The sequence below is a fragment of the Methylosinus sp. DMC45 genome, assembly GCF_056313885.1.
Genome location: NZ_JBQUZK010000005.1, coordinates 1 through 53,641 on the forward strand (window position 1 = coordinate 1; position 53,641 = coordinate 53,641).

The 53,641-nt window shown below is 60.5% G+C and carries 50 protein-coding genes and 9 pseudogenes; 32 read left to right on the plus strand and 27 right to left on the minus strand.

Annotated features, from left to right (window positions below; all coding sequences use genetic code 11):
• Both ACT53T_RS02245 and ACT53T_RS02250 read right to left on the minus strand, forming a co-directional pair.
• The coding region (locus ACT53T_RS02245; RefSeq protein WP_476159807.1) for a YciE/YciF ferroxidase family protein at positions 1-345 on the minus strand (345 nt) is incomplete at its 3' end.
• 180 nt (positions 346-525) lie between these two features.
• Positions 526-915: a PRC-barrel domain-containing protein gene (locus ACT53T_RS02250; RefSeq protein ID WP_476159809.1), complete on the minus strand. Its 390-nt coding sequence runs from the start codon at positions 913-915 to the stop codon at positions 526-528.
• A gap of 310 nt (positions 916-1,225) precedes the next feature.
• Here ACT53T_RS02250 and ACT53T_RS02255 point away from each other — a divergent pair, with 310 nt between their 5' ends.
• Positions 1,226-1,660, plus strand: a complete 435-nt coding sequence (locus ACT53T_RS02255) for a DUF1003 domain-containing protein (RefSeq protein WP_476159811.1) — start codon at positions 1,226-1,228, stop codon at positions 1,658-1,660.
• Positions 1,650-2,237, plus strand: coding sequence for a diguanylate cyclase (locus ACT53T_RS02260; RefSeq protein WP_476159812.1), 588 nt, complete (start codon positions 1,650-1,652; stop codon positions 2,235-2,237). The genes ACT53T_RS02255 and ACT53T_RS02260 overlap by 11 nt, the downstream gene beginning before the upstream one ends.
• A 5-nt stretch (positions 2,238-2,242) precedes the next feature.
• On the opposite strand, the gene ACT53T_RS02265 is transcribed toward ACT53T_RS02260, so the two are convergent.
• The 6 genes and pseudogenes from ACT53T_RS02265 to ACT53T_RS02290 form a co-directional block, all read right to left on the minus strand.
• Complete coding sequence (locus tag ACT53T_RS02265) at positions 2,243-2,632, minus strand: hypothetical protein (RefSeq protein ID WP_476159813.1); 390 nt, start codon at positions 2,630-2,632, stop codon at positions 2,243-2,245.
• 70 nt (positions 2,633-2,702) lie between these two features.
• Positions 2,703-3,026, minus strand: coding sequence for an ElaB/YgaM/YqjD family protein (locus ACT53T_RS02270; protein WP_476159815.1), 324 nt, complete (start codon positions 3,024-3,026; stop codon positions 2,703-2,705).
• A 548-nt stretch (positions 3,027-3,574) separates the two neighbouring features.
• Positions 3,575-3,994, minus strand: a complete 420-nt coding sequence (locus ACT53T_RS02275; protein WP_476159816.1) for a c-type cytochrome — start codon at positions 3,992-3,994, stop codon at positions 3,575-3,577.
• Positions 3,995-4,057: 63 nt separating this feature from the next.
• Positions 4,058-4,420: a c-type cytochrome gene (locus ACT53T_RS02280; RefSeq protein ID WP_476159817.1), complete on the minus strand. Its 363-nt coding sequence runs from the start codon at positions 4,418-4,420 to the stop codon at positions 4,058-4,060.
• Between the two features lie 344 nt (positions 4,421-4,764).
• Entirely contained in the window at positions 4,765-5,610 is an 846-nt protein-coding gene (locus ACT53T_RS02285) for a substrate-binding domain-containing protein (protein ID WP_476159819.1), read from the minus strand.
• Between the two features lie 10 nt (positions 5,611-5,620).
• Positions 5,621-7,476: pseudogene (locus tag ACT53T_RS02290) on the minus strand (PQQ-dependent dehydrogenase, methanol/ethanol family).
• A 191-nt stretch (positions 7,477-7,667) separates the two neighbouring features.
• Between ACT53T_RS02290 and ACT53T_RS02295 the strand changes: the two are divergent.
• Positions 7,668-8,525, plus strand: a complete 858-nt coding sequence (locus ACT53T_RS02295) for an SDR family oxidoreductase (protein ID WP_476159820.1) — start codon at positions 7,668-7,670, stop codon at positions 8,523-8,525.
• A 53-nt stretch (positions 8,526-8,578) separates the two neighbouring features.
• Here the strand turns inward: ACT53T_RS02295 and ACT53T_RS02300 are convergent, their stop codons facing one another.
• Complete coding sequence (locus ACT53T_RS02300) at positions 8,579-9,298, minus strand: DUF421 domain-containing protein (RefSeq protein ID WP_476159822.1); 720 nt, start codon at positions 9,296-9,298, stop codon at positions 8,579-8,581.
• Positions 9,299-10,438: 1,140 nt separating this feature from the next.
• On the minus strand, positions 10,439-11,146 hold the full coding sequence (locus tag ACT53T_RS02305) for a hypothetical protein (protein WP_476159823.1): 708 nt from the start codon (positions 11,144-11,146) through the stop codon (positions 10,439-10,441).
• A 527-nt stretch (positions 11,147-11,673) separates the two neighbouring features.
• On the opposite strand from ACT53T_RS02305, the pseudogene ACT53T_RS02310 reads away from it, so the two are divergent.
• From ACT53T_RS02310 to ACT53T_RS02320, 3 pseudogenes are all read left to right on the plus strand, one after another.
• Positions 11,674-11,855 (plus strand): annotated as a pseudogene (locus tag ACT53T_RS02310) (ATP-binding protein); the annotation flags it as partial.
• 343 nt (positions 11,856-12,198) lie between these two features.
• Positions 12,199-12,444: pseudogene (locus tag ACT53T_RS02315) on the plus strand (con-10 family general stress protein); the annotation flags it as partial.
• A gap of 120 nt (positions 12,445-12,564) precedes the next feature.
• A pseudogene (locus ACT53T_RS02320) lies at positions 12,565-12,621 on the plus strand (hypothetical protein); the annotation flags it as partial.
• A 159-nt stretch (positions 12,622-12,780) separates the two neighbouring features.
• Here ACT53T_RS02320 and ACT53T_RS02325 read toward each other — a convergent pair.
• The 3 genes and pseudogenes from ACT53T_RS02325 to ACT53T_RS02335 form a co-directional block, all read right to left on the minus strand.
• Positions 12,781-13,271, minus strand: a pseudogene (locus ACT53T_RS02325) (IS3 family transposase); the annotation flags it as partial.
• Positions 13,272-13,561: 290 nt separating this feature from the next.
• On the minus strand, positions 13,562-13,888 hold the full coding sequence (locus ACT53T_RS02330; protein ID WP_476159824.1) for a hypothetical protein: 327 nt from the start codon (positions 13,886-13,888) through the stop codon (positions 13,562-13,564).
• Positions 13,889-14,182: 294 nt separating this feature from the next.
• Positions 14,183-15,061, minus strand: coding sequence for a LysR family transcriptional regulator (locus ACT53T_RS02335; protein WP_476159826.1), 879 nt, complete (start codon positions 15,059-15,061; stop codon positions 14,183-14,185).
• 101 nt (positions 15,062-15,162) lie between these two features.
• On the opposite strand from ACT53T_RS02335, the gene gstA reads away from it, so the two are divergent.
• The 3 genes from gstA (at position 15,163) to ACT53T_RS02350 (ending at position 18,260) form a co-directional block, all read left to right on the plus strand.
• Complete coding sequence (gene gstA / locus ACT53T_RS02340) at positions 15,163-15,780, plus strand: glutathione transferase GstA (protein WP_476159827.1); 618 nt, start codon at positions 15,163-15,165, stop codon at positions 15,778-15,780.
• Between the two features lie 458 nt (positions 15,781-16,238).
• Entirely contained in the window at positions 16,239-16,853 is a 615-nt protein-coding gene (locus tag ACT53T_RS02345; protein ID WP_476159829.1) for a type IV toxin-antitoxin system AbiEi family antitoxin domain-containing protein, read from the plus strand.
• Between the two features lie 492 nt (positions 16,854-17,345).
• Positions 17,346-18,260: a recombinase family protein gene (locus ACT53T_RS02350; RefSeq protein ID WP_476159830.1), complete on the plus strand. Its 915-nt coding sequence runs from the start codon at positions 17,346-17,348 to the stop codon at positions 18,258-18,260.
• A gap of 42 nt (positions 18,261-18,302) precedes the next feature.
• Here ACT53T_RS02350 and repC read toward each other — a convergent pair whose 3' ends face one another.
• The 3 genes from repC to repA all read right to left on the minus strand — a co-directional run bounded on the left by repC (position 18,303) and on the right by repA (position 22,105).
• Positions 18,303-19,637, minus strand: a complete 1,335-nt coding sequence (gene repC / locus ACT53T_RS02355; RefSeq protein ID WP_476159832.1) for a plasmid replication protein RepC — start codon at positions 19,635-19,637, stop codon at positions 18,303-18,305.
• Positions 19,638-19,868: 231 nt separating this feature from the next.
• Positions 19,869-20,891 (minus strand): plasmid partitioning protein RepB, encoded by a 1,023-nt coding sequence (repB, locus tag ACT53T_RS02360; protein WP_476159833.1) that lies wholly within the window; start codon positions 20,889-20,891, stop codon positions 19,869-19,871.
• Positions 20,888-22,105, minus strand: a complete 1,218-nt coding sequence (gene repA / locus ACT53T_RS02365) for a plasmid partitioning protein RepA (RefSeq protein ID WP_476159834.1) — start codon at positions 22,103-22,105, stop codon at positions 20,888-20,890. The genes repB and repA overlap by 4 nt, the downstream gene beginning before the upstream one ends.
• A 621-nt stretch (positions 22,106-22,726) precedes the next feature.
• On the opposite strand from repA, the gene ACT53T_RS02370 reads away from it, so the two are divergent.
• The gene (locus tag ACT53T_RS02370) at positions 22,727-23,209 is read left to right on the plus strand and encodes a hypothetical protein (protein ID WP_476159835.1); all 483 of its coding nucleotides are present in this window, start codon (positions 22,727-22,729) and stop codon (positions 23,207-23,209) included.
• Between the two features lie 3 nt (positions 23,210-23,212).
• The gene (locus tag ACT53T_RS02375; protein ID WP_476159837.1) at positions 23,213-23,494 is read left to right on the plus strand and encodes a type II toxin-antitoxin system RelE/ParE family toxin; all 282 of its coding nucleotides are present in this window, start codon (positions 23,213-23,215) and stop codon (positions 23,492-23,494) included.
• Positions 23,495-23,723: 229 nt separating this feature from the next.
• Here ACT53T_RS02375 and ACT53T_RS02380 read toward each other — a convergent pair whose 3' ends face one another.
• On the minus strand, positions 23,724-24,371 hold the full coding sequence (locus ACT53T_RS02380) for a hypothetical protein (protein WP_476159838.1): 648 nt from the start codon (positions 24,369-24,371) through the stop codon (positions 23,724-23,726).
• Positions 24,372-25,405: 1,034 nt separating this feature from the next.
• Between ACT53T_RS02380 and ACT53T_RS02385 the strand changes: the two genes are divergently transcribed.
• The 8 genes and pseudogenes from ACT53T_RS02385 to ACT53T_RS02420 all read left to right on the plus strand — a co-directional run.
• Positions 25,406-26,509, plus strand: coding sequence for a DNA methyltransferase (locus ACT53T_RS02385; protein ID WP_476159839.1), 1,104 nt, complete (start codon positions 25,406-25,408; stop codon positions 26,507-26,509).
• Positions 26,506-27,816, plus strand: coding sequence for a GmrSD restriction endonuclease domain-containing protein (locus ACT53T_RS02390; RefSeq protein ID WP_476159841.1), 1,311 nt, complete (start codon positions 26,506-26,508; stop codon positions 27,814-27,816). The genes ACT53T_RS02385 and ACT53T_RS02390 overlap by 4 nt, the downstream gene beginning before the upstream one ends.
• A gap of 18 nt (positions 27,817-27,834) precedes the next feature.
• Positions 27,835-28,911, plus strand: coding sequence for an MAE_28990/MAE_18760 family HEPN-like nuclease (locus tag ACT53T_RS02395; protein ID WP_476159842.1), 1,077 nt, complete (start codon positions 27,835-27,837; stop codon positions 28,909-28,911).
• A 271-nt stretch (positions 28,912-29,182) separates the two neighbouring features.
• The gene (locus ACT53T_RS02400; RefSeq protein WP_476159873.1) at positions 29,183-29,635 is read left to right on the plus strand and encodes a hypothetical protein; all 453 of its coding nucleotides are present in this window, start codon (positions 29,183-29,185) and stop codon (positions 29,633-29,635) included.
• The gene (locus ACT53T_RS02405) at positions 29,551-29,889 is read left to right on the plus strand and encodes a DUF1403 family protein (protein WP_476159867.1); all 339 of its coding nucleotides are present in this window, start codon (positions 29,551-29,553) and stop codon (positions 29,887-29,889) included. The genes ACT53T_RS02400 and ACT53T_RS02405 overlap by 85 nt, the downstream gene beginning before the upstream one ends.
• A gap of 111 nt (positions 29,890-30,000) precedes the next feature.
• Positions 30,001-30,843 (plus strand): hypothetical protein, encoded by an 843-nt coding sequence (locus ACT53T_RS02410; RefSeq protein WP_476159843.1) that lies wholly within the window; start codon positions 30,001-30,003, stop codon positions 30,841-30,843.
• Positions 30,844-31,007: 164 nt separating this feature from the next.
• Positions 31,008-31,373, plus strand: a complete 366-nt coding sequence (locus ACT53T_RS02415; RefSeq protein WP_476159874.1) for a hypothetical protein — start codon at positions 31,008-31,010, stop codon at positions 31,371-31,373.
• Positions 31,286-31,626 (plus strand): annotated as a pseudogene (locus tag ACT53T_RS02420) (IS110-like element ISMno25 family transposase); the annotation flags it as partial. The gene ACT53T_RS02415 and the pseudogene ACT53T_RS02420, both read left to right, overlap by 88 nt.
• A 966-nt stretch (positions 31,627-32,592) precedes the next feature.
• On the opposite strand, the gene ACT53T_RS02425 reads toward ACT53T_RS02420, so the two are convergent.
• Together ACT53T_RS02425 and scpB are read right to left on the minus strand one after the other, a co-directional pair.
• Positions 32,593-33,018, minus strand: coding sequence for a VOC family protein (locus ACT53T_RS02425; protein ID WP_476159844.1), 426 nt, complete (start codon positions 33,016-33,018; stop codon positions 32,593-32,595).
• A 107-nt stretch (positions 33,019-33,125) separates the two neighbouring features.
• A complete protein-coding gene (gene scpB, locus ACT53T_RS02430; protein WP_476159845.1) occupies positions 33,126-33,830 on the minus strand; it encodes an SMC-Scp complex subunit ScpB in 705 nt (234 codons plus the stop codon).
• Positions 33,831-34,157: 327 nt separating this feature from the next.
• On the opposite strand from scpB, the gene ACT53T_RS02435 reads away from it, so the two are divergent.
• The 7 genes from ACT53T_RS02435 (at position 34,158) to ACT53T_RS02465 (ending at position 39,392) form a co-directional block, all read left to right on the plus strand.
• Positions 34,158-34,580: a universal stress protein gene (locus ACT53T_RS02435; RefSeq protein ID WP_476159846.1), complete on the plus strand. Its 423-nt coding sequence runs from the start codon at positions 34,158-34,160 to the stop codon at positions 34,578-34,580.
• A 139-nt stretch (positions 34,581-34,719) separates the two neighbouring features.
• A complete protein-coding gene (locus ACT53T_RS02440; protein WP_476159847.1) occupies positions 34,720-35,547 on the plus strand; it encodes a cytochrome c oxidase subunit II in 828 nt (275 codons plus the stop codon).
• A gap of 46 nt (positions 35,548-35,593) precedes the next feature.
• Positions 35,594-37,360, plus strand: coding sequence for a cytochrome c oxidase subunit I (locus ACT53T_RS02445; RefSeq protein ID WP_476159849.1), 1,767 nt, complete (start codon positions 35,594-35,596; stop codon positions 37,358-37,360).
• A complete protein-coding gene (locus tag ACT53T_RS02450) occupies positions 37,357-38,061 on the plus strand; it encodes a cytochrome c oxidase subunit 3 (RefSeq protein ID WP_476159851.1) in 705 nt (234 codons plus the stop codon). Before ACT53T_RS02445 ends, ACT53T_RS02450 begins: the two co-directional genes overlap by 4 nt.
• A gap of 20 nt (positions 38,062-38,081) precedes the next feature.
• Positions 38,082-38,804, plus strand: coding sequence for a heme-copper oxidase subunit III family protein (locus ACT53T_RS02455; protein ID WP_476159852.1), 723 nt, complete (start codon positions 38,082-38,084; stop codon positions 38,802-38,804).
• 33 nt (positions 38,805-38,837) lie between these two features.
• Positions 38,838-39,254: a cytochrome C oxidase subunit IV family protein gene (locus ACT53T_RS02460; RefSeq protein ID WP_476159853.1), complete on the plus strand. Its 417-nt coding sequence runs from the start codon at positions 38,838-38,840 to the stop codon at positions 39,252-39,254.
• A gap of 15 nt (positions 39,255-39,269) precedes the next feature.
• Complete coding sequence (locus tag ACT53T_RS02465; RefSeq protein ID WP_476159855.1) at positions 39,270-39,392, plus strand: hypothetical protein; 123 nt, start codon at positions 39,270-39,272, stop codon at positions 39,390-39,392.
• Positions 39,393-39,448: 56 nt separating this feature from the next.
• On the opposite strand, the gene ACT53T_RS02470 is transcribed toward ACT53T_RS02465, so the two are convergent.
• From ACT53T_RS02470 to ACT53T_RS02480, 3 genes and pseudogenes are all read right to left on the minus strand, one after another.
• On the minus strand, positions 39,449-39,952 hold the full coding sequence (locus ACT53T_RS02470) for a CBS domain-containing protein (RefSeq protein ID WP_476159856.1): 504 nt from the start codon (positions 39,950-39,952) through the stop codon (positions 39,449-39,451).
• Between the two features lie 533 nt (positions 39,953-40,485).
• A complete protein-coding gene (locus ACT53T_RS02475) occupies positions 40,486-40,959 on the minus strand; it encodes a PRC-barrel domain-containing protein (RefSeq protein WP_476159868.1) in 474 nt (157 codons plus the stop codon).
• Positions 40,923-41,081 (minus strand): annotated as a pseudogene (locus tag ACT53T_RS02480) (aminotransferase class V-fold PLP-dependent enzyme); the annotation flags it as partial. The gene ACT53T_RS02475 and the pseudogene ACT53T_RS02480, both read right to left, overlap by 37 nt.
• Before the next feature lie 427 nt (positions 41,082-41,508).
• Between ACT53T_RS02480 and smbP the strand changes: the two are divergent.
• Positions 41,509-41,823, plus strand: coding sequence for a small metal-binding protein SmbP (smbP, locus tag ACT53T_RS02485; RefSeq protein WP_476159870.1), 315 nt, complete (start codon positions 41,509-41,511; stop codon positions 41,821-41,823).
• Between the two features lie 382 nt (positions 41,824-42,205).
• Here the strand turns inward: smbP and istB are convergent, their stop codons facing one another.
• The 3 genes from istB to ACT53T_RS02500 form a co-directional block, all read right to left on the minus strand.
• Positions 42,206-42,988, minus strand: coding sequence for an IS21-like element helper ATPase IstB (gene istB / locus ACT53T_RS02490; RefSeq protein ID WP_216281917.1), 783 nt, complete (start codon positions 42,986-42,988; stop codon positions 42,206-42,208).
• Entirely contained in the window at positions 42,978-44,507 is a 1,530-nt protein-coding gene (gene istA / locus ACT53T_RS02495; RefSeq protein WP_476159871.1) for an IS21 family transposase, read from the minus strand. Before istA ends, istB begins: the two co-directional genes overlap by 11 nt.
• Positions 44,508-44,656: 149 nt before the next feature.
• Complete coding sequence (locus ACT53T_RS02500; RefSeq protein WP_476159858.1) at positions 44,657-45,247, minus strand: class I SAM-dependent methyltransferase; 591 nt, start codon at positions 45,245-45,247, stop codon at positions 44,657-44,659.
• 400 nt (positions 45,248-45,647) lie between these two features.
• Between ACT53T_RS02500 and ACT53T_RS02505 the strand changes: the two genes are divergently transcribed.
• The 3 genes from ACT53T_RS02505 (at position 45,648) to ACT53T_RS02515 (ending at position 50,870) form a co-directional block, all read left to right on the plus strand.
• Positions 45,648-48,968: a glycosyltransferase family 4 protein gene (locus ACT53T_RS02505; protein ID WP_476159859.1), complete on the plus strand. Its 3,321-nt coding sequence runs from the start codon at positions 45,648-45,650 to the stop codon at positions 48,966-48,968.
• Between the two features lie 64 nt (positions 48,969-49,032).
• On the plus strand, positions 49,033-49,776 hold the full coding sequence (locus ACT53T_RS02510; protein WP_476159860.1) for a class I SAM-dependent methyltransferase: 744 nt from the start codon (positions 49,033-49,035) through the stop codon (positions 49,774-49,776).
• A gap of 164 nt (positions 49,777-49,940) precedes the next feature.
• On the plus strand, positions 49,941-50,870 hold the full coding sequence (locus tag ACT53T_RS02515; RefSeq protein WP_476159862.1) for a class I SAM-dependent methyltransferase: 930 nt from the start codon (positions 49,941-49,943) through the stop codon (positions 50,868-50,870).
• 125 nt (positions 50,871-50,995) lie between these two features.
• Here ACT53T_RS02515 and ACT53T_RS02520 read toward each other — a convergent pair whose 3' ends face one another.
• Both ACT53T_RS02520 and ACT53T_RS02525 read right to left on the minus strand, forming a co-directional pair.
• Entirely contained in the window at positions 50,996-51,277 is a 282-nt protein-coding gene (locus ACT53T_RS02520; protein ID WP_476159864.1) for a hypothetical protein, read from the minus strand.
• A gap of 38 nt (positions 51,278-51,315) precedes the next feature.
• A pseudogene (locus ACT53T_RS02525) lies at positions 51,316-51,438 on the minus strand (IS5/IS1182 family transposase); the annotation flags it as partial.
• Positions 51,439-51,444: 6 nt separating this feature from the next.
• Here ACT53T_RS02525 and tnpC point away from each other — a divergent pair.
• Positions 51,445-52,635: pseudogene (gene tnpC, locus ACT53T_RS02530) on the plus strand (IS66 family transposase); the annotation flags it as partial.
• 481 nt (positions 52,636-53,116) lie between these two features.
• Positions 53,117-53,353, plus strand: coding sequence for a hypothetical protein (locus ACT53T_RS02535; protein WP_476159865.1), 237 nt, complete (start codon positions 53,117-53,119; stop codon positions 53,351-53,353).
• Positions 53,354-53,641 lie beyond the last annotated feature (288 nt).

A 53,641-nucleotide genomic window follows, 5' to 3' on the forward strand; every position in this document is an offset into this window, starting at 1 on the left:
ATGCTCGACCGACTGCGCCGAAGCGATCAGCGCCGAATCCAGCACCGATTTGTCGGCAATATCGGAATTCACCTCCTGCGCTTCGTCGATGATCCCATCGATGGCGGGACAATCCACCCCTTGCGCCTCGCTTCCTTGCAGCTTGAATATCTCCTCGAGCCTCCGTACCTGCTGTTGCGTCTCGCCGAAATGCGTCTGCAGCGCATTCTTCAGCGCCGCCGACGATGCATTGTCGATCATATTCGGAAGAGCCTTGAGAATCTGATTTTCGGCGTAATACATGTCCTTCAGCTGATGCAGAAAAAGATCGTCCAGGTTCTCGATGTCTCGGCTGAACAGTCCCATGTTGTCCTCCCGGTTCGGCTCTGTTTTTCTCGTCGCTGAGTAGTCCGGATTAACCAGCGATTTCGGGGCAGGTTCCGGGGCCGCGGAAAAAATGCCCTTGACGAAATCGAAGTCTAGCGCGGGCCTTGGCGAGACGCGACATAGCCCGCCAAGGACCCTAACGCGCCTCGCCTGCAACGCTCAGCCTTTCCACTTCGAATGATATTTGAACTCGGGCGCCGCTTTGAGCTGATCCTTGGTCGCATTGGCAGTCGCGCGCCACTTCTTCCCGGAATCGTCGTATTTAATCGAGATGGACGAGGGCTGCACCGCGACGTAGCGTTCTCCCACTCCGAGGAAGCCGCCGACGGATAAAACATAGCCTTCGAGCGCGCCATGCTCGAGCACCACGTCCGCTATATCGCCGATCTTTTCGTTTTTCAGATTGTAGACGTCCAGTCCAACCACATTGGAGCTGAAGACCGCGTCCGGTTGCACGGAGAGATATTGAACCGGCGCGGTCGCCTGGCTCCAGGCGGCTGTCGTCAGCAAGGTCGCCGCCACCACGGCGGCATAACGATAGGATGTCATCGCTTTCTCCTCCTGGACTCGATCGCAGGGAAACGACATCCGCCGCGAAATTGTTCCCCCTCGCCGACAAAATCCGCAAAAAGCGGCCGCGAGGCCTATATCCGCACTTCGAGGGCCGTCACGATCAGAGCGAAAGGCAGAACATGACCGTTCATTCTGAATCGAAGGATAAGCGAGTGGCCGATAATTCGACTCTCGGCTCGGTAATCGATCGAAATATCGTGTCTTTGACCGAGCGACGTCGCCGCGACCGCGCCGCCGCCGGTTTCAGGCGACAGCGGCCGACCTAATCACCCGCTTCACCGGCAGCATGTCCTTCGTCGACATCCATGTCATCATTCTCATCCTCTGGATTGCGATCAACCTCGAGGCTCTGCCGTTCATCCGCCCCTTCGACCCGAATTTCATTTTGCTCGCGACGACGACATCGGTCGAAGCCATATTCCTCTCGACCTTCATTATGATCAGTGAGAGTCGCATGACGGAGAATGATCGCGATCGCGCCGACCTCGACCTTCAGATCAGCCTGCTCTCCGAGCATGAGGTGACGCGGTTGGTTTCATTGGTGTCGGCGATCGCCGATCACCTCGGTCTCGAACATGACATCGATCGCGGTGAGCTGCAGGAGTTCAAACGCGACGTCGCGCCCGAAGCCGTGCTCGAGAAAATTGAGGAGGTGAAGCGCGAGAACAATTCCTTGTTATCTCCTGATTGCTGTGACGGAGGGCCTCGCCATGCACATTGACCCGACGCTACTCATTTTGATGTATTTCGTCATGCCAATCTGGCTCGCCGCGGGGTTTGGCGATTGGCTCTGCCACAGGGCCACATTTATCGAGAGAACACCCGGAGCGAAGGAATCCGCCATCCATCTCCTCATGTTCGCGGAGATCGGCCTTCCACTGCTGGCGGCTCTGTTCCTCGAGATCGACTCGCTGGTGATCGCGTTCATGATGATCGCTTTCATATCGCATGAGGCCACCGCCTTCTGGGACGTCGCCTATGCGTCATCAAAGCGCCTGGTCACGCCGATGGAACAGCATGTCCACAGCTTTCTGGAGATGATTCCGTTGATGGCGCTGCTCTTGATCGCGGCGCGCCACTGGGAGCAGGCGACGGCGCTGGTCGGCATGGGCGATGCGCCGGCGCGCTTCGAATTGGCTTGGAAAAGAGAGCCGTTGCCGACCGCCTATATCGCCACCCTTCTCGTCGCGGCGCTCGTCTTCGATCTCCTGCCCTACGTCGAAGGGCTCATTCGCGGCCTCGTCACGAATAATTGGCGCATCACGCCCGAAGCCGCGCGGCGTGCGGAAGGCGAATAGAAGGATCAGCTCCTGTCCTTCCCGTCGCTTTCGCGCATCTGCAACACGGCTACGGCGATCACTCCGAGAACGAACGCGGGAATCAGACGACTGGCGCCAACCTTGCGTAGAACGTCGACGCCTGTCGAGATCATCGCCGGAGCCGAGAGCGCGTCCGATCCGGACGCCGATTCCGCCACGCGAGCCCTGATAGATTCAGCTCGAAGGCGCCGCGCGCGCCGTCTCGCGCGCAAATGGATCACTCCCCCCAGCACCAGAAAAGCGGCCCCAAGCACAAGGCTCGCATTCACAGTCCCAATCGTGGATTGCGCCCACACAAAGGCAGCGGTGGTAAAAAACGCCATCGCCACGCCGCCGCATGCCGCCACGACGACGGCCGACCCCGCCTTCGTCAATCGGGATTCGACCGCCTCCTGTGCGTCTCCTATCAGCCTCGTGAGCACATCGACCTCAATTCGCCCTCATTCAACGACGAAGCTGGCTACCGACGAATGCGCCGACACCGACCGCGATCGCCAAGCTGACGAAGGGATATTCCCGCACTGAGTTCTCGATCGCACCGCCGACATTTTCGGGCGCTATTTTGCGCGCCACCTCTTGTCCCTTCGAGCCGACGTCTGATATCACCCGATCGATATCGCCGCCGAGCTTTTGAAATCGTTTGCGCACATCTTCTCCCACGTCGGAGCCAGTCTCTCCGAGAGCCTTTGTCAAGTGGCTCGCGAGCCCGCTCAAATCCTCCTTAAGGCTCTCGAGGTCGTCTTGGAGTTCGCTGCCTCGCATTCCCATGATCGACTCCTCTCCTCCGGTAGCGCGCTGAAAACGTCGCATCGAGACGCTGGTTCCGGCCCACGCTGCGCTATTTCCGCGTTTTTGCTCGCCGGCACATTCCCGATCTCGGACGAGAGGGCCGCCGGACCTTGTTTTCATCCCCTTTCGCTTTCTCGAGAGCCCGAGAGCGTAAGCGCTGCGCGCAAATCCTCAACAAACGCCCGGAACTCCGCCGAACGACGGGCGGCGTCTCTCAGGCGGAGCAGGAGAGAAGGATGGATTGTCGCCAGGCCCAACCGGCGCCTTCCCCGCGGGGCCGATGAATGGGACGCCGCCCAAATCCTCGCGATCCCCTGGCATCTCGCCGACTACAAAAATGCGCGCATCGCTTGGCCCGCTTCCGATCACGACGCGGGTCGCATCGCGGTAGAGCGGACAGCGTCGGCATTTCTCCGCCTCCGCGGCGAGCGCATGCAGCATCTGCTCGGCTTCAATTTTGGAGCTACGTTCGACGCTCACCCGCCCCTCCTCGATCGACGCGACGTCGCCGAGACGCCGGCCGCCGCTCAGCGCAGGGTGTAGAGATACGCCGCTATGTCGGCGCACTGCTCCTCACTCAGTCCCATGTCCGGCATGGCGTTTCCGGGTACAATCTTCTGCGGATCGCGCAGCAATGTCTTCAAATTCTCCGGTGTGTTGCGAAGCCGGCCGGCGATGAATGCGCGGCGACCGATCTCGGTGAGCGGAGGGCCCACCACGCCCTTCGCATTCGCTATGCCCGGTATGGAGTGGCAGGCGCCGCAGCCCATTCTCGCGATCTCCTCGGCTCCTTTGCGCGGATCGCCGTCGGAGCCGACGCTCGCCGTGGCGCCGCCTCGTGCGAACTCTCCGCATGATGCGAGCAGGAGCGCGATCGCCAGCATCGTCAGCCTCGCCGCCCATGCTATATCATTGGCATTGCCGTCGAAGCATTCCAGATAATTCATGTGCGGCCTGCCCCAATACGGTGGACGCGAGCACTCGATCCATCTTTCGCTCCTCCACCAATGTCATCGATGCGGCTTCTGGCCGAATGAGAATGACTGTGTATGGCTCCAAGGCGTCGCGCTCTGGACAAATTCCGCCGGAACCTGCTCGATCTTCATCGTATCGCGGGAGAAGGTCTCACCCCAGCTCTTGGTCGGCGCCTTGCTGACCGACTGGATATAAGCGGTAAGGTCCCAGATAATCTGCTCGGGCAGCGTGACGCCCCAAGCCGGCATTCCATTCGGCCGTCCTTGATAAATGCTCAGATAAATATTGGCGGGATCGCCGCCATAGACAAAATGCCGATCGCTCAAGGACGGGCCCATGCCACCGCCAGCATTGGGCGCATGACAGCCGACGCAGTTGAAAGTGACGAAATAGCTCATCCCACGCTGCTCGCCTTCCGGGTCACCTCCGACCGGATTGTCGAGCCTTTGCTTCGGCGACGCGTTGCCGGGGACCAAGGCGGAAACCGGGGTGTCAAAGACGCGCCTCGGACTCGCGTCGAAATCGCGCGGACAGCTCGTCGCCTGCGCCTCGCAGCTCGGCAGAGCGGGCGTCGGTCGAGGCGTCTCGGGCTTCATTGCCTCTGGCCTGGCTGCGGCGCGCCCGGCCTTGTGACTCGTGGGATGTCCGACGGGACGAGCGCTCGCCTCACATGCGAGCAGCGCCGCAACGGCGGCGATCGAGCTCCGAGTAAGGCTCCATCCTGGTCGCATCTCGCCTTCCTTTATCTCGGCGCGGCGCCTTTCTCTTCCAAAAGCAGTGGAACGGCAAAAGATTCCAGAAGCGCGCGAATCTCTGCGCGCCGGCTCACGATGATTTCGTCGAGGCGCCGCTTCAACGCATGGTCGCCCTTGCGCACGTCCATGGATATTTCGAATGCGAAGCGCAGAGACGCCGGCTCTTCTCCGGCGTCGATGACGACGATGCGAAGCGGGACAGGCGATCGCGAGGCGGCGTAGCCAGCAAGCGGGCCCCAAGCGGCGGCGATGTCGATCTCGCCTGCCGTGACCGCCTCGATCAGCCGCATCGGCGGCGCCGCCTGCGCATAATCGCCATAGACAGTGTATCCGACGACATTGTCGACGATCCCGCGCCGACCAAGCGCATGGACGGGCGGCGTGTTCATCCCGTCGTCGCCGATGAGCTGAACGCCGATCTTGAGTTCCCTCAGAAGCGGATCCTGCAGGGACGATAGCTCCAAGCGCCGATCGGCCCGCGAGACGAGAACATAGCTCGAGCGGTAATAGGCGCTCGTCGTCTCGACGAGATCGTAATGCTTCGGAACGCCGATGATAACGTCGCAGAGCCGCGCGTTCAGTGTGTTGCGCACAAATCCGCGCCTTTGCGCCCACCATGTGTATGAGAGGCTCTTTCCCAGCTCGCGCGCCGCCAGCTCCGCAAGCTTGTTCTCGAAACCTTCGCCACTCGAATCCGAGAACGGCAGGTTATTCGGATCGGCGCAAACGCGCAATTCATCCGGCTGCGCAGGAGCCGCTCCGATCGCGAGGCGACCGAGAACGAGCGCCGAGGCCCCGAAGATTCCGATGCGGAAAAAGCCACAAAACCTCATTGCGCGCCTCCTAGGGCGAGGGACTCTCCGCGGCGCCTTGGGGTGACGTCGACGGCGGCCCGAGCGAGAAGACGAGCAGCGAGCTGCCGCCCACGGTGTAGAGCGGCAGGTCCTGCGTGGCGCCGACGAAACCGAGCGCGGAATTACGCACCCGCGGATCGACGTCCCCATTCGCAACCACGCCCGGCCATCCGCCTACGCCGGAGATGATGGCGATATATTGCACGCCATCACGTCCGAGATAGGTGACAGGCTGTCCGATGAAGCCGGACGGGCCGCGAAACTGCCAGAGCAGCTTCCCCGTGTGGGCGTCGACGGCTTTGAACATTCGGTCCATCGTCGCATAGAAGGCGACATCGCCAGCCGTCACCAGCGCCCCGCTCCATACCGGCAGATGCTCGGTGATTGCCCAGACCTTGGCGCGCTTCACTGGATCCCAGGCCATGAACTCACCCCGGTGGCCGCCCGGCCCGGCATACATATCGACTGTAGCGCCGACGAAAGGCGTTCCGGCGATATAGCCGACCTCGCTGGTCTTGAAATTCGCGCAGAGATGCTGATGCGGCACATAGAGCAGCCTGGTCCTGGGCGACCAGGCGGTCGGCTGCCAATCCTTAGCTCCCGGCGGCGCGGGGCAGATATTCTCGATCGTCTTGTCAAGCGCCGGCTCGAATGCGGGATCGGGCCGAATGCGGCCCGTCTGCAGATCGACGCCCTTATAAACAGTGACACTGTCATAAGCGTCAGCGGACAGCACCTCTCCGGTCTTGCGGTCGATGACATACATATAGCCGTTGCGGCCGGGATGCAGCAGAACTTTGCGGAGACCAGCCTCCATCTGGAGATCGACGAGCACATTCTCGTTGATCTCGTCATGGTCCCTGAGATCATGCGGATTTGCTTGATAGGCCCATCTCGCCGCGCCCGTATCCACGTCGCGTGCGAAGATCGTGCTGGTCCAGAGATTGTCGCCGGGCCGCTGATTGGAATTCCAGGGCCCCGGATTGGCGGTGCCGTAATAGACGTATCGCAGCTCCGTATCATAGGACAGCCAGCCCCAGGCGGTCCCGCCGCCGGTTCGCCAGCGATCCGGAGGCCATGTCGTGACGCCGAGATCGGCGCCCTTCATCCACTCATAGAGAGGATGGAAATCCGGACCGATGAGGACATCGGCATCGGGGCCGGTCGCATAGGCGCGCCAGGCGACCTTGCCGGAGATCTGATCGACCGCGGCGAGCCAGCCGCGCACGCCCATCTCGCCGCCGCTATTGCCCGCGAGCACCTTGCCCCTCACGGCGAGCGGCGCCATGGTAATGGTCTCGCCGAGATTGATGTCGCCAAGCTTCGTTACCCATAGCTCGCGCCCGGAGTGCGCATCGAGCGCGACCATGTGGTTGTCGAGAGTGTTCAGGAATATTTTGCCATTGTCATAAGCGAGTCCTCGGCTAACCACGTCGCAGCACGCGACGCCTTTGGCGGCGGGGTTCGGTTTGGGCGCGTAGGACCATTTCAGCTCGCCGTTGCGGCATCGAGCGCGAAGACCTGATTGGGATGCGGCCCGTCATATGGCGCGACCACATACATGTCTCCGTCGATAATCAGCGGCGCGGCTTCCTGGCCCCGGCTCGCGCCCACGGAGAAGGACCATGCGAGCCGCAACTGTCCAACGTTCCGACTATCGATCTGATCGAGCTTGCTGAAGCGCGTGTTCTCATAGTCCCGCGAGGCCATCGGCCAATTCGCCGGTTCCGACGAGAGCGCGACGAGATCCCGCGGAGCGGAGATGCAGGGAAACGCCGCCAAAACGGAGACTGCGACGAGACATTTCGAAATCAGCGCAGATCGAAGCTTTTGTGAGGCGCGCATGACAAACCTCGAGAACAAGGCGGATCGAACTGAATGATCCTCAATGCGCACATAGGGCGAGCCGCGCAGTCGACGACTTTGAACTACTCGTCCGAGACCTCGGCGGCCGCGGCTTCCTCCGCCGGGAACCTCCAATCTCGAGAAGCGTTGCACCGGCGACCATCCGGCGTCCAACGGAGTGGAGAAGACGAATGCCTGAGTATTCGCATCCACCTTTTCCGAAGCAGCGACAGGCGCCGCCCGGCATGACGAAAAAGATGACGCCGCTTCCCGACCATGGCGAAAACTCCTATTTGGGGTCCGGGCGGCTCGTGGACAAAAAGGCGATCATCACCGGCGGCGACAGCGGCATCGGCAGGGCCGTCGCTATCGCATTCGCCCGCGAGGGAGTCGATCTCTTGATCTCCTATCTGAACGAGCAAGAGGACGCCGAGGAGACGAAACGTCTGGTAGAGGCGGCGGGCCGCTCGGCGGTGCTGTTTCCCGGCGACATAGGACAAGCGTCCCACTGCCGCGCACTTGTCGAGAAGGCGGCGGCCAAATTCGGCGCGATCGATATTCTCGTCAACAACGCCGCGTATCAGGCGAGCTATCAGGACATAGAATGCATCGGTGACGAAGAGTGGGAGCTGACCTTTCGCGTCAATATTCACGCGATGTTCTATCTCACGAAAGCCGCCGTGCCGCATATGCCGCCGGGCGGTTCCATCATCAATACGACTTCCATAAACGCCGACGATCCTAATCCCACTCTGCTCGCCTATGCGACGACCAAGGGCGCCATCCAGAACTTCACGGCGGGATTGGCACAACTGCTCGCAGACAGGGGCATTCGCGTCAATGCGGTGGCGCCGGGTCCGATTTGGACGCCACTCATCCCATCGACGCTTCCGGAGGACTCGGTCGTCGGCTTCGGCGGCCGTGCACCGATGAAGCGGCCAGGACAGCCCGCCGAACTCGCGACCACCTATGTAATGTTGGCCGATCCGCTTTCGAGCTATGTCTCCGGCGCGACGATCGCGGTGACGGGCGGACGTCCAATGCTCTAAAATCTTTCTCGGCCGAGGTCGAGGCCGTTCGCGTCGGAAGCGTCGCGGCCTGCTCACTCTCGCGACGATCCCTTTGCGCGCGTGCTGATTTTCCCGCTCCGCTCCAACGCCGCCTCGTCCACTTCCTCCGCGCCGCTCAACCCGGACTCGCGCGCGGCCTCGTCTATATCCGCGTCGCTCACGCCCGCGCGCCTCATCGAGGCTCGATCCGCGTGGCCATGCTCCATGAGTTGCGTCGGGCGCCCTTTGACGAAATATCCAACCGTCCTGGACCGTGCAGCGAGCAGCTCGACGAGCCAAAAGGTAACGACCATGACCGCCGTCGCCACGATAGTCGGCACGAAGGGCGTGTCTCCCGTGAGAGTCCGACTGAGATTGGAGCCGACAATGATCGTGACTGCGATCTCGAGCGGATTCTGCTTTCCGAAAGCGCGGCTCGCAAACAGACGGATCAAGAGCAGTCCGTAGAAAAAGAGGATGATCGCGCGAAAGCTCATTTGCAATGAGGAGAGGACTGTTCCGTCATCGCCGATGAGTTCGTAGAATGATCGCACGTCTGACAGCTCCGTCGACGTCGGCCGAGAGATACGCCGACGACAAAAAAACCGACTGCGCCACCGCCCGTTCGCGGCCAAAGCATGCGGCCCGCGTGTTCGAGGAATCGCGACGAACCGTTGCTGGACGGTCGCAACCGCACTGGGTACGAATGCGGAGAAAATCGACTGCAGCGTTCGGTAGATCCTGAGACCCGACGGCGAAGGGACGCTGATCATTTGCCATGCACGGCTTTCACACATCAGTAAGGGCATGCGAGCGATGGGTCGAGCACTCACATGCGCCGACTGCTTCCGAAATTCCTCCCGACTCGAGTTCGCATCACCCACGTTATCCCCGTGAGGCGACCGACAACCTTTGATTTTTTCCGAAGCGGTTCGGACACTTTTTCTCCGCAGTTTCATACGAACAATCAAAATAATATCAGCAGGAATTGTGCTCGCATCTCTGGTTAGGGGACGTCAGCCGTTCTCGAGCGAGCTGACCCCTTGAGCGCATGCTCGAGCGCGACGATCGCCGGACAAAGAGCGGACCGCTCTTCCTGGGTCGATGTCGATAGCCTTTGCGGGTGATGATTTTCAATATGATGGATGAGCTCGAGCCGCCGCTGAAGGACCTCCAATAGGCAGGCCGCGACCTGTCGTTCAAATTCGACTTTGATCATGGTCAAACATTTCTAGTTGCGCTCGAATGCATGCGAACGACTGCGCTGTCGCTAGACGCTGCCGCCCGCATGCACCCGCGCTTCCAAGACGCCTCCTCCAAGAGGCTCCTACGCCGACGAGCTAGAGAAGAGTGGGGCTGTTTCAACCCTCCGCCTCAGGAAATTTTGACTATTTCGCTAATGCCGCTTTGGGTTCTTTCGCCTGCGCTACTGCTGACATCGAGATGAGTTATCGTCATCTTGAGGAGATGATGGATAATCGATAACAGCAGCGCAAACACGGCAGCGACGGAAAGCTGTAATGCGGAGTATCGAGGCGCTGGCGACGCAGGGTTTCAGATCATTACGATCGGCTGCTGCGAGAGCGAACTCATGCAAATGATCCGAAAACTCTAGGAAATGCGGGCGTCGGTCCGAAAGCGGGCGACGCCCGCATGCGCGTCTTAGTGTCGGTCCGAGGACACGTTTAATCGGATGAATCGGTTGTGATGCAATGAGGCGGTCTGATTCTCGCGGAGACCGCCGATGTGGACGAATGACGCCCGCCAAAGGCGCTCGCACGATGACGAGCGCCAAGCTCGATTACGTGTTCAGCGCGGAGAATGCGCTGCGGAGCCGGCTGCTGAAGCGGCTCTGAAACGACTGTCGCCGACCGCTGCCGACGACAATTCTCATGCGTTCTCAGAAAGACCGATCAGCGGCTGGTGCCAGACGTCCCGCTCGTTCCGGAGCTTCCACCCTTGGAGCCGCTCGCGCGCGCTCCGGACGTCGCATTCGAACCGCCGGCGCCGGATTGCCCGCCGATCGCGCCGCCTTTCATCTGCTGATCCGCGCCAGACGAGCCCGGACTGACCGAACGGCGCTCTAAAGACGTTCCCCGCTCTTGGCCCCGAACGCCATTTCCGATTATTTTGCCGGAATAGCCGCTTCGTCCGGTCGTCTCTCGCTGCATGCGCTGCAAATAGGCGCCTCCGCCGCGAATGCCGTGGCCCTGCTCGTAAGCATAGCCGGGCGAACCGCGATACCCGCCGCCGCGGCCATAGCTTCTCCGCTCATAGGTCTCGCTGTATCGGCCTGGAGCGGCCCCCGCGTAAGCCCCGTAGCCTTTGGAGCCATAGACGCGGCCGCCGCGATAGGCGCCGCCGCGGCTGTAAGTTCTCTGCTCATATGTCTGGCCGTATCGTCCCGGAGCAGCGCCCGCATAGACGCCATAACGGCCCCTTGAGGAATATTTCGGACAGATACATCTCTCGCCCTGTCGGACGCCCCTGTAAGCGACGTCGGCGACCGGAGCTCCGAGCGAGGTCCCGAGCCGAGCCGCCGACATGGCGCTCGCCGTATCGGCGACCACCGTCAAGCCCAGCGCCGCCGCGCCGAACGCGAACATCTTCAGCAGATTCATCTTCGTCTCCCTGAACCGCGAGCGCACGCTTCACGCGCCGCCGAAGCGCCTCCAGCCGACGAGACTTTGAACGTGCCCGCGCATGGAAGGTTCCGAACAGCGCCGCCGCGTCTAGTGGTGTAATCGCGCCCGCGCGAGCTTTGCAAAAACATGCGAGCGCCGCGACGAAGCTTTGCGATTCGCGCGGAGATCGAAGGCCGGTGCATCGGAAGGACGTGATCGCAGGTCGCCGATAAAGTTACGCGGGAACGCGGGGCTCGGTCGCGCGTCGCGTTGCGAAACGCAAGCGCATGCTTCGACGATTCACTACTTCGTGAAGGGGGTCGTCCCCGGCGCTGGCGGGGTGGCGCGACGCGCCGGGGACCCGAAAGCCGTACTCGATACTTTGCGGCTTCAGACGCTCGCCGGCTTAGAAGCGCCGGTGGGTGGGTGTGCGAGGACGGTCAATGCGTGTGGCGCAACAACAGCAGCAACGCGATCGGAGCCGGCGCGGCTCAAGCCGAAGGCAATACGCCCATTCGAGGCCCTTGGCGGCGGCGCTCGGCCTGGCGCTCATCGAGAACGGCTGGCGCGTTCTCGTCGCGAGAACGAGGATCTCGTCCAGAGACTGCAAGTCGCGCGACGCGACCTCACTCTCGAAGCCGCGATTGACAAGCTCGACAAATATCAATTGCTGGTCCCCGACGATCTCGCCTATATCGCCAAGGATCCGGGTGCAGCTCCTCATATATCTGCTTGCGCCGGAAGATCGCCGACGCTTCTTGCGCCGGCGTCAGAGACGAGCGGACAAGGTTCTCGTCGAGGCGTCGCGACCGAGCGCCTGTCGAGCGCCGGCTTCGGCGACCGAGCGGGCGCTCGTCGCCGGCGACGATCCCGCGAGCCGCGCGCAGAACCGGCGCGTGGAATTTCTCGTGCGGTGACGGGCACGCCACGCATCGAGCTTCGCCGCGAACGAAGACAGCGCCGCGTCGGTTCAATTTTCTTCGAAATGCGATGGAACCTTGGTTCGACGCCGTTGTTGTTGGCGGACACACGTAGGACCGGAGGCTCCCATGCCCAGAACCGAGTCGCATGAGACGTCCAAGCGAGGCTTCGCCTCCATGGACGAAGCCAAACAGCAGGAGATCGCGCGCAAGGGTGGTCAGAGCGTGCCGCCCGAGGAGCGCAGCTTCTCCAAGGACAGAGAGCTGGCGGCCAAGGCCGGACGCAAGGGCGGCCACAATGTGCCGGCCGAAGAGCGCAGCTTCTCCAAGGATCACGCGCTCGCCGCGGAAGCCGGCCGCAAGGGCGGCGAGAGCGTGCCCGCCGAAGAGCGAAGCTTCTCGAAGGACAAGGGCCTCGCCTCGGAGGCCGGCCGCAAAGGCGGCGAGAACGTCCCGGCGGAGGAGCGCAGCTTCTCCAAGGACAAGGGCCTCGCCTCGGAAGCCGGTCACAAGGGCGGCAAGAGCAGCGGCGGCTCGCACCGGAAGCATTGACGCCGCCCGGCTCGGCGCGACGCCGAGATCGAAACCCCTGCCCGCCCCGAGCGGGACAGGGGCCTTCGTTTCACGGCGCCAGGCAGGCCCGGCAGGAACAGGGCGCGGGCGAGATGCGACTGAACCGCGCCCGGATCGCCGGAGGCCATTTCGTCTGAGTCACGCCGCGATGGCGGGCTCCGCGAGTTGCGCATAGTAGCGCGCGCTTCGGCTTCTACCGGCGGAGTGTTTCCGATCTGCTTGAGCAGTCTGCGGTTGTTGAACCAGTCGACCCATTCGAGCGTGGCGAACTCGACCGCCTCGAAGTTTCGCCACGGCCCCTTTCGCCAGATCAGTTCGGCCTTGTAGAGCCCGTTAATCGTCTCGGCGAGCGCGTTGTCGTAGCTGTCGCCGACGCTGCCGACCGATGGCTCGACGCCAGCCTCGGCGAGGCGTTCCGTGTATTTTATAGAGACGTATTGAACGCCGCGGTCGCTATGATGGACGAGGCCGCCGCCGTGAACCGTCCGACGATCATGCAGCGCCTGCTCGAGCGCGTCGAGCACGAAGCCCGCATGCGCTGTGCGCGAGGCGCGCCAGCCGACGATCCGCCGAGCGAAGGCGTCGATCACGAAAGCCACATAGACGAAGCCTTGCCAAGTCGAGACATAAGGGTGAGTAGGCCGAGGGAGTTCCACCCTCGGCCCCTCGCAGAACCGGACATGATCCTCTCGAATCATCCGGCTCCCATCATCCGGCCGCTGGAACAAATCCAAATCTCCAATGGACGAAGGCGCGCGGGAACTGTTGCGCCAATCGCCCGAGGGCGCGCCTCGCTCGCATCTTATGTCGAGCGAGGCTTTTGTATTTGCGCATCAGCCAACGCGTCAGATAGGCGTTGACATGTTTCCAGATCGTCGACATCGCCGACTCTTGCCGCCGGCTCGCTTGGCGGATCGGATCAGCGCCAGTGCGCGACTGTTTTCGCCACATAGGCGGCGCTCGCGGCAGAGCGGATGACGCGGGAAGCATCCTTGCTCATGAATGCCGCGACCGCGGCGGCGACGAGCAGCACCATGACGAGATTGCGGGACATGGGCGTCAATCCTTTGCGTCGGGGGACGAAGGGCGTTTGATGGCCATCATTTCGAGCGCCGTTGAACCCGCCGGCTGCCGGCGCGGCCGCGACGAGCAGATCCGACGCGATCAACAAAGCCGAGAAACCGATGAGGAGGTGGCGGCGGTCGATACGCCGCGTGACGGCGGCGACCGCCGAGATAAGCGCCACCAGCGCCGTCGCCTGAATCGCTACGCTCTGGCGCAGCGAAGCCGTAGGAGCTGCCAGGGCGCGAGCTGAAAACCTAGGCCTTCGTCGATCATCGCGCGCTCTGGACCGCTAACCCGCTGAGCGGCGAGGTGACGGACGGCTGTTGTAGAGAGCCAAAACGGCTCCGTCGCGAATTTTCCTCGCGGGTCGGTTGGCCACGCGGCGCACTTGAATCCTCGCGCGAAAGGAGGAGAGATGTCGATGGCGCGTCATGAGGTTGGAGCTTGTCAGGGCGCCGGGTCCTTGCGTCCTGCGCTATCCCAGGGTCGGCGCAGTCGAGCGACGCACCATCTCGACGAACAGACTTCCGGCCCGCGAGGGCGGCCACACTGGCGAGGCGACGAGTCCGAACTCGCGATGCAACGGTGAAGCGAGTTTCGAAACCCTGAAGCCGCGTTGCTGTTCCGGCAGGGTGGATTCCGGCACGAGGCTGACACCCGCGCCCTCCCGAACCAGGGCAATCGCGCTCGACCAGTCGCGCACCTCGATCTCAACGTTCTGGAGCGTCAAGCCGGCCGCGTCGGCAAGCGAGCGGGCGTTCGTATGGCACCCACCGGTGGCGAGAACGAAGGACGCGGCTGCCAGTTCGGCCAATGAAACCGAATTACGCCGTGACAGGGGATGCCCCGCCGGCAGGATCGGCACCCAGGCGTCCCGTCCGAGCGGAACAGCGTTTCTGGCCGGAGATGGGTTGAGAACGACGCCGAGGTCGATCGATCCCGCCGTGAGCCAAGTCTCCACTTCCATGTCATCGGTTTCGAGCGGCACCAGGTCGATGCCCGGATGGAGCGTGCGAAAACGCCGAAGCAAGGGCGGCAAGACGGTGGCGAAGACGCTTGGAAACCCCGCCAGACGGATGGCGCCAGTCTCCTCGCCGATCAGCGCCATTGCCTCCCTTTCGATCGCCTCCAGATGCGAAAGGGCCGCACGCGCATGGTCGAGCGCGCGCTCTCCGAAGGCGGTCAACTCGACACCCCGTGGCTGCCGGATGAGCAGCTTAACTCCCAGGCTCTCTTCGAGTGCGGCCAGGGCTTGGCTCATCCCCGATTGGGTGACGCCGAGCTTATCCGCAGCTGCTGTGAAGCTGCCGGACTCGGCGACGGCGATCAGGCTCTGAAGCTGGGTCAGGTTCATAGTAGCTACACTTATACTAGAAAAATATTCGAGTAATTTTTATTATGCCCTGGGACCTGCCAGTGTGGGTGGCGATTTTCCCCCTCAGCGAGGCCCCAACGATGAAGCTCTATTTCGCGTCCGACACCTGTTCGCTTTCGCCGCACATCGTGCTTCAGGAGCTCGGACTGCCCTACGAACTCATACGCGTCAACAATCGGACGAAGCGCACATCCACGGGGGAGGATTTTCTCGCCGTCAATCCGAAGGGCTATGTCGCGGCGCTCGAACTCGATACCGGCGAGGTTCTGACCGAAGGACCGGCCATCGTTCAATCTCTGGCCGACCTGAAGCCGGAAGCGGGATTGGCTCCGGCCGCCGGTACGCTGGCGCGGGTTCGGCTCCAGGAATGGCTCAACTTCATCACCAGCGAGGTTCATGCCGGATCGAGCCCACTGTTCAATCGAGCGTTGCCGGAGGAGGCGCTGGCGATCTTTCAGGACCAGCTGTTTCGGCGGCTCGACTTCATCGAAATGGGCCTCGCATCTCGGGATTATCTTGTGGGCGACAGCTTCACGGTGGCCGACGCCTATCTCTTCACCGTGCTCGGCTGGATGAAGGGCTTTTCGATCGACCTCGACCATTGGCCGGCGATTGCGCTCTACATGCAGCGGATCGACGCGCGAGCGTCCGTCCGAGCTGCTTTGGCAAGGGAGGCAGAGATTCCTCCGGTCGAATGACGCGCAAGTTCGGCTCATTGCCCACTAAAGCGAAGCGTCGAAACGCGCGCGGTCGTCGGACGGTCCCGAAGGGCGCTTGCAGGCGCTCGAATGAAACCGAGCTGGGGCGATCTAACCTCACTCTAATTCCGTGCATATCGAGACTATTATCAAGTTATATTCACTTTAGCTTTATTGATAGGAGATCCATTTTTCCCGTCAGCCCGCCGGTTCGAAAAGCGCCGCCGCGGCCGCCCAAAGCGAGCCTCGTCACGGCTCTGGAGGACGAGCTTTCGGCCCGCAAATCGACGAAAAGGCGTGTTTTTCCAGCCCTTCTCCCTGCTTTCCCCTGGGTAGGGGTCGGCGAACTTCGTCCTTCGGCTGCGTTTTCAAACGACCGATTTGTAATGTCATCCAATTCTGCAACATATGTTGCAAACTCTAGGTGTTTCGTGATATCAACCTGACAAATGCAACTAATGCCCGCGATCCAGGCCAAAAACCTCAGGGAACTCGTTCTCGCCGTCGCTCGCGACCGTGGGATTGCTCGTTCGCGGGATTTCGAAGCAGCAGGAGTCCCGCGCATCTACCTTCAACGCCTCCGAGACGAGGGACTGCTGACGCAACCCGGACGGGGACTCTACGCACTCGCCAACAGCCAAATCAGCGCACACCATAGTCTCGCCGAGGCCGCCAAATCCGTTCCTTCCGGGGTCATCGGACTGCTGTCGGCCCTCCAGTATCATGAACTGACGACCCAGCTTCCGTCCCAGGTCTGGATGCTCCTGCCCTCAAAGGCATGGGCGCCGAGGCGACCGCCGGTCACACTGAAGATTCTTCGCGCCAGCGGTGAGGCGCTGAAAGCCGGAGTCGAGCAGCAGCTTGTCGATCGGGTGGTCGTCCCCATTACATCGCCAGCGAAAACAGTGGCCGACTGTTTCAAATATCGCGGCAAAATCGGCCTCGACGTGGCTATCGAGGCGCTACGGGATTGCCTGACGAAAAAGCGGGCCACGCGCGACGAAATCTGGCGTTATGCCGCCATCGATCGCGTCCAGAATGTCATGCGACCCTATCTGGCGGCGCTTTCGTGACACGAGAGCCGCTCGAAAATCTCCCGGCCTCGTTACGAGACCGCCTGACCCAGCGTGCGCGGGCCGCCGGTGAGAATGTTCAGCTGATCCTGACCCGCTACACGATCGAAAAGCTCCTGTATCGGTTGAGCGTTTCGGAGCATCGAGAGCGGTTCATCCTGATAGGCGCTATCCCCTTCAGCCTGTGGGGGCCGACGCCTTATTGCGCGACCGGCGACCTCGATCTTCTCGGCACCGGCAACCCAGAGCGCCGCGGAACAACGCCGCCGATCGAAATTCCATTCGGACTTCAGAGACCATCGCCGCGGATCCGGTGCAGGAAACGCAGTGGCAAGCCTTACTTCCGCGCACCGAGGTCGCGATGGCGCGGGAGCCGCTGAACCAAATTATCCCGTCGATCGCCTCATTTCTGATGCCGGTCTTTCTGGCCGCCGCTGACGAAAAGACCAGTCTTGGAAAATGTACAGTCGGCGGGCCTTGGGGAGATGACCCATGCCCCTGATCGGCTACGCCCGCGTCTCGACCGAGGATCAGGTCACGGACGCCCAGACCGATTTGCTGAAAGCGGCCGGCTGCGTCGAGATTTTCCGCGAGCACATGTCGGGTGCCAAGGCTTCGCGGCCGGAACTCGCCAAGGCGCTGGCGCGGGTGCGCCGCGACGACGTGCTGGTCGTCGCGCGGCTCGACCGTCTGGCCCGCTCGCTGTCGCATCTCCTGGCCGTGATCGCCGAGCTCGACGCCAAGGGCGCGCATTTCAAATCGCTCGCCGATCCCATCGACACCACGACCCCACAGGGCCGTTTCGCCCTGCAGGTTCTCGGCGCCGTGGCCGAGCTGGAGCGCGCCTTGATCCGCGAGCGCACCAAGGACGGCTTGCGCGCCGCCAAAAAACGCGGCCGCATCGGCGGCAATCCTAAACTCCACGCTGGCGACCGCGACGCCATCCAGCGCATCGTCGACGCCAAGGCGGCGAATTATTTCGAGCGCGTCAATCGAACGGCCGAACATTGGCTGCCGGTCGTCCGGCAAATGCGCCCGGATCACCGCTGGCAGGATGTCGTGCGCGTGCTCAACGCCAAGCGCGCCGCCTCCAGCGGCGCTCCCCTGCCCCAATGGACCGTCGAGCGTCTGAAGCGCGCGGTCAAATGTTTCGTCGCCGAGGGTCTGATCGAGCCCCGCCTCCTCCATCAAGCCGCCAGCCGAAAGATCAGCAGCGAGCGCCTGGTCACGCTCGTCGCCGGTATCAAGCGGGCCAATCCCGATCTGACGCTCGCGCAAATCGGCGCGCAGCTCGAGGCCATGTATGAGCGCACGCCGCGCGGCGGAACGCGCTGGGCGCCCTCCTCCGTCAAGAGCCTGCTCGATCGCGCCGAAAAGCTCCGTTTGCTCGACGCCGAAGCGCTGTAAGCGAGCGAACGGACGAGGCTCGTCCGAAAGTCCACCGCTACGTCACCCCGTTTTCTTGCGTTCGCGCGCCGCCTTCGCGGTCTTGCCCCGCAACAGGGCCATCAGCACGGGTCCGAGCGAGAACTCCCCTGTCCTCGCCTTTTCGGTCAGGGTGCGGAGATAGCCGCCGGCGCTCTTGATCTCATCGCCGCGTTGCAAGATCGCGGCGATGACGATGGAGGCGTCATGCTCGCCCAGGACATCCAGGGCCTGTGACCAGGCGTCTGGCGAAACGCCGAGCGCCGAGCGCACTGTCGCCGCCGCAGCAGCGAGGTCTCGCCATGACGAGATTTCGCCACTCGGGCCGTAATCGGCGATGTCTGGACAGGCCTCCAGCACCATTCCGAGCGGATAGGCTCGAAGGGTCGGCTTGGGATCGACGGTTCGAGGACGATCAGCGGATGTTTCTGGGGCGCAGTCGATCGCTCCCCCGGGCTCTTCGAGATTTGGCTGGGATGGCTGCACCCTGCCTTCTTGAAGGCTAGGTTCAAGATCAGAAGAGTTTGTGATTTGATTCTGTATGTGGCGCTCAGTTTGAGACTCATTGCCGCTCATATTTTGAGCTTTTATGTGCCTTTCCAGCGTCTTGTGGATTTCCGTCGCCAATGCGGCGAGTTCGCGGGCCAAAGCCTCCAGATCGGCGCGCGAAAGCCCCCGCCCGTAGCGCGCCGAGAGCGTCGCATACTGTTGGTGCGCGTCGTCCCAATCGCCCGAAACACCCTCCCCCAATCCTGTCTCGATCATCTTGACGATGTCTCGTCGGGTGAGGGTGATCTTTTCGCGCAGCAGCGCGATCGCATGGTTCTCGGCCCGCACCTCCTCGGCGAGGTTCTCGATTTCGCTCGAACGCGCGACGAGCGGCGCGAGGTCGAAGCCGAAAGCGTCCTCTATGGCTCCCCCCTGCCCTTTGCGGGCGAAGCGTTTGCCATTTGGAGAATCGCGGCGAATGATCAACCCGGCGTCGACCAGGCAGGCGAGATGCCGGCGCAGCGTCGCCGGCGCCATGCCATGGGCGCGGATCGAGAGTTCCTTATTCGAGGGAAACACGACGATGCCGCCGCTGGCGGAACTCGCTTCGGCAGACGTCGAATGTTTCTCCGGCAAAGAGAGCGCTGTCTCCTGGTGAAAGCTCAGCAGCGCGTGCAATACGGATAGCGCTCGGTCGGTGACGCCGAGCGGCTCTTTGGCTTCGGTGAGCGCGCGAAACAATCGCCATTTGTGGACGACAGTATCGGATGCGCCCGGCCTTGCGGAGAAATATTCGGTCGCGGTCTGGCTCGCCACCATGGCGAGCGACAGCGGCCGCCGCCCGAAGGGCGTCGTTGGACGTGTCTGCATGATCCTTTGCCTCGCTCAGGCAAAAGAAATCCGCTCGCCGAAACGACGTCAGTCTCTCACGAGACGCTTGACAGTGATTCGCGGAAGTGAGAATCTCGGCTTGCTACAGAACGAGAAGGGCTTCCGGGACTTGGTTTCGGGGGCCTTTTTCTTTTGCGTCTAAGTTGCTTCCTCTAAATTGCGTTCAAATTGGCCCGACTCCATCGGGCATTTCTCATGCATGGGCCGCTTTCAGGCCTCCTCTTCTCTCGCGAGAAATCGTTCCACGATGTTTGGAATTTCTCCTCTCAGAAACTCTGAGAACGCCTCAGAATGTTCGCGAGCAAGGCTAAATCTGATGTCTCCACCTTTGAACGTCGCCTTGCCGATGGCCCTCCCAGACTTTGCGAGTAATTGAATATCCCGTCCTTGTTCGGCTGACGATGCCTTCAATGCTCCAAGCACGATTCGGAATCGGTCGTCAGATCGAGTCCCCAGGACCTTGTCAGCTGCCAAGGTTTTTTCGATTTTGGCCAAGCCGCTCGGATCCCCTGTCAAAGCTGCCGCAAGCTCGACCCACCTAGGTCGTCCTACTTTTGGAGCTCGGCCGATCGCCTCAAGAATCCCTTCCGGGATAGCCCGACAAACAGAGCGGAACCGCGCAAGCTCAGGGTCGTCAATACCCAGGGCAGCTCGAATATCCCTAGCCTTGATCCCAGCGGCATCCATGCGCCAAGCGAAAAGAGCTCGTTCAATCCACGTCAAATCCTGTCGCGCCGCATTCTCGATTCCCTGCGCAACAACAAGTTCACTGTCCGAATAGTCCACGATCATGCATTTGAGGGGACGGCCGAGTTCTTTGGCTGCCCGCCACCGCCTATGCCCATAGACTACCTGATAGCGCCCGGGGGAACCGGGGTGGCGCCGGACTTGAATGGGAATCTTCTGACCCTCATCCTCGATTTGTCTTTTGAACGTTTCAAAGTCCTCCTCAGAGTCGTCTGGGAGCCGGTCTGGAAATGGCGAAGGTTCGATTAGATCAGGATCGACCTCCAGTCCGCTGCCACTCTCGAGTTGAGCGCGTAGCCGGTCCCGTTCCTCCCTAATGTCGGTGAGGGTTCTTTGGGTCGCGCCTATAACACCCGCACCCACTCGCGCTACGGTCCTGCCACCGACACTGGACTCCGCGGTGCTGCCTGCAGATGATCCTGGCTGATCGCTTAAGAGGGAGCCGAAATTTGCGATGATAGATTTTCGTGGTTCGCGCTTGGTCATGCCGCTCGTCCCCAGCTCTCCGTGATCAGCCCAAGGATCCGCTCATTCACCGCGTCGATCGATTCGCGCGCTCGGTGAAATGTATCTCGTCTTATCTGCCCTGGCTCCAGTTCATAGAGGCTGCGCTTCGCTAGTCCCGCAGCCTCGACCGCTGTGCTTTCAATCGCTGTCGGAACAAGCACGTCGCTGCCAAAGAGATGCCGAAGCATCGTCACAACTTCTGTTTGCGGTAGATCATTTGGATTATGACGCGTGATCAAGTAACGGAAAAAATCCTGGCGAAGGGTCGCGCCTGCGTCGCGAATAACGATCGCAAGATCCCCCATCATGAGAAGGAACTGGCTCATGGACGCGACGTCCAACATCGCGGGATGGACCGTTACGATCATCCCCGTCGCTGCATAAATCGCTCCCAGAGTTAAAAAGCCTAGCGATGGCGGCGTATCCAGGATCACGACGTCGTAATCGTCTTCGACTTCCGCGATCGCTGAGCGAAGACGCTCAAAAAATACTGTGCCAAAGTTGCCAGTTTTCTCTGCTAGCACCCGAGGCGTGTCATGCTCATATTCCATGACCTCGATGTTGCCAGGAACCAGATCAATACCGGAAAAGTAGGTCTTACGAGCGATTTCGCGTAGGGGTCGACGTCGATCGTCGTAACGTAGCGCTGCATAGACAGTTTCGTTTTCGCCAACATCCACTTCGGGCTGGGCACCGAACATTGCAGATAAAGAGGCCTGCGGATCGAGATCAATTGCAAGAACCCTGTAGCCTTGGAGGGCCAGGTAATGAGCGAGGTGCACACTGGTTGTGGTCTTTGCACTCCCTCCTTTAAAATTCGCGATAGCCAAAATTTGAAGGTGATCGCCGATACGGCGGCGGGGAAGAAACCGCAAAGCGTCTGCAGGCTTTTGGTGCGCGAATAGCTGCCGCAGCTCATTGATCTGAGCGAGAGTATAGGCACGATGGTTGTTATCGAGACGAGCGGGCGCGGGGCCCTTTCCCTCAATCGACATCGTTCGCAAAGTGGATTCAGGGATCGATGTGAGTTTGGATACCTCATTCGTCATGAAGTACCGGAGGCCTTTTTCTGCACTAGGTGGGTACATGCGTTCGCGCACATCTTGGAGATGTGTAGATAAAATCTCGGCGTGATGCACAATCTTGTCGACTGCGTCTTCGCCGGCTACGCTGGCCGAGGTCAAAGCTGTCATCAACGTTCCAGCATTCCTGTGACGGTCAGAGGGCGCTTTGACGCCCCTAGAGCGTCAGACATAGCCACGATTCTCCAAACACGTCCAGCGATTTTGAGTTAACGGAATGCTAATCGATGCCCCGCCAATGAAAACAAGGAGTTTTGCCCGAGACTTAGTCCCGAACGAACCCTATCTATCCAAGGAGATGCAGAACGCCCACAGCCCGCACCTTAATACGCGACGACCTCGATGATTCCCGATGTGGAAAGGGGAGGGGAGGGGAGGCGCCAGAACAGAAGTCGGGCGCCCGAAAATATCATCCATCACGCGATGACGCGGGGTGAGGATCCTGACGCCCTTATTCATGCCGAGGTCGACGAACGGCTCTCCTTCGAAATCCATCGCCGTCACCGCCCGCGAGACGCGCCCAGCCCTCTGAAAGATCGTGCGCTTCAACCGTAGTCTCACGGGTGTTTACGGTTCAGCTCAGCCGCGTGCGTCCTCCCAACTATCGACGCGCGGCAGTTCGGCATGATGCCACCTAGCGCATTTCACCCAGGTCATAATGGGCCGACTCGACATACGCGCGTGATTATTGAATAATCCACCCCATCACACTCAGAACCCATGGCTCGAAAAGTGGCGCAGCGCCCCGCCGTCCCCGACATCATCGACGGCAAAGCCGTCCAGAACCTCGTCGAGGCGCATGCCGTTCGCGGTGCGACCGTCCTCGGCCAGAAGGGCGGATGGGCTGTCCTTGTACGCTACGGCGTCCTTGAGCGCGCCATCGCCGCCCAGCGCGCTCGCAAACCCCGCCTCTGGCGCAACCTCGCCACGGCGGCAGCCTTTGTGCGTGACGAACTCGGCGTCGTGCGTTTCGAGGTGGACGCGCAAGCCTATGAACCAGACCCCGGCGCACGCCGACGCCCCGACCAGGCCGAACGGTTACGCAAGCAGCGCGAGGCGGCGGAGCACGACATGTGGTTTCGTACCGAGGTGCAGAACACTCTCGACAGGATCGATGCCGGCAAGATCGGACTCCTAGACGAAGACTCATGGGCGCAACGAGCGGCCGAAAAACGCGCCGAGCTTGCGCGTCGCGCCGCCGAACACAACGGTTAGCGCGTGCGCCTGTTTCGCCGCGACAGCTACGGCGAAGACCTCGACCATATCGTCGAACACATCGCGAAGGACAAGCCGAGAGCCGCGCTCGCGATGTGGGATGAAATCGAGTCTCAAGTCGAACGCTTACGAAAGTTTCCGAATTCCGGGCGGCCCGGCCGCCTGAGCGGCACACGCGAGCTGCTCGTACCACGCACGCCATTTATCGTCGTCTATCGCGTCGCCGAGACACACGTCGAGCTGGTCCGCGTACTGCACGGCGCGCAACAATGGCCAAAGTCATGAAATGGTTCGAACGTTAATCAACGGTTGGCCCTTGAGCCGATGAGGCAACGGGCGAGTCGGCGGATAGCCCGACAGGCTCATCCCCTGAGACGAGCTATCTCCGCCTGAGTTAGCCCGGCATGCTTGCGAAGCTCGCGCAGATCTACAGGAGCGCAAACAACCGACGAACAAGCGGGTGCGCCAGCGCTTCGCATCCGGATTTCAATGCCGCCGCTCACGGCCTGCCGTCTCAGTGTAACGTCAACCTCTTCGCAAGCCCCCCTGAGAAATCCGAAGCCCGGGCGCGCTTGCAAGCAAGAACCACGGCATGGATCGACTTCTCGGCGGTGAGCGTCATCTCTCGCATTCGATCGAGGGTCTCGACAAAATCCTTCTCATTCGCCGCCTTCGTAGGATCTCCCGTCACCTCTTCGATGGCCACGAACATCGCCCGGAGCGTGGAGAGCACCGTCATCGCGTCAACGGCCCGTTCCGACAGATCCAATTCCTCGGCGCCCCCGAACAGCCCCTCCGCGAATCCATCCAGCTCCTGCCTTCGCATGGTCGCCAGCGACATGATTTCCTCTCTGTTCACCCGTGACTGCACTCGCATCAGCCGGAACGGATCGCTACGATCCTGATGCCTCGTCAATCGGTTCCACAGACCCATGACGAGCGCGCCAATGAGTTCGTTCGCTTCGTCGATCGAATCGAACGGAGGCAGTTCACCACCCCACAGGCTCTTCACGGTCTCGATTGGTGACGTCGAGGAAGGGCTGGCGATGTTGCCGAGGAGCCGCGCACGGACTTCGTGGAATGGCACGGGACACTGGTAACGATCGAGCAACGCCACTACTTGGGCGTCGGTCGCCGTCGGCGAATTGGGCCGTTTTGCCACGTCGTTCCTCTGAGCGGGATGGTGTCGCGCGGACTGACGATAGCGTGGGAAAGCATGTGCGTCCATCGGACCGCCAGGTCGGCGAACGCAGTTTTATGACCGTTTGAAACCGCATCCGACGGTCTATGTTCGCCGCCGCAACATCGGGCCGACCAGGAGAAGGGCCTAAAAAACAGCCGTTTTCGTCGATTTGCGGGCCGAAAGCTCGCCTACGGAGACGTTCCGAGCCTTGCTTTCCGCGGTCGCGGCATCGCATTTCGATCCGTTCAGTGAAAGAGAAAAAAGTCTCATACGTCACTCAAGCGACATTCTAGATAACTTGCTAATGATCATAATTCACGCGGAATTAAAATGGGATTTGTTCTTCCCGCCTCCGTTGCATTCGAGCGCCTGCAAGCGCCCTTCGAGAGAGCGTCGGACGCCCTCGCGCGTTTCGACGAGCGTTCGCTCCATTCCCGTCGCCGAAGTGTTCTCCGCGCGCATTTCCATGACGCCTGCGCCGCCTTGTGGCGCGCGGGCGAATTCGTGCACCTTGAGGACCTCGTCCTTCATGACGCGGAGACGGATGCCCATACTCCGACGCACCAACTTGAGGAGGCATGCCGCTCTGCTCGCGCGCCGTCGCATCACCGATCTTTAACCGGGATGGGCACTGACCGGGTGAAGGCGATCTTGGGGGTGGGTGGGCTGTCATATGAGAGTTCAACAGATTAGGACACCGGTCGGCATCGAAACCCTTCGCTGATACACAAGAACGACAAATCGAGCCAACCGCGTCTCGCGGTCGCTCGCCCCATAGGAGTCGAGTCGAACGCTCTTACTACTACTCGACGAGGCCGCCCGCCTCGGCTACATGCAGATCGTTGAAACTGCGAATCTTCAACAGGGAACTCCCTGATGCACCGGGGCTGGTGAGAATCCGGGTTAGCTTGAGCCAATCGTTCATATGACCGCAACAACGAACGCCCGCCGCTATTTCAGCGTGTCCCTGCAGACGGGGACGCTACCCATTTGCCTAAGCGTCGGAGCCATCCATGAGCAATGACGCTCTGAACGCAGTCTGCCCATACTACACGATGTATCCACTCGATTTCCCGTTGCGCGTGTTGAAGAAGCACGGCAAGCGCGGCGATTGGGTGATCGATCCGTTTTGTGGGCGTGGCACCACGAATTTCGCGGCTCGGTTGCTCGAAATGCCCTCCGTGGGAGTCGACAGCAGCCCGGTGGCTGCAGCCCTCGCTAAGGCGAAGCTCGCCACAGCCGGGCCTGGTCAAGTTGTGGCGAGCGCGTGCTCGATTCTCGATACCGCGACGGAACCGGTGTCGGTGCCGACGGGCGAGTTCTGGAAGCTCGCATATCATGAGAACACCCTCGTCCAACTCTGTCAGCTCCGCGAGGCACTACTCGCGGAGTGTTCGTCTCCGGCACGCATACTGCTGCGCGCAATCATCCTCGGCGCACTTCACGGCCCACGACCGAAGGGAGCGCCGTCGTACTTCTCAAATCAGTCGCCGAGGACATTCGCACCGAAGCCGAAATACGCAGCGAGGTTCTGGACCCAACGCGGGATGCGTCCCGACGAGGTCAACGTGCTATCGATCATCCGGACGCGGGCGGAACGCTACCTCGCTGAGACGCCGCCGGAGGTCGAGGGCTTAGTGCGACTCGGTGACAGCCGAAAAGCGGGCACATTTCACGACCTTCCGAAGGCGCGCTTCGTCGTTACATCTCCTCCATACTTCGGCATGCGTACCTATCTTCCGGACCAGTGGCTCCGGCTCTGGTTTCTCGGTGGCCCAGATTACGTCGATTATCGACAGCACGAGGGGCAGCTAGAGCACTCGGGCGCGGACCACTTTGCTGCCGAGATGGGCCACGTTTGGAAGAATGTGGCCTCACACACGATGGAGGGCGCGCGCCTCATCATCCGCTACGGCGGGATCCATGATCGCGATGCAGAGCCAATGGACGTGCTGAAGGAATCACTGGTCGACTCCGGCTGGAAGGTGGCGACCGCTAGGGCAGTGCCCGACTCGGACCGCGGGCGCCGACAGGTGCGTCAGTTCCAGGCAGAACCGAAGAATGCCATCACCGAATATGATGTCTTCTGCCACCATGCTGACGGGGCGCACCAATGACAAGGGGAAGCAAGAAGAAGCCGGCAGCGGGCGGGAGGACGCAACAAGCGGAGGGGAGCCATCTCCTTGAGTTCGAGAAGGTCTCGTTCGATGACGGCACCAGTAAGCCAAAGGCTACGGATGAGGAGCTGAACAGCCGCTACGCGAAAGGTGAAATCCGCATCGTTACCGAGCAGGCGCGGTACCCGCTCGCTGGAATCCTAGGGATGCTGAGGGAGGAGATAGAGGGCGACGGCGGCAGGAAGGAGACCCGGTACAAGCTCGATCCCGAATACCAGCGTCGCCACCGCTGGAGTGTCGAGAGGAAGTCGAGGCTCATCGAGTCATTCTTGATGAACGTGCCGGTGCCCCCAGTCTTCCTCTACGAGCGTGACCTAGCTCGCTACGAGGTGATGGACGGTAGACAGCGCCTGACCGCCCTGAGCGACTTTTACGCCGATAAGTTCGAGCTCGTCGGCCTGCAGTACTGGCCGGACCTCGATGGTCGGACGTATTCGCAGCTTCCGGCAAAGATTCGAGACGGCATCGATCGCCGCTACATCTCTTCGATAATCCTCCTCAAGGAAACAGCGGTCAGCGAGGAGCAGGCCGCGATGCTGAAGAAAATGGTCTTCGAACGCCTCAACTCGGGAGGCGTGAAGCTCGAGAGCCAGGAGACGCGCAACGCCGTCTACGACGGCCCATTGAATAGGCTGTGTCTCGAGCTTTCTGAGAACGAGAGGTTCCGCCGTATGTGGGGCATCCCGTCCGATCCCAAGCCTGAGGAGAAGAACGCCGACGAAGAGATGGATGAGCCCATCGACGATTCTACCACGGCGGGCATGCGCATGTTCGAGAAGATGGAGGACGTTGAGCTCGTATTGCGTTTCTTCGCATACCGGAACATCGGCGAGTTCAAGGCGGGGCTGAACAAGATCTCCGAGTTCCTCGACCGGTTCATCATGGCTGGGAATAAGTTCCCGGAGGAAGGCCTCGTGAGTTACCGCTCGATGTTCGAGGCGACCGTCGACTTCTTTTGGGACGTGCTAGCGGGCGACGCGTTCACTGTGCTTGATCCATCAAAGCGGCGACCGACTAAGATCGTTTATGACCCGCTCATGTTCGCCGCGAACAGCCCCGACGTGCTCCCTCACCGGACCCAGCTCGTCGCGAATAAGGCCGTGCTGCGCGCGGAGCTCAAGGCGATGTATGAAGCGAACCACGCGCTCTTTTCCGGGCGTCGTACAAACTACAAGGACACCCAGGACCGGAACCGTTGCGTAAGCGAGGCCTTCGCCAGTGCGATCGCCAAGATTAAGAAGCAGTGATCGCGACGGAGCCTGCCTGTGCGTTCTACGTTGGATGTATTTACGAAGGAGTTGGACGAACTGGGGGCTCTGGTGGCGTCGATCGCCCCGGTCAACGCGGTGCTCGCTCAACACCAGGACTCGCTCGTGCGGCAGTACGTGCTTGTCCGTCGGCGATTCGACTACGCCGCATTCGCCGTCGCGCTATACTCCTCTTTCGAGAAGTTCATCGAGGATCTCATCGCCTCCTACGCGCAACTTGAGTCGCGCCGCCTTCATTATGTGGACTTACCGGGTAAGCTCAAAACGCAACACCTCTTGCGGACGGCCGAGATGCTGTCCCGAGGGCGCATCGGGGAGGGGCGCTATGTCGGCTTGACGGAACTCGAGGTGGTGAAGAACCTGTTCGAGTGCCTGAAAGGCGTCACGCCATACACGCTGAACAAGACAGCGGTAATAGCGCACGACGTGAACCTGCGTGTCAGCGAGATCGATAAGCTGTTCGCGGCCGTCGGCATTGAGCGGGTCTGCGAGCGCGTTCGCCGAGCAGATGCTCTCCTGGAATGGTACCGCGAAGCGAAGCAGTCGGAGGTTAATCCCAAAGACGGCGTGCCTAAGACGCTCGTCGAGGAACGCATCAAGGATCTCGTCGAGCGCCGAAACCAAATCGCACACGGAGGAGGCAATCCGACCGACCTACTTGGCGTGGAAGAGATGCGCGATGCCGTCGCATTCATCCAAGCCTTCGCGCGGTCGATTTTCGCGATCGCCGTCGCGAGCTATCTGGAGGCTCATCATGACGTTGCATCGTCTGGCCGCATCGAACTCATGCAACGGCAAGACGACGGCCCATACCAGAAAGGGAAGGTCGTGGTGGTCGAGAAGCCCTCGCAGCGGCTCTTCGTCGGCCAGCCCGTGTTTGTTCCAGTCGACTCGACAGGCGCGCGATGGGGGCGCATCCGGAGCTTGCGGGTGGACAACTCTCATGTGCAGGCCGTCCTGCCGGGCGACGTCGCTCCGCGAGGCATCGGCGTTGAACTGGACTTCAAGTGTCCAAAAGGCGCAACTCTCGTAGCCCTGGAGCTAGATGATGATGTTGTCTGGAGACCGTCTTAGTCGGCGCGAATGCGTCTGGTAACTTCCGGGAGCCAGAATGCTTTTGATATATAGAAGGTTAGTTCATCCCCGTTCTATCCTTTTTGGTCGATAGGCGAAGATTATCGGACACGGAGAAAGCCAGACGGGCGCGGCGGATAATGCACGAAATGGCGTGACTAAGCGCCGCCATCGGTTACGATTCCGCCATGCGCCGATCGAGTCCGAAGCCGTCATCACCGCCGTCGCGGGAAAACCCGCGCGTCGAGCGGCGCGCCGGGCCGCGGCAGCAGTGTCGATCGATGCGTACAACGCATTGACACACATCGCCTTTCCCGACTGGGCGCGGCTCTCGCCGGGCGGCGCGCAATTCTCCGCCGGCGTCGGCCTCGCGCTCGTCGGCCAAGTCCTGCGGACCGCGCCGTCCTCGCGAGCGCGTGGCGCCGGCGGCTGGCCCTGCGCGCCGCGGCCGCCGCCGCGACGATCGCCGGATTGCGCGAAGGACGAGGCGGCGCTGCGCGACGCGCTCTGCCTCGCCGCGCCCGGCGCCGATGCGACGACGCCGGGCGGACGCTTGCTCGCGCTGTGGCGCGATTCGGCGCGCTGTCCCGCGCTGGACGGCCGACGCTCGCCGCCGCCGCCGCGCAGACCGCCGAACGTATCGCGACGGCGGCGCCCGGCGGACGCGGCGGCGGCGATCTCCTCACGCTGTGGGCAGCCGATCTCGTTCTCGCCGAGCGGCTGAACTGGAACGCGCCGCTACCGCTCGCCGTCATCGGCGCCGTCGATCCGGCGCTGCGGCGGGGTTCGCAGGGGCGGCGGCGGCGGCCCCGCGATCCCGGTTGGGGAGAGGCGTTCGCCGGCGCCGTCGCGCTCGCAGCGCCCAAGGCGCTCGCTTTCGCCGCCGAGCTCGCACGCCGCGCGCGAAGGGAAGCTGACGGATCGTCGCGGCGCTCGCATGTTTTTGCAAAGCTCGTGCGGGCGCGATCACATCACTAGACGCGGCGGCGCTGTTCGGAACCTTCCATGCGCGGGCACGTTCAAAGTCTCGTCGGCTGGAGGCGCTTCGGCAGCGCGTGAGGCGTGCGCTCGCGGTTCAGGGAGACGACGATGAATCTGCTGAAGATGTTCGCGTTCGGCGCGGCGGCGCTGGGCTTGACGGTGGTCGCCGATACGGCGAGCGCCATGCCGGCGGCTCGGCTCGGGACCTCGCTCGCAGCTCCGGTCGCCGACATCGCTTACAGGGGCGTCCGACAGGGCGAGAGATGCATCTGTCCGAAATATTCCTCGAGGGGCCGTTATGGCGTCTATGCGGGCGCTGCTCCGGGACGATACGGCCAGACATATGAGCAGAGAACTTACAGCCGCGGCGGCGCCTATCGCGGCGGCCGCGTCTATGGCTCCAAAGGCTACGGGGCTTATGCGGGGGCCGCTCCAGGCCGATACAGCGAGACCTATGAGCGGAGAAGCTATGGCCGCCGCGGCGGGTATCGCGGTTCGCCCGGCTACGCTTACGAGCAGCGCCACGGCATTCGCGGCGGAGGCGCCTATTCGCAGCGCATGCAGCGAGAGACGACCGGACGAAGCGGCTATTCCGGCAAAATAATCGGAAATGGCGTTCGGGGCCAAGACCGGGGAACGTCTTTCGAGCGCCGTTCCGTCAATCCGGGCGCAACGCATCAGCACATGCGAGGCGGCGCGATTCGTGGGCCATCCGGCGTGAGCGGATCGAGCGTGAAGTCCGGAGCGGGCGCGAGCCAGCAGCGCGGCGGAACCTCTTACGAGCGCCGTTCGGTCAGTCCGGGCTCGTCTAGCGCGGATCAGCAGATGAAAGGCGGCGCGATCGGCGGGCAATCCGGCACCGGCGGTTCGAAAGCGACGTCCAAAGCGGGCGCGAGCGGCTCCAAGGGTGAAAGCTCCGGAACGAGCGGGACGTCCGGCACCAGGCGCTGATCGGTCTTTCTGAATACGCATAAAAACTGTCGTCGGCCGCGGCCGGCGACAGTCGTTTCAGAGCCGCTTCAGCAGCCGGCTCCCCAGCGAATTCTCCGCGCTGAACATGTAATCGAGCTTGGCGCTCGTCGCCGTGCGAGCGCCTTTGGCGATGAGCCAGCGAATTGCGGCGCGGCGTCGGCCGGCGCGGCGAAAGTGACGAAGCCGGCGTCGCCGCGCTCGCGCATATCGACCGCGAATTTCTCCGCCGCCTCGGCGAGCAGCGCCTCATTCGCATCGGGCAGCAGCGTGCGGATTCCACGCGTCGTGCCCGCCAGCTCCTCGGCGGCTATCCTTCGTCATGGCGTGGTCTCCTTCCAGCGCTCCAACGCTGGAATCAGTTGCATTCGGCACCCCGGAGACTACGCCAACCCAATTCCCACCACTCCCGCGACGGCACCGCCGTGCCGCAGCGTTCGGAAAAGATGTCGATCGCGTGGTCGTGGTTTATGAGCCTGGGTATGGCGGCTTCTGGCTGGGGCGCGGGCTGATGGCCCGTGACGTCGAGGTCCATGTCATCCAACCGTCGAGCGTTCCCGTTGAACGATGCAAGCGGAGAGGGAAATCAGACAAGATCGACACCAATCTTCTGCTTCGAACGCTACTTGCTGGCTACGAGGCGAGCCGCGCGTTTGCTCGATGGTGACGATTCCCGAGGAAGCTGAATAGGACTCGCGCCGACCATCGAGAGAACGCGAGGAACTTGTCCGCGAGCGCATCATGCTGACCAATCGGATTGCGTCAAGCCACGTGGGCAATTGAAACGCCGCGGCAAATCTGCATTGTCGATACGCTAACCACGGACTCGATGGACTTTGCGGTGATGCGCCAGTCCGCGATGCGATTTCGCGGCTTGCTTCGTAGGACGCGACTTCTTGTAGCGTTTATGCCCTACGGCGTTTTGCGAAGACCCTGCGACAAGACATCGACGCCGTGCAAAATGCCGTGATGGGGCCATGGAGCGACAGACGGAAGGGCAGATCACTCGGTTGAAAACGCTCAAGCGCTCTATGTACGGACGCACGAGCATCGAACTCCTTCGCGCACGGATGTCCCTCTGCAGATTCTTGTTCGCACCGAGAGTGAAGCAGAGCCGGTCTCGATCCTGGCCGACAGGAGATAGATCTGTTCGAGGTAAAGCCGCGCCGTCTCGACCACCACAACATCGAGACCGTTCGCCTCGTCTTCGACGACGTCGGCAAGCGCCGTGACGTTGGCAACGCCCTGCGCCGTGATAACGCCATGCCCGGCCAGAGCAAGGGAGACTTCCCAACAACATCTGCAACAGGGGTTCGTTGCGGGCAGGCGTTCAACTCGAGCTGCCCAGGTCGTCGGGAAACAGCTTCCGCAATGACGAGACCTCCCGGAATGTCTTTGTCTCTGCCGTGCGCTCGGTCATCAAAGGAATAGAGCTAGACGGTCGAGCCGGCGACGCGAACGGATCGGCTTCGGATACGCAGTGAGGGAGAGGCGCCTCGAAAAGCTTCGGTGCGTCGCCTTTCCTGCGCTTGTCGTTCGCATCACTCCGACGGCTTCAAACCCCAAATCCTCGCGAAGCAATCGATCTGGCGCCTCCGTTCGTGCAGGATTGCCGCAATGCCTCGATCTCGGCAGTTGTCATCGGCGCGATCGGCCGTGTGCCCGGCGCCGTGATCCTCGCGGTTGCGTCAAATAGACGTAAGCTCCCGTTCCGTCCGCTGTTGGCGAGATTTAGGGCGGCGACATTCCCTTACCAGAAAGCTCCTCGAGGGCTTGCGCGTTTTTGGAAAGGTGCATCAGCCCCATGCCACGCAGCACGTTGGGTGCCTTGGAGAACTGAACATTTTCGTAACCGACGACCTCGATGCGATTGCCCCACGGGTCGTAAAAATCGAGGAAAGGCCCGGGCAGAACTTCGATTCCAGCTTCGGCCAGCGCTCGGCGGACGGCGTCCTTGTCGTCGACCACGAGCCCAAGGTGGCGAGTGTCGTCTCTTGGCTGGCGGCGACCTTTTTGAAGAGCGAGGAATTGGTCGCCCAGATCGATGAAGGCCATATCCTCGCTTTTGCCGCGAAGCTCGAACTCCAATATCCGTGCATAGAATGACAGCGCTTCTTTGATGTCGCCCACTTCCAGCGCGACGTGATTGAAACCCACGGCGCGGGCTCGTTCAGCTCCAGGCATAGAGGCCTCCGACTTTTTAGAGTGTTGCAGGTTAAATGGCGCCGCCAAAATGCAATTCCATCCTCGTCTCAACGGACAGCTTAAGAGCGCGTTTGCTGCGAGCAGCTCATGTTTGCGAAAGGCTTTCTCCGTGCTTTTGCAGCCCGCGGCGAGTAGGCCGACCGCGCCTGTCGCGCACGGACTTCACCCCGGCCAGCGCTCATCTCGACCGCCGTCTTCGAGATCCGGGTCCTCGCCGAACCCGAGCGCGGCGTCGAATTCATCCTCTCGCGGCGCCGGCCGCAGCAGCCCTTCTTCCTCCAACCGGTCGAGGTCAGGTCGCGGCTCACCTCCTTTCCGGCCATTCGCGAAATCTCCGCGCGCGTCGCGGGCTGCAGATAGGCGATCGCTGCGAGCGCCGCCATTTCGGTCGGCGTCAGTTCCGGCGCGCCGGCCGCGCGAAGCGCGCCTGGGAGGGCCATACGGATCGCCGTGGCGAAATGGGGCCGCGTGCGCATCTGCCAGCCGCCGGCGACGAAAACGAGCGAATACGGCCGCGTCCGCAGCTCGGCGGAGATATCCTCGATCAGCGCGTCGAGGTTGCAGGCTTTCCCGACGAGCGTGGCAAGCCTCTCGCGCGGCACGGGATCGCGCGCGGCGAAAATTGCCTCGACGCGGCCCATGGCTTTGGTGCATGGATACGCGTACACCATCTCCTGATGGTTATCGTTTAGGAAGTACGATGCTCGGCGTAGCTTGATCAGCTTTTCGTAAGAAACCCGGCGCGACATTCCAGTGCCGTCCATCGGCTCCAATGACGGTCACAGATTTTCGATTGTAGCGGGTCAGCGTGCCTTCGACCGTACGCCCTTGCCCCATCTTAGTCATGCCGAGCCAAGCGAAGTCAAAGGCAAGACGCGCTTCAGGCGGCCATCGGCGAAGCGGCGCCCGGCTACGATGCAGCTTGTCGGACTCTGCTCTAGCCCTCCGACACATCCGAGCGGCGCCCCCTGGCGTATCGGGAAATCGGCGATGCATAGTGGCGCAAATAGTCAGGCCGGGGCGTTCCGCCATTGCGGAGCGCATGTAACGCCACAGATACCCCTCAGTGAGGCGTCGGTTGGAGGCGGGCCATGTTCAAGAGAATTCTCGTCGCGATCGACCTGACGGAACAAGCGCTCACAGCACATGCCATGGGCGTTGCCGAAGAGCTTGCGAATAAATTCGACAGCGACATTCGACTCGTCAATGTCCAGTCTCTTGTTCCGATCTCTATCATCGACTATTTGCCCGCCAACTTCGACGAAGCCATTCAGCTCGGGCTCGAAAGTGAAATTGCAAAGATTGCCGCCGAATGCAGACGCCCGCCAGAGCATATCTCCACCGCCATACGATTTGGTCCTGTCTACCAGAACATTCTCGCTGAGGCCCAAGTTTGGGCCGTGGATGTGATAATCATTGGTTCTCATAGTCCCGGCATGGACCGCTTTCTCATTGGTTCGAACGCAAGCGCAGTCGTGAGACATGCAATGTGCTCGGTGATGGTGGTCCGATAAGTTTTTTCTGGTCCCCCCTCAGCGGGGAGTGCAACGCCTCCAGGGGCCTTTTGACGCGCGCGCCATTTTTGGTCTACACTGCACAAAATCGCGAGATCGGCCACGGTCTCGGCAAGCTCATGTTACGGGATTGGCGGCCATGCTCGTCGCACTCGTCATGGTTCTCGTCGTGGCCGCGTCGCTCGCGTTCCATTTCCTGAGCCCTTGGCGTGCGACGCCGATCGCGTCGAATTGGGGCTTCATCGACGACACGGTGGCGCTGACCTTTTGGATCACGAGCGCTGGCTTCATCGCAGTCGTGCTGTTCATGGCCTATTGTCTCTATCGCTTCCGTCATGAGCCGGGGCGACGCGCAGCCTATGAGCCGGAAAATCGGAAACTGGAGGCATGGCTCGCGGTCGTGACGACGATCGGCGTCGTCATTCTTCTCGCGCCCGGGCTGCTCGTCTGGGGTCAATTTATCACCGTGCCCGAGGGTGCGACGGTGGTCGAGGCGGTCGGGGTTCAGTGGAGCTGGAGCTTCCGCCTGCCCGGGGTCGACAATAAGCTCGGCACGAGCGACGTTCGCTTCGTCGACGGCGGCAATTCGCTGGGCGTCAGTCCGTCCGATCCCAAGGGCCAGGACGATCTCATCGTCGCCAATGGCGAATTGCATCTGCCGGTGGGAAAGCCGGTGAAAATACTGCTGCGCTCTCTGGACGTTCTGCATGATTTCTACGTGCCGCAGATCCGAGCGAAAATGGATCTCGTGCCTGGGCTCGTCAGCTATCTCTGGTTTACGCCGACCAAGATCGGCCAATATGAGATTCTCTGCGCCGCCTATTGCGGCATCGGACATCCACAAATGCGCGGAATGCTGATCGTCGAGGAGGAAGCCGATTACTCCAGATGGCTTGCGGCGCAGCAGACCTTCGAGCAGTCGCGCAAGTCGGAGAAGGGCGGGGAGAAAAGCGCTTCGAACGAATAATCGCCAGCGCATGGCGCGTCGAATGGGCGGGAGGAGACACGAGCCGATGACCGACCTGACGGGACGACCCGAGGACGCGGCGCTGCCCGCGGAAGTTCCAGAGATGGAGCTATTTCATGCGCATAGTTTCATAACAAAATTTGTTTTCTCTCAGGACGCGAAGGTCATCGCCATTCAATATGCCAGCACCGCCATTGCGATCGGCCTGCTCGCGCTGGCGCTCTCCTGGCTCATTCGCATTCAGCTCGCCTTTCCCGGCGCCGTGCCGTTCATCGACGCCAAGGTCTATTACCAGGCCGTGACCATGCATGGCATGATCATGGTCGTGTACATGCTGACGGCCATTTTCCTGGGAGGCTTCGGCAATTACCTCATTCCATTGATGGTGGGCGCGAGGGACATGGTGTTTCCCTTCGTCAACATGCTCAGCTACTGGGTCTATCTGCTCGCGACACTGGTGCTGGCGGCCAGCTATTTCGTGCCGGGCGGTCCCTCCGGAGCGGGGTGGACGCTCTATCCGCCGCAATCGATCCTCACCGGCACGCCGGGCTACGAGTACGGCATCGTCATGATGCTCGCTTCGCTCATTCTGTTCATCGTCGGCTTCACGATGGGTGGCCTCAACTATGTCGTGACGGTGCTGCAGGCGCGCACGCGCGGCATGACGCTGATGCGCATGCCGCTCACCGTCTGGGGAATTTTTGCCGCCGCGGTGATGGCGCTGCTCGCCTTCCCGGGCCTCTTCGTCGCCTGCGTGATGCTTCTGCTCGATCGCACGCTCGGGACGAGCTTCTTCATGCCGGCGATCGTCGAGTTCGGCGAGCACAAGCAATATGTTGGCGGCAGCCCGATCCTGTTTCAGCATCTCTTCTGGTTCTTCGGCCATCCCGAGGTCTATATCGTGGCGCTGCCGGCGTTCGGCATCGTGTCCGATCTCATCAGCGTTCACGCCCGCAAGAACATTTTCGGCTACCGGATGATGGTCTGGGCGATCATAGCCATCGGCGTGCTCAGCATGGTGGTCTGGGGCCACCATATGTATGTCAGCGGCATGGACCCGCTGTTCGGCTTCTTCTTCGCCGTGACGACGCTGGCCATCGCGGTTCCGACGGCGCTGAAAGTCTATAATTGGGTGATCACGCTCTGGCGCGCCGACATCAGATTCACGACGCCGATGCTGTTCGCGCTGGGATTTCTGGTCACTTTCGTCAATGGCGGCATCACCGGCCTCTATCTCGGCAATGTCATCGTCGACGTGCCGCTGTCGAAGACCCTGTTCGTTGTCGCGCATTTCCATATGGTGATGGGCATCGCTCCCGTACTCGTGATCTTCGGCGCGATCTATCACTGGTATCCGAAGATCACCGGCAGAATGATGGACGAGACGCTGGGAGAGACCCATTTCTGGATCACCTTCCTCGGCGCCTATGCGATCTTCTTTCCGATGCACTATCTCGGCGTGCTCGGCGTGCCGAGGCGCTTCTACGAGCTGGGAGACACCGCCTTCGTCCCCGAGTCCGCGCATCTGCTCAACATAGCCATCACCGTCATGGCGCTCACCGTCGGCTTCGCGCAGGCTATATTCTTCTACAATCTGTTCAGAAGCCTGAAGCATGGCAAGCTCGCGGGCGGCAATCCCTGGCGGGCGGCCTCGCTCGAATGGCAGACGCCGCAGACGCCGCCGGGCCATGGGAATTGGGGCGACGAGCTGCCGATCGTCTATCGCTGGCCCTATGCCTATAGCGTGCCCGGGGAACCGGAGGACTATCTGCCGCAAAACGCGCCGCCGATCAAAGGAGAGCATTCTTCATGAGCGTGATGGGGCTGCTCTTCGTCTCGATCGCTTCCATCGCGGCGATCTGGCTGTGGCGTCAGGGCGTGCTGCAGGCGCCCTGGCTGCAAGAGGGCGAGGTCGCCGCATATCCGGGGCGCGCCATGTCGCCGCCGCCCGCGGCGAAGATCGGTCTCGGCGTGTTCCTCGTCGTCGCGGCCTGCGTCTTCTCATTGATGACGGCCGCCTTTTTCCTGCGCCAGGATTCGCCGGACTGGCAGACGCCGCCCATGCCCGGCGTGCTCCTGCTCAACACACTGACGCTCGTCGCGAGCAGCATCACAATTCAGATGGCGCATTTCGCTGCCGTGCGGGGCGCGCGTGAGCGGCTCGAGGCATGGCTCGTCGCGAGCGCGGCGCTGTCGCTTATGTTTCTCCTGGGCCAGCTCTGGGCATGGCGCGAGTTCATCGCGGCTGGCGTCTACGCCTCGGGCAATCCGGCCAACGCCTTCTTCTATCTGCTGACCGGTGCCCATGGCCTTCATCTGATCGGCGGACTCGTCGTGCTGGCGGGCGTGATCGGCAAGGCCTGGCGCGAGCGACCGCCCGAAGCGCTTTCGACGAGCGTCGAGCTTTGCGCGACCTATTGGCACTTTCTCCTGTTCGTCTGGCTGCTGCTCTTCCTGATGCTCACCGGACAGGCCGACGCGCTCGGGGCCATCTGCCGACGCATAATCAGCTGAACCAGCGCAGGACGGGGCACATGACCGCGGAACCCGCGACCGGGTCGGATCATCTCTCGAAACGGCCTTCGGGCCTTGTGGGCGTCGTGGCCGATTGGAGCTCGGACCAGCGCTCGTTCAAGAGCGCGTCCTGGCGCAAGGCGATGATGTGGATCTTTCTCGTCAGCGACACCTTCATCTTCAGCTGTTTCCTCATCTCCTACATGACGGTGCGCATCTCAACGACGGTGGACTGGCCGAATCCGAGCGAGATTTTCGCGCTCGAGCTCGGCGGGCGGAAGATTCCGCTGATCCTCATCGCCATCATGACCTTCGACCTCATCACGAGCTCGGGCACAATGGCGCTCGCGGTGAACTACGCCTATGCGCGCAAGCGCAAGCCCGCCGCGATCCTGCTGGTCGCCACCGCCGTCATCGGCGCCGCCTTCGTCGGCATGCAGGCCTTCGAATGGACCAAGCTCATTCACGAAGGCGTGCGCCCCTGGGGCAATCCGTTCGGAGCCGCGCAGTTCGGCTCCTCCTTCTTCATGATCACGGGTTTCCATGGGTTCCATGTGTCCATGGGCGTCATCGCCTTGCTCGTCATCGCGCGCAACGTCTGGCGGGGCGACTATGACGTCGCCCGCCGCACTACATATTCTCATCGCACCGGCGATTATGAGATCGTCGAGGTCGTCGGCCTTTATTGGCATTTCGTCGACCTCGTATGGGTCTTCATCTTCGCCTTCTTCTATCTCTGGTGACACGCGGCCGCCGCCGCTCCCTGCGAGGCAGACATGACATCGACGACGAAAACGGAAAGGGTGGATGCGACGGTCGCCGTTCACGCGGAGATTGCGCACAGCTATCATGCGCCCGCTGCGACGCCCAAGGCGAGTGTTCATGGCCAGCAGCATCCGCTCAAGCTCTATTTCACCGTCTGGACCCTTCTGTTCGTGCTGAGCGCCGGGTCCTATGCCGTCGATTATTTCAATTTTCACGGCTATCTGCGCTGGACGCTCATCATCTCCTTCATGCTGCTGAAGGCGGGGCTGATCGTCGCCGTCTTCATGCATATGGCCTGGGAGCGGCTGGCGCTGGTCTATGCGATATTGCTGCCGCCGCTCGCCGTTCTCGTCTTCATGGGAATCATGGCGCTCGAAGGCTATTACACCAATTTCTCGCGCTTCGTCTTTTTCGCCTCTGGCTCATAGGCGCGGGGGCGAGCGATGAAGTGGAGCGCTCCGCAGAGCAAGGCGATATTGCTCGTCGCCACAGCCCTGGCGATCGTATTGATGACCTTCTTCGCCGCATGGCGGGTCGTCGAGCGATTGGGCGCGACCCCGCCATGAATATTGTTAGGCGAGAAGCGCGCGGACCCGATTGTCGACAACGCTCGAGCGTCGCTTTACAAAAACTTTAGCAGGGTGACAATCACGATCGTGTAGAGCATGAGGCCACCTAAAAGAATCGGCAATTGCCCGGCCGGTCCCTTGATCGTCTCGGACGCCTTGTCGCCGACCATGGCGACCAGCTCCGGCCAGGAATGTGAAACGAAATCGCCCTGCGACATCAGGTTGACGAGCCGTCCCTCCTCATCGACGATCGGCAAATGGCGGAAGCGCTTGTTCGACATCATCCGCAGCCAGTCGTAATGCTCGTCGTCGATGCGCGCCAAATACAGCTCGCTGGTCATGATAGCGGAGAGCGGCGTCGTTTCGGGATCGAGCTTGCCGACGAGCAGGCGGCGCAGAAGATCGCGCTCGGTGACGATCCCGCGCTCCTTCTGATGGCTGTCCACGATGACGACGGAGCCGATGTTCATGTCCGCCATCGTTTCGATGGCCGTAGACACCTGGAGCGCAAAAGGCTTGGGCTTATTCTCGAACTCGGGAAGCTCTTCGATTTCCATGGACCGCTCCTCCCCATCATGGCCTTCGCGCGCGTATTTTCGATCGCGCTCGAAAAGGGCTAAGATCAGGGCTCGCCGCCGGCCGTTGTCCTCGAAAAAACCAAATCCGCGCCCGCGCTCGTGACCCGCGCTGGAGCATTCGGCCTCATTAGGCTCGCACCTTTAGTGCAATCCGTCGAGGCTTTTGCGACGCGAAATAGACGCAAGAAATTCCGGCGCTTCAACCTCCGCGCTTGCCGTTTGCTCGCGTTGTCCACGCGAGATACAGGAGGTCGCCTTCGACTCCCATGGGCGGGCGTTGGCTTTTTTTCGAGGCGCTTGCGAGCCCGGATGCGGCCGACTGGGCCGGAGCCGTGGCTTCGCGGAGTTGTCCAAGAGGGATGCGAATATCATCTCACGAATAATTACCGTCTGCGGCCTCCGCGGCCGCCGAAACGGCGGTTACGATTTCGCTCGAAGGCTAAAACGCCTCAACGCGCAGCACCGCTGCACTTCGAAGCTCGTCCCAGCCCATTCACCGGACGCACGTTTCGTCAGATCGACGACCCCGCGGAAGGGTTCTGCTCGTCCCAATATCGGTTCGCGCTATAGTGCTCGTGGACGCGCTTTTCCCAGTCTCGATTTGCCCAACTATCGTCGCTGAACTCCGGCGCATCTTTCAGCTGTTGCTCGGTGACGTTGGTGACATATCCGCCCCGTGCCGTGTCATATGTCAGCGAATCCCAGGGCAGAGGGTAATGGCTGTGACCGAGGCCGAGAAAGCCGCCGAAGCTCATGACTGCATAGCGCACGCGGCCGGAGACCTTCTCGATCATCATGTGATCGATCGCTCCGATTTTGTTTCCAGCTGAATCGTAAACCGTCGTGCCTTCGACGTCTTCGCTCGAGATCAGGTTGAAATCGGGATGAGCGGCAGCTTTCCGAAGGGGCGCGCCATGAGCCGGCGCCCGATGATCGGATTTCGTGCATCCTATCCGGCCGCCAGGTCGGGCCGAGAAGCTTGCAATCGCAGCAAGGAAGCGACCAGTGCGTCGATGTCTGCGCGCGTGTTATAGAAAGCGAGCGACGGTCGCACTGTCGCCTCGAGACCAAATCGACGCAAAATCGGCTCCGCGCAGTGATGTCCAGCGCTCCGGTGCCGGCTTCGAAGCGGTCGGGCGGCTGCCGCCTGTGGCCTCATCATCGCTGCGTCCCCCGCAATCGACAGGGAAAGTGAATTTTGAGCCCCGACGCCCGGCAACAGTCGCGCTTTTCCTGCAGAATCGACCCCAGTGCGGACGTCCCCACCTCGACCAGAACGCGACGGTCGAGGCGTCCTCGACAAGCTGCCGAAGTCCGTTCAACCGAACGCCCACAGGGATATGCGCGAGATATGGCAAGCGCCTGCATTCACAGTTCGGTTCGAGGTAGGCTTTTCGGTTGTAACGGTGGGCGAGTGACATCTCGCCGCTCCTCGTGAGGCGCCAGAAACGACCGCCCTATGTAGAATTGCGATGCGTCTCGCATTGAACTTCGAGGAAAGGGTTCCAACCATGTCTCGCAGAATCGCAATCGCAATGTTGAGCCTCGGCCTTGCACTTATATTTGCGCCGAGGCTCTCGATGGCCGTCGAAGACCACATAGCAGAGGCTATTACTCATACGAAGCAGGCTATTTCTGAGGGCAAGGCTGGTAAAGCCACCGGCGTCGTTACTCATGCTGAGGTAGCGCTCACCCATGCCGAAGCCGGCGAGAAGGCGAAGGCCAATCCCCATACCGAGGAAGGCATCAAACATCTCGAGGAAGCAATCGACACCGGCAAAAAGGGAGACGCCAAGGCCGCTACGACCCACGCCGAAGCGGCGCTGAAGCATCTGGAGCAAGCCAAGTAGCGCTTTGGGCAACGCTAGCTGGCGAAATGAATCGCTGTCGGGCGGAGAGGGCTTGCTCCGGAGCCCTCTCCCTTCGCAAGCTTAAGCTTGCCCCTGCACGATCAATGCTACATCGCCACGGCGAACAATCTCACCAACCACGACGGCGCATTCAACGGCGTCGCCGTGCAAGCGGGCTATGCCGACGTGGCGCAAAACGCGACCGGCTCGATCTACGCAAGCTCACCACGCGCGTTTCAAGGGGGGAGGTAAAACTCAAGTTCTGACAGACGGCGGTAAACGAATTGGCCAAACCTTTCATGTCGATTTCCGTCGAGATTTGACCCAGGATTTCCATTGAGAAGTGACCCGGGTTGAAGATGGCTTGCGGGTCAGTCGGTCGTCAAGTTTTGGTCTTCTCCTTTGCAGGTTTGTCCGCCTTCGCCGAGCTGTCCTTGAACCGGAAGCTGTCGTTTCCGGTTTCGAGGATGTGGCAGCGGTGAGTGAGGCGATCGAGCAGAGCCGTCGTCATCTTGGCGTCGCCGAAGACGGCGGCCCATTCGCCGAAACTCAGATTCGTCGTGATGATGACGCTGGTCCGCTCGTAGAGCTTGCTCAGCAGATGGAACAGCAGCGCCCCGCCGGAGCCGCTGAACGGCAGGTAGCCGAGCTCATCGAGGATGACGAGATCGGAATGAACGAGCCGCGCCGCGACTTGACCCGACTTGCCTTGGTGCTTTTCGGCTTCGAGCGCGTTGACGAGCTCGACGGTGGAGAAGAACCGCACGCGCTTTCTGTGATGCTGGATCGCCTGGACGCCGATTGCTGTCGCCAGATGCGTCTTGCCCGTACCAGGTCCCCCGACCAGGACGGCGTTATGCGCATCTTCGAGGAACTCGCAGCGATGAAGCTGGCGCGCGAGCGCCTCGTTGACCTCACTGCTGGCGAAGTCGAAGCCGGCGAGATCGCGATAGTTCGGGAACCGCGCGGATTTGAGCTGGTAGGCGATCGATCTCACCTCCCGGTCGGCGGTTTCCGCCTTCAAGAGTTGCGACAGGATCGGCAGCGCGGCCTCGAAGGCCGGGGAGCCTTGCTCGGTCAGCTCGCTGACGGCTTGCGCCATGCCGTGCATTTTGAGACTGCGCAGCATGATGACGATGGCGCCGGCGGCGGGATTATGACGCATGGCGCGCCTCCCGACCTTTGCGCAGCGCGTCGTAGCGCTCGACATTGGCCTGCGACTCGGTGGTGAGCGTCAGCGCGTTGGGCGGCTTCACGGGCGGCGCGTCGACCGGCTTGCCGTCGACCAGGCGATGCAACAGGTTCAAGATGTGCGTCTTGGTCGGCGCGCCGGCCTCCAGCGCCAATTGGACGGCGGTCAGCACGGCCTGCTCGTCGTGCTGTAGGACCAGAGCCAAAATCTCGACCATCTCACGGTCGCCGCCCGGCTTCTCGAGCATGCGCTGTTGCAGCGTCCGAAAGGCGACCGGCAGCTCGGCGAAGGGCGCGCCGTTGCGCAGCGCGCCCGGCTTGCGCTGGATGACGGAGGGATAATGCCGCCAGTCGTAGACCGTCACGCTCTTGTCGTTATGCGACCGGGCGAAGACGCGGGCGTGCTCGCACACGATCTGCCCCTCGGCGGCGACGACGACGCGCTCGGGGTAGACCCGCACGCTGACGGGGCGATTGGCGAAGGAGGCCGGCACGCTGTAGCGATTGCGGTCCAGATGGATCAGGCACGTCGGCGTGACCCGCTTGGTGTGTTCGACGAAGCCGTCGAATGGCCGCGGAGGCTGCATCAGTTGCGGAACCTCCTCGCGCCAAACCTCGGCGATCGTCCCCGGCTGCGCGCTGTGCGGAATCTCGGCCCACAGATCGCGGCATCGCGCCTCCAGCCAGTCGTTGAGCGCCGCCAGCGACGGAAAGCTCGGGATCGGCTGCCAGAGGCGATGACGAGCATCCTGAACGTTCTTCTCGATTTGCCCCTTTTCCCAGCCGGAGGCCGGATTGCAGAATGCGGCCTCGAACAGGAAGTGGCCGACCATGGCGGCGAAGCGGGCGTTGACCTGGCGCTCTTTGCCGCGCCCGAGCTTGTCGATCGCCGTGCGCATGTTGTCATAGACACCTCGCCGGGGCACGCCGCCCAGCACGCGGAAGGCGTGGTTGTGGGCGTCGAACAGCATCTCATGCGTCTGTTGAGGGTAGGCGCGGAGGAAGAATGCGCGGCTGTAGGAGAGCTTGAATTGGGCGACCTGCAACTTCGTCCGCTCGCCCGCGATGATCGCCCAATCCTCCGACCAGTCGAACTGGAACGCCTCGCCGGGCAGAAACGTCAGCGGCACGAACGCGCCGCGCCCGCAGGTCTGCTGCTCCCGATGCCGCGCCGCCTTCCACTCGCGCGCGAAGGCCGCCACGCGATTGTAGGAGCCGTCGTAGCCGAGGGCGACCAGATCCGCGTGCAACTGCTTGACCGTCCGCTTCTGCTTGCGCGATTTTGCGGCCTCCTGACGCAGCATATGCGCCAGCTTGTCGGCGAAGGCGTCGAGCCGGCTCGGTCGATCGGGCGTGGCGAACTGCGGCTCGATGCTGTCCGAGCGCAGGTACTTGCGCACCGTATTGCGCGACAGCCCCGTGCGTCGCGCAATCTCGCGGATCGAGAACTCCTGCCGATATCGCCAGCGTCGGATGACGCTCAATAACTCCATGTCGATCACTCCCAGGTCCCCCGCGACGGTCGAGGGGGAAAGGTTCGAACATGGGTCAGTTCTCGGTGGAAAAACCCGTGCTGCCTGGGTCAGCTCTCAGTGGAAATCAACACCCTCATCCGTGAATTTCCAAACGGGCTCTGAGAAAGCTAAGTAACCCCGAATGGTTCGTTCCGATCGACTTTTAGATCGGGAACGAATGTTTTTGGAGTTGCTCCCACTTTCTGTCCCCAAAAGAGGACGTTCAGGAAAGAGACATTCCCTGGTGCCCAGGGGACCTCTTGGGAATGGATTTCACAAGGGAAAACATAATCGGTCCCTCTATCCACGAATCCCATCGTGGGCGGAAATAGGGCCCTCAGCCCGTCCTTTGTGAATCGAAAGTAGTCATTTGGAAAGCCATGTTCATGAAAAATAAAATGCGTCATAATGTGCACATGTCCACCAACCCGTAGCGTCTTCATTATTTCATGCGCGGCGATCTGTGGATATTTGACATGCTCCATCACGGAGAAGCTGAGTATGAAGTCGAAAGACTCCTCACCGAAAGTGCTCGACAGACAATGAATATCCGACACGACATCCACATCAAGGCCGTCCTGTATATCGGTCCCGACGTATTCCGAAGCAAATGGATAGATGTGCTTTTGCATCGAGGAGCGAGCTGGATCAGATCTTCTAACTCCGAGTTCTAGAACACGCAGGTTCCTGATCTCTTGCAACTCGTCGATCAACCCCATTATCAACTCTCCTTGCCGGCGAGCGGGCCCGCAACGACGTCCGAATGATTTAGAAAATCGTTACCACGGACTTCGATCGTTGCAACATCGGAAACTACGATCTCGACATTGGTTCGCTCGCTGTTCAGTGTTGGGAAATAAGCGCCGCCGCACTGAGCGCAAGGGAAAAGGCGCGAGAATAAGCCACGCTCTGGCCCGGAATTTTGACGTACATTGCACTATGGCCGATTGCTGCGTTTCGCCCTCCGGTGCCCAGGAAGCGCGCAATCCATTGCATCAAATCGATATATGCGCTGTTGCGGAGGCGCCTATAAGGAATAACGAGACGATGTACCCATTTCAACTCATGTCAAACGTTATGATCAGATGCGTCGGCGTAATTAGTCGGCACGCGACCCGGGTGAGTCGATATTTCGACTCGCCATATTATCTCGCGTGCTACCCCGACGTAGCAGAGGCTGAGATCGATCCCCTGTCCCATTATATGAAACATGGCTGGAAAGAAGGGCGCAACCCGAGCAAAAAATTCAATACTCTTTGGTATTTACAAAATGTCGGAGGCTCCGTTGCCGGCGGTGATGTCAATCCTTTGATTCACTACGTCTTGGCAGGTGAAAAGCCGGATATATTGACGTTGCCCGACAGGCCGATCTCCGAATGGATGAGAAGAGTCGTGACAAACGACCTGCTTCCCGAGACCGCCCGGGCCTTCGCTACCGAATATGAATTCATCATTAGCTCGGGCATATTCAGTAGCGAATACTACACATCGCTCTATACAGATGTCGTGGGCGACCCTCTCGAGCATTTTATCCGTTTTGGATGGCAGCTCGGCCACAATCCGAGCCCAGCTTTCGATACGCAATGGTATCTGGCTACAAACTCGGATGTGCGCATAGCCCAAGCCAACCCACTCGTCCATTACGTTAAATATGGAGCTCAAGAAGGACGGGAGCCAAGGCCAAATTTTTCAATTCCAGTAAACAAGTTCGTCAAAGGTGATACGGGAGTCACTATTGTAGAAAAAGCGTATTACGAACGGTATAAGCAAACCATTAATGAAGATTTCAAATCGCGGGTCTCCGCGCTCGAAGGGCGCCTGAACCGCCGGTTTTCATGGCCTGAAAAGGCGTCGCGCGCTCTCGAAGCATTTAATCCGATCCCAGAAGGTGAGGAGCTAGCCGAGCTTTTTATCGCGCCCGTCGAAATGCTCGTTTCGTTAAGCATATTCTTTTTTACATACTGTGAGCCGAATGGAGCACAAGTAAAGGTATCATTGTATGCAATTCTAGAAAATGAAACGAAAGGATATATTGTTCACGAGGAAATCATCGATCCAGACCTCATTACAGACGGCAATTCGTTGAGCATTTGGCTTGGCGAGGGGATCGAAACGAAAGAAACGATCTTTATGCTTGCCGTTAAAGTCCTCTCCTTGCAGAAGGGCAGCAGGATCACCATTGCGGGCCGACAGCCTAGTTATCGTGCGCTCGTTCTTTCAGAGTCGCCCTCCAGCCGAGAGATCGTATTTGCGCTCGACTTCAATAAGGCACCGCCGAGGGATGCGTATAAGACATTCGCTTTTATCAGCGGATGTCCCGGCGACGCATTCCGATATCGTTGCGAGCATCAGGCCGAAGCGCTCGAAAATTGCGGATATTCAGTAGATGTCTACCAGCCGCACAATTTTCCCTACAGGCAGCTATTGCAGAATTATTCCGTCGTCGTCGCACATCGTGTGCCAGACGACCCCCGATTTCGGTCTTTCGCCGAGGAAGCGCATCGCACTGGAGTCATTGTTGTCTACGACGTGGATGATCTCGTTTTTGATCCTGAGCGCCTCGGCCAGATCGACGCCTACAATGCGATGTCAGACGACGAAAAAGAAGTCTATGCGAATGGCGTCAAGCGCTACAGAGACGCGATGCAGCGGTGTCCCGCGGTTTCGGTTTCGACGAATAAGCTTCGATCCATCGTGGAAGCGATGTTCCCTGACAAGATCGTCTCTGTCGTTCGTAACAGGGTGAACCGAACGATGGTCGATGCCGCTCTGGATGCCCAGAGATCGCCGAAGATTGCGAACGACAAAATCATTATCGCCTATCTAAGCGGAACCAGAACACATAATAAAGATTTCGGCGTATGCCTGAGCGCACTGACGGCGACGTTAAAGCGCTTTCCATTGACAAATCTGCTGATTGTCGGGCATTTGCAACCACCGAAAGAGCTCTTAGTATTTGGATCGCGCGTCGAGGTCATTCCGTTCATGCCATGGATCGAGCTTCCAAAGGTTTACCGGAATATTGACGTAAATCTAGCTCCGCTGGAATATCGTAACGACTTCACAGCCGCCAAAAGCGAATTGAAATATCTGGAAGCCTCGCTGCTGGGCGTGCCGACGATCGCCTGCGACTTGGGAGCGTTCCGCGACTTCGTTAACAACGAGGCAGACGGAGTCTTGTGTCGCGATGACGATGAATGGACGACCAAACTCGCGGAACTCGTGATGGATCGGGAGTCGCGCCTCAGGCTCGGTGAGGCAGCTCGCTGCAAAGTCATCGCACGATCGACGACAATGAACGCTCTGGACCAGGTTCAGAGAGATTGGAGGGCCGTTTCCGACGAGCCCCGACTTCCGAGGAATGGCAACGCGCTTTCACGTTTGGCGTTCGTCACCCGAGCGCCGATCGCAATGACGGGAGGTGGCTATAATAAGATTTTTGTTCTAGCACGCTTTCTTGCAAAAAAAGGATATGATGTGCGCGTGTATGTCGAAGCAATCGCGCATCTTGTGGAAATGAGCGAAGATGAAATCAAGCAGTTCTGCATGCGTCATTTCGATGTCGATCCAGACATGATCGTCGTTGGACACACTTCTATCGGTCCAGTAGATATTGCAATCGCGACGAATTGGCCTACCGCGGCGGTCGTGGCCAGATTGCATAATGCCAGAATGCGCGCATATTTCGTTCAAGACTTCGAGCCTGAATTCTATAAATCCTCTACGCCGGAGTATGACGCGGCCAATCGGACCTACGACGAAAAGCTCGCGATCGTCACGATAGGTGATTATCTCGCGACGCGGCTCGCAGACCGGCATAGATGGATTCGCTCGATTCCGTTTGCTGTGAGCAGTTGCTTCCATGACGCCGGGAAGGAGCGCGCGGCACAAAACGCAGCCGTACTCGATGTGGCCCCCGGCAAATCTGTTACCCGCTCTATTCTCTTTTTTGCGCGGCCCGATGTAGAAAGAAGAAATTTCGCAGCCGGAGTCGGCGCCTTGACGAGGGTTTTTTCGAAATACGGCCGGTCTATCGATATCCGGCTTTATGGCCTCGAAAGTCGGCTTCATCTTCCGTTTGACTACACGTTGCTCGGCAAACTTTCGCAGGCGGAGCTCGCGCGATGGATGATTCAGTCAGATATCCATTTGTCGTTGTCTCTCACTAATATTACGACAGTTATATACGAGGCCATGGCCTGTGGGTGCGCATGCGTCGAAGCCGACGTCGAATCTGTTCGAGTAATGGTCGAGGACGGGACGAATTGCATTCTCGGGGCTCCTAATGAAAATGGTGTGTTTGCGGCGCTGGACTCTCTCTTGACGGATGAAAGGCTTCAGGAGCGAGTTGGAAAGGCCGGCTATGCGTTTGCGCGGCAGTTAACGGAAGCACGCATGTGCGAGTCATTCGAACGCCATCTCCTGGATAGCTATATTTGATTGCAAATATGAGAGCTAACCACATCCATAAATATTTTGTGTATTGATATAAAGGAGGTTGCTAATGACTGAGATCATCACTCGCGAAAGCTACCAAGCAAAACGACTTCAATTTGTAAAAGAGCTTTTCGATCCGAGAGATCGTCGAGGCCTCGAAATCGGTGCGTGCGATCTGCAAACCATTCCTTCTTATCTCGCGAACTGCGATTTTGCAGATTTTCGTTCCAGTGCGGAAATGGCTCAATTATGGGATCTTCCTTCGGAAAAAGTTGCGCCTGTGCGCTTTTTGCTAAAAAAGGAAGCGCCTCTTGATGAACAGATCACAGAACGCTTCGACTATGTGATTGCCTGTCACGTCATCGAGCATATTGCCAATCCGATTGGCTATATTTCTGAGATGGCAAGTCTGCTTCGAGGCAACGGAGGCTTTGTCATTCTAGCTATCCCAGACAAAAGACACACACTGGATTCGATGAGGCCGTCGACCACTCTTGAGCATTTGTTGATGGATTTTCATCATGGAGCGAGGTCACCCTCGCTCGAACACATATTGGAGTTCGGACGGATATGGTCGCCTGAACTCAAATCCTTGAGCGATAGGTCAATGCTTGAATTCTACCGATGGGCCTTGTCGAACTTTGATTCTGGTATGGCGGACGTTCATTGTCATGTATGGACGGACGAAGAATTCATCCACCAAATGGAGCTGCTCGAATCGAGCCGCATTCTCGAAGGATTGTCCGTCTTTGCGACGCAGTCTACGCCCCCGGGATTTAATGAGTTCATGGTCGCTTTTCGGAAACGGTGAGAGCGGGCTCCAGAGAAGATAGGCTCTAGTTTGATCTAGATGTATTATCTCTTTTTCGAAGCGAATAGCGGATGTTTTGCCGACCGCGCGAGGGCTCTATGCAAAATTGTTTGCCTGTCACTGTAGAGACCGAATCCTGCGTCTTCACGCTCGAAAGCGTGTGGATGACAGAAACCAGAGCAGGATTCGCCGGCTGGTGCGCGGGGCGATTGCAATCCCTGGAAAGTGTAACGATCACGACCGGCACGGGCGAGATTTTCGCTATCACGAATTGGGAACGACGCCCGGACATCGAGGGACGTTTGATAGATCTTGGATCGACGTCTCAATGCTACGGATTTGTGCAGGAGTTTGAAAGATCGAGGTCGCGGACTCTCAGCATTGATCTCAAAGCAGTCGGGACATCGAATACATTTTCAGTTCGATATGCTGCGCAGCTGCCGCCTCCGGGCGCAATCGCCGTATCCAATGTTGATATATTTAATTCTTTTGTGCATGAGGTTAACAAGCGGGAGCTGAGTGTTCTACAAGTTGGCTCTAGATTACTTGGAAATGCACATGCGTCCTATCGAGGGGTTTTCTCGAAAGCAGGCGGTTATGTCGGATTTGACTATCACGAAGGCGAGAATGTAGATGTTGTCGGGGACGCGCATCGACTGTCGTCATACTTCGAGGGTAGACGCTTTGGTGCGATTTTCTCTCAGTCAGTCATGGAGCATTTAGCAATGCCCTGGGTCGCGGCTCTCGAAATGATCAGATGCCTCGACGTCGGCGGTCTTATTTATCATCATTCTCCGTTTTCCTGGCCGCCTCACGAACTCCCTTGGGATTTCTGGAGATTCTCTACGGAAGCCTACCGCTGCCTATTCCCAGCGGGATTGGGTATGAGCATCGAGGCGGTGAGCTATGATCATCCCATGCATCTCTATCTCGACGTCGAATCCCCGGGGCAAGCGCGCTTTCCGTTGGCCCAAAGCTTCGGATTTGCTTCAGTGCTGGCGAGAAAGATCGAGGAGCCGGACTACGATCGCTTCCGATGGGAAGTCGAGATAAAGGATTTGCTAGGTCCGGAGAGCCATTATCCGATAGGGTAATAAGGCGTTGGCGCGGGGATAGAATTGTGGTTTTCAATTTACGCTCACCGCGCAGGACGATTGTAGGTCACGAGGTCATAGGCGCCGCCTAGTAGGATGCTGAAAAACTGGTTGGGCGTGAGCGATTAACCGCTGACGAGCGACCATTGCATGTCGTCTTTCAAATCGTCGAAGCAGGCTTTGCACAACCATTCATAGCAAGCGTCTCTCGGGTAATCGTCGCAGGTGGCATAACCCTCGTGCTGAATGTCCTCGCCTTGGAATTCGGCGAATTTAGCCCAGCAATCGGCACAGTGGTCGTGATCCCAGCTTTCGCTCCACCGAGTGTAGCGGCGAAGTTGCAACTTCACCCCCTTGAGGTGACTGGCGTTGTCGATCCGCCATTTCTTGTCTTCGTTGGCGCTCATGCCGGGGCTGCCATGAGCTTTAGCAATCGTACGAGATTTTAGGCCGCCGCGGCGAAAGCGAACGACCAGCCGACGCGCTCAACGCCGCGAAACTTCGTCTTGCGTTGACCGGGAACAGTCTTCATCCAGCCGAATGCCTCCTCGATGCGTTTTCTGATGCGATGGTGATGGCTCGGATCGGCGAGGACCGCTCCAGCCGCGTCGACGTGACGCCGGCGCAATATCGCGTCATCGAGACCGTGCGGCCCCGCTAAGCCTGTCCGAAAGGATGCGCGGGCGTCGCCCAGGCGCCGGTTCCCGCGCATCTGATCGAGGGTGGCGTCCCCACAGAGGCGCTGCTGGCGCAAGTGGCGGTCGCCAAGTTCAGCGAGCACATGCCGCTCTACCGTCAATCGCAGGTCTTCCCGCGCCATGAGATCGTGCTCGACCGCGCGGTTCTGGCCGATTGGATGGGAACGACGGCCTTCCACCTCGCGCCGATCGTCGAGCGGATGAGCGCGCTGATGAAGCTGTCCGGCCACCTGTTCATGGACGAGACTCGGGCGCCGGTTCTCGATCCCGGCCGCGGCCGGACGAAGACGGGCTATCTCTGGGCCGTTCTGCGCGACGACCGTGGGCATGGCGGCGCCCATCCGCCGATCGTGGTCTATCATTACGCGCCGGGTCGCAGCGGTGAGCACGCCGAGCGGACGCTCGAAGGATTCGACGGCGTTCTCCAGGTCGACGGCGATGGCGGCTATCATCGTCTGGCGCGCGGCGAACGCAAAGGCGGCGGGCCGTTGCGGCTCGCCTGGTGCTGGAGCCACGGCAGGCGCGAGATCATCGCCGCCACGCCGAAGGCGGGCTCGCCCATCGCCGAAGCGATCCTGGCGCGCATCGCCGCGCTCTATGCGATCGAGGCGGAGATCAGGGGCAAAGAGGCGTCGATCCGGCAGAGCGTTCGCGCCGAGCGGTCGCGGCCTCTCGTCGTCGAGCTCGAAGAGTTTTTGCGCGCCCAGGCCGCGCGCCTCTCCTGCCGCAGCGACATGGGCAAGGCCGTCGCCTACCTTCTGAACCATTGGGGCGGGTTGACCCTGTTCCTCGACGATGGTCGCGTCGAGATGGACACCAACCTCGTCGAAAATCAGATTCGGCCACTGACTCTCACGCGCAAGAATGCGTTATTCGCGGGGCACGACGAAGGTGGACGTACATGGTCACGTCTCGCTTCGCTCATTGCGACATGCAAGTTGAACAGCGTCGATCCCTATGCCTGGATGAAGGCGACGCTCGAGGCGATCGCCGATGGTCATCCGCAGTCGCGCATCGCCGAGCTGATGCCCTGGGCCTTCAAATCTTCGCCGCCGGCGGCGGACTGATGAGCACGAAACGGGAGACGACATTCCTCGTCGCTTCGGCGACGGGCGCTCCCTGTGTGACATCGCCATCCCCGCGCAGCAGCTTGTCCACATAGGGGTCGGCGAGCGCGACATTGCTCTTGGAGGACGAGGCACTCGGTGTCGACTAGCGATCGTGTCGACCGTCGCCGCCGCGAGGGGCGCTCCGAGCGCGACTGCGAGGGCCCAGACCGTCAATCCGCACGCCCCGACGGGAAGTTTCACTGATGAAGACAAGAGCCTATCTCGTCAATATCATTGCCTCGCGAACCAATGTCCCGCCGAGCGCCGCCGACGAGCGTGTGAACGCTGTTTCGGGGCAGATGAAGTCCGACGCCGACAAGGCGCGGAAACTCGGCATATATTTCGGATTCCTGACGGCTGCGACGCTCGCCGTGGGCGCCGCGGCGGCAATGGGCGGCGGCGAGAGTTGGTGGACGGCACCAGGATCAGGACCTGCGCAATGGTCGACGAACGTCGCTCCGAGCGCGGATCGTATGCAGCGCATCGATTGGCGCACGGCGGCGATGGCGCGCGCCTCGAGATGCGCCATCGCGCCAAATCCTGGGACAGAGAGCGCCGCGCGATCGCCCGCATCGAGGCGCTGGCTCGTTCGGCGCACAAACAGCCGATCACCACCCTCGCACTTGCCACCGGGGCTGGCTTCCTGCTCGGCGCTCTCTGGAGGTCGGGCCGCTAGAGTGCTATCCGATCCGATGGGATCGGATAGCACTCTAGAATTCTTGCTCTGGAGCGAATTCTTTCCGATCGAACGATTCCGTTCGATCGGAAAGCGCTCGCCTGGCTCTCCGAGCGGCGATCCGCTTTTTGCCGGAGAGAGCCGCGGCACCGGCCCCGTAAATTCGTCGTCGTTGCGGCGCGCGGGACGCGTCCCGCGACGCCTGATCAGGTCCTAGTGCGCTGACACCGACATAGGATTCACAATTGCGGCTCGGCGTGCGAGTCTGGGCTCATGGCCCAGACTGTC

Coding starts and splice junctions, on each gene's coding strand:
- ACT53T_RS02250 (WP_476159809.1), bottom strand. CDS start 915: ATGACATCCTATCGTTATGCCGCCGTGGTGGCGGCGACCTTGCTGACG.
- ACT53T_RS02255 (WP_476159811.1), top strand. CDS start 1,226: ATGTCCTTCGTCGACATCCATGTCATCATTCTCATCCTCTGGATTGCG.
- ACT53T_RS02260 (WP_476159812.1), top strand. CDS start 1,650: ATGCACATTGACCCGACGCTACTCATTTTGATGTATTTCGTCATGCCA.
- ACT53T_RS02270 (WP_476159815.1), bottom strand. CDS start 3,026: ATGGGAATGCGAGGCAGCGAACTCCAAGACGACCTCGAGAGCCTTAAG.
- ACT53T_RS02275 (WP_476159816.1), bottom strand. CDS start 3,994: ATGAATTATCTGGAATGCTTCGACGGCAATGCCAATGATATAGCATGG.
- ACT53T_RS02280 (WP_476159817.1), bottom strand. CDS start 4,420: ATGAGCTATTTCGTCACTTTCAACTGCGTCGGCTGTCATGCGCCCAAT.
- ACT53T_RS02285 (WP_476159819.1), bottom strand. CDS start 5,610: ATGAGGTTTTGTGGCTTTTTCCGCATCGGAATCTTCGGGGCCTCGGCG.
- ACT53T_RS02295 (WP_476159820.1), top strand. CDS start 7,668: ATGCCTGAGTATTCGCATCCACCTTTTCCGAAGCAGCGACAGGCGCCG.
- ACT53T_RS02300 (WP_476159822.1), bottom strand. CDS start 9,298: ATGATCAGCGTCCCTTCGCCGTCGGGTCTCAGGATCTACCGAACGCTG.
- ACT53T_RS02305 (WP_476159823.1), bottom strand. CDS start 11,146: ATGAATCTGCTGAAGATGTTCGCGTTCGGCGCGGCGGCGCTGGGCTTG.
- ACT53T_RS02335 (WP_476159826.1), bottom strand. CDS start 15,061: ATGAACCTGACCCAGCTTCAGAGCCTGATCGCCGTCGCCGAGTCCGGC.
- gstA (WP_476159827.1), top strand. CDS start 15,163: ATGAAGCTCTATTTCGCGTCCGACACCTGTTCGCTTTCGCCGCACATC.
- ACT53T_RS02345 (WP_476159829.1), top strand. CDS start 16,239: ATGCCCGCGATCCAGGCCAAAAACCTCAGGGAACTCGTTCTCGCCGTC.
- ACT53T_RS02350 (WP_476159830.1), top strand. CDS start 17,346: ATGCCCCTGATCGGCTACGCCCGCGTCTCGACCGAGGATCAGGTCACG.
- repC (WP_476159832.1), bottom strand. CDS start 19,637: ATGCAGACACGTCCAACGACGCCCTTCGGGCGGCGGCCGCTGTCGCTC.
- repB (WP_476159833.1), bottom strand. CDS start 20,891: ATGACCAAGCGCGAACCACGAAAATCTATCATCGCAAATTTCGGCTCC.
- repA (WP_476159834.1), bottom strand. CDS start 22,105: ATGACAGCTTTGACCTCGGCCAGCGTAGCCGGCGAAGACGCAGTCGAC.
- ACT53T_RS02385 (WP_476159839.1), top strand. CDS start 25,406: ATGAGCAATGACGCTCTGAACGCAGTCTGCCCATACTACACGATGTAT.
- ACT53T_RS02390 (WP_476159841.1), top strand. CDS start 26,506: ATGACAAGGGGAAGCAAGAAGAAGCCGGCAGCGGGCGGGAGGACGCAA.
- ACT53T_RS02410 (WP_476159843.1), top strand. CDS start 30,001: ATGAATCTGCTGAAGATGTTCGCGTTCGGCGCGGCGGCGCTGGGCTTG.
- scpB (WP_476159845.1), bottom strand. CDS start 33,830: ATGGACGGCACTGGAATGTCGCGCCGGGTTTCTTACGAAAAGCTGATC.
- ACT53T_RS02435 (WP_476159846.1), top strand. CDS start 34,158: ATGTTCAAGAGAATTCTCGTCGCGATCGACCTGACGGAACAAGCGCTC.
- ACT53T_RS02440 (WP_476159847.1), top strand. CDS start 34,720: ATGCTCGTCGCACTCGTCATGGTTCTCGTCGTGGCCGCGTCGCTCGCG.
- ACT53T_RS02445 (WP_476159849.1), top strand. CDS start 35,594: ATGACCGACCTGACGGGACGACCCGAGGACGCGGCGCTGCCCGCGGAA.
- ACT53T_RS02450 (WP_476159851.1), top strand. CDS start 37,357: ATGAGCGTGATGGGGCTGCTCTTCGTCTCGATCGCTTCCATCGCGGCG.
- ACT53T_RS02455 (WP_476159852.1), top strand. CDS start 38,082: ATGACCGCGGAACCCGCGACCGGGTCGGATCATCTCTCGAAACGGCCT.
- ACT53T_RS02460 (WP_476159853.1), top strand. CDS start 38,838: ATGACATCGACGACGAAAACGGAAAGGGTGGATGCGACGGTCGCCGTT.
- ACT53T_RS02465 (WP_476159855.1), top strand. CDS start 39,270: ATGAAGTGGAGCGCTCCGCAGAGCAAGGCGATATTGCTCGTCGCCACA.
- ACT53T_RS02470 (WP_476159856.1), bottom strand. CDS start 39,952: ATGGAAATCGAAGAGCTTCCCGAGTTCGAGAATAAGCCCAAGCCTTTT.
- smbP (WP_476159870.1), top strand. CDS start 41,509: ATGTTGAGCCTCGGCCTTGCACTTATATTTGCGCCGAGGCTCTCGATG.
- istB (WP_216281917.1), bottom strand. CDS start 42,988: ATGCGTCATAATCCCGCCGCCGGCGCCATCGTCATCATGCTGCGCAGT.
- istA (WP_476159871.1), bottom strand. CDS start 44,507: ATGGAGTTATTGAGCGTCATCCGACGCTGGCGATATCGGCAGGAGTTC.
- ACT53T_RS02500 (WP_476159858.1), bottom strand. CDS start 45,247: ATGGGGTTGATCGACGAGTTGCAAGAGATCAGGAACCTGCGTGTTCTA.
- ACT53T_RS02510 (WP_476159860.1), top strand. CDS start 49,033: ATGACTGAGATCATCACTCGCGAAAGCTACCAAGCAAAACGACTTCAA.
- ACT53T_RS02515 (WP_476159862.1), top strand. CDS start 49,941: ATGACAGAAACCAGAGCAGGATTCGCCGGCTGGTGCGCGGGGCGATTG.
- ACT53T_RS02520 (WP_476159864.1), bottom strand. CDS start 51,277: ATGAGCGCCAACGAAGACAAGAAATGGCGGATCGACAACGCCAGTCAC.
- ACT53T_RS02535 (WP_476159865.1), top strand. CDS start 53,117: ATGGTCGACGAACGTCGCTCCGAGCGCGGATCGTATGCAGCGCATCGA.